Origin of the sequence: uncultured Gimesia sp., from assembly GCF_963976445.1 — a bacterium.
In the GTDB taxonomy this organism is placed as follows: Bacteria; Planctomycetota; Planctomycetia; order Planctomycetales; family Planctomycetaceae; genus Gimesia.
This window is the reverse complement of the sequence record NZ_CAXBKP010000009.1, coordinates 173,014-230,684: the sequence shown is the minus strand read 5'-3', so window position 1 is coordinate 230,684 and position 57,671 is coordinate 173,014. Positions and strand designations below refer to the sequence as shown.

Genomic DNA, 57,671 nt, shown 5'->3' with positions numbered 1-57,671 from the left:
CTGTTGAGAATGTCAAAGGCAAAAACAGCGATGAAAAAATCGGTATCAGTATCGTCGCTCGTGCCCTGGAAGGACCGATTCGCCAAATCGCTGAAAACTGTGGAACTGACGGCGCTGTTGTCGCTGATGAAGTGAAACAACTTTCTGGCTCAAAAGGCTATAATGCCAATAGCGGCGAGTATGTCGACATGTTCAAAGCGGGAATTATTGATCCGGCCAAGGTTGTTAAAAACGCCTTGAAGAACGCTGCGTCTATCGCAGGCTTGATGTTAACCACACAGGTTCTTATCACCAACAGTGATAGTGCCGAAGGTGGAAAACAGGCTGATGTCGAAGGAAGTGTTCGATAAGTTCTGTCATTTACTGAAATCATCTGATTGATTTCAGTAGGGACTTTATGATATCAGACGGGCCGCCGTAAAAATGGTGGCCCGTTTTTTTCAGTTCTAATAGAACTGTGGAAGTCAGAAATCTACCTGAGTGGACATGGTAAATTTCGAAACCTTTAAATAAACAACGAGTAGTGAGTTATGGCATCGAAACGCGATTATTATGAAATCCTCGGTGTATCGCGCGAAGTGACCAGCGTTGAAATCAAAAAAGCGTACAAGAAACTGGCGCTGGCCAATCACCCCGACCGAAATCCAGGGGATGAAGAAGCCGTCAATCGCTTTAAAGAAGCAGCCGAAGCATTCGAAATCCTGAGTAATGAGCAGAAACGTACTCACTACGATCGCTATGGGCATGCCGATCTTGGTGGTGGTGCAGGCGGTAGCCAGTTCCATGACGTCTCTGATATATTTAGTGCGTTCGGCGACCTGTTTGAAGGATTCGGATTCAAGGGCTCATCTCAGCGAGGCGGGAATCGCCCTCGGCAGGGCGAAAGCCTGCGGACCAACATTCAAATCGATCTGTTGGATGCCGCTTCTGGCTGCGATCGAGAAATCAGTATCACTCGTCAGGAAAGCTGCGATACCTGTCATGGCTCTGGTGCAGAACCAGGCACACAACCAGATGAGTGCGATTACTGTGGCGGTGCAGGGCAGGTCGTTCAGTCACAAGGATTTTTCCGTGTTCAGACAACGTGCCCGCGGTGCCGTGGAGCAGGTAGAGTCATTTCTGAAAAATGTTCTGACTGCCGAGGCGAAGGACGAGTTTCCAGTGAAATCACATTGGACATCAAGGTTCCTCCGGGCATCGATAACGGCATGCAGCTCTGCCTCAGAGGCGAAGGCAATCCCGGCTTAAACGGGGGACCACGGGGCGATTTATACGTTGTTGTCGGCGTCGATGAACATCCTTTGTTCCGTCGTCAGGATCAGGAACTGAGTTGCCACGTCCCCATTACATACACACAGGCAGCCCTTGGTGCCAATATTGAAATTCCAACCCTGGAAGGTCGGCACGATCTGAAAATTCCTTCGGGTACCCAACCAGGTGAAGTCTTTCGTCTGAAAGGCCTGGGTATGCCGAACCCCCATGGTGGAGGACGGCGCGGCGACCTGCATCTCGTTGTGCAGATCGATGTGCCGAAGAAAATTTCAGAGCGGGAAGAAGAATTACTGCGGGAACTGGCAGAAATCGAACACACAGAAGTGTCAAAACACCGCAGCCCCAATCGAAATTCGTTTTTTGATAAATTAAAGGAATACTTTACACACTCTGATTAATCATATTCAGAATGTGGCAATCTCCTTTTTGTTTTCTCAATATGAGATCTGTTAAATTTAGCGTTATAGGTCAGAAGCATGGCAGATATGGAACAGCCTGAAGAAATCCAAAATCAGACTGAAGAAAATTCGGTTGAAGAAAGTGAAGCGGCCCAGGAAATGCCTACAATAGAAGAACAATTGCAGACAGCCATTTCTGAGCGTGATGAAAACCAGGATCGTTTTCTGCGATCACAGGCAGAATTGGACAACGCCCGAAAACGGCATCAAAGGGAACTGGCACAAATGCGCCAGTATGCTGCGGTGCCGTTTATACAAGATGTGTTGCCAGCACTAGACAATCTAAAACGAGCCGTTGATGCCGCGGAAAATGCGGATCACGTTGACGAACTCAAACGTGGTGTCGAAATGGTCGCGAAGCAAATTTTAGACGTCTTCTCGAAACACGATGTCAAAGCGATTGAAGCACTAGGACAACCCTTTGATCCAAACTTGCACGAAGCACTACAGCAAATGCCCTCCGATGAGCATCCCCCGATGACCGTCATCCAGGAACTCGAACAGGGCTTTATCTTGAACGACCGGGTAGTTCGCCCCACAAAAGTAATCGTTTCTTCCGGTCCCACTGAAAATTAATTAGTTTCTTATCGCCTTATTTTGTGAGAAGAGATCGATGCCAACTTACGATTATGAATGTTCCCAATGCGATAATAAATGGGAAGAGTTTCAGTCAATCACCTCAAAACCCCTCCGGAAATGTCCTGCCTGTGGCAAGCTCAAAGCAAAGCGCGTCATCGGGGCTGGTGCCGGAATCATCTTTAAAGGATCTGGCTTTTACCAAACTGATTACCGTAGCAACTCTTACAAAAAAGCAGCGGAAGCAGACAGTAAAGCACAATCTTCAAGCTCAGAATCTAAAAGCAGCAAAGATTCGGGCAGTTCAAAAAAGAGCGATTCGTCTGATTCCTGATTACCTTTGATATTTCCGTTGGAAGTATCTATAAGAGAATCAGACTCCGATATTGCTCCTCTTTTCGTCTGAGGCTTCGATGATTCAACCTCAAACATGCCCGATTTGCCGCAAGGTCGTCACGTTCAAAGCCAGTGACGAGAAGTCGCCGTTCCCGTTTTGCAGCAAAAAATGCCGCGACGTCGATTTTTTCCGCTGGTCGGAAGGACGCTATGCGATTGTTGAGGAGCTGGATCCTCGCATCATTGAACTACAGCGTCTGGAGCAAGAGGGTGAAGAAGATTAAAGAACCTTCGCCCCATGCCCCGGCAGCTTCTTTGACTGACAACTCTGATAGCGACAGCAAACACAGTAACGGCCTCTCTCCCGCAGCACGCGGAACTTTGTTTGGCCTGTTATCAGCGCTGGCGTATACCGCTGCGAATATTGCTTTACGCGAAGCAGCCGTTGATAACAACGCCGACTGGGCTATTTGGATATCTGCCTTGAAATCCATTCCGGCAACGATTGTCGGCTGGGTCCTGGTTGCTTACCGCGGCTCTCAAGGTCTGCCCGCACTACCTCCACGACGACTGGTCATTCCGTTAATCCTCACCGGGCTGGTGATGCAATTTGGTGGAAACGTGATGTTTCAATGGTCGCTGAGTTTAGGCGGGCTGGCGTTCACCGTCCCGCTCTGCTTTGCGACATTACTCACCACTGGCGCTTTGCTCGGGCGGATTTTTCTGGATGAACCAATTACGTACCGAATGTTTGTTTCAATGCTCATTCTGACGGCGGCGATTGTGTTACTCAGTCTGGGAGCACACCAGGCTGAAGAATCTGTCTACGAACACATGGAACACCATTCCAGTTCCATGAGTACAGTCGCGCTCACTATATTTGTGGCCTGTTTTGCAGGCTGTGCGTATGGAACTGGCGGGGCAGTGATTCGCGGCTCCGTTCGTGGCGAACTTTCGATTTCAGCCACACTGGTATTAATCAGCACCACCGGCCTGGTTTGTTTAACATCCGTTGCCGTTTATCGTCTCGGTTTTTCGATCTTTTGGGAAACTACGCCTTGGCAGTATCTGGTAATGCTGGTCGGAGGCATCATGAATGCCATCGCTTTCTTTGCCATCGGCGCCTCGATGAAATATCTAACCGTCACCCGCGTCAATTTATTAAACGCTTCTCAAACAGCAATGGCTGCGTTTGCCGGAGTACTTTGTTTTAGCGAACCATTAACAGTCTGGCTTCTCAGTGGAACAGCGCTCACCATTGCTGGTCTGTTTCTGATGGAAAAAAAGCGGCCCACGATTCCCAATAATATCGCAAGCGAAACGTCCCCACCAAATACAGATCAACAGGAGGTCGAATCAAATGGATAATACACCTTCCCCTGAATGGCCCCAAATCGAATCCGAAATTCCTCCTGTCCCGAATTTACCCTATCCAGAAGTGGACTGTGACTGGAATGCCCTGCATTCAATTCCCAGCATTGATCCCACGGCATGGGTCACACCAGATGCGATCATCACCGGTCGCGTCCGCCTGAAAGCACACAGTTCGGTTTGGCACCAATGTGTCTTACGCGGCGATCTGGAATATATCGAAGTGGGAGAAGAAACCAACGTGCAGGACGGATCGATCCTGCATACCGATTACAAACATCCCTGTATACTGGGAAACCGGGTCACACTGGGACACTCTGCCATCGTGCATGGATCGATTGTTGAAGACGATGCCATGATCGCCATCGGTGCCACTGTGCTTAGCCGGTGTGTCATTGGCAAAGGCGCATTGATCGCCGCCGGTGCCCTGGTCCGAGAAGGAATTCACGTTCCTCCAAATACGCTCTGGGCTGGCTGTCCCGCCCGGCAGATTAAAGTACTCACGGATCAACAACAGGAACGTCTCAAGGCGACCTGGCAGCATTATGTCAATCTTGGCACTGCCAGCCTGCAACGCTTTGGACGCCAACATATCGACGCGATCACGCAACGTGGTTAATCTCTCAGAAACATCTGTCTACAGTAATTAATCATGTTTCTGCCCCAAATAGTACGGACAGAGATTCAAACGACTTGCCCTCAAAAGCCGTAGAACGGACTGCCCCCTCAAGATTCGGACAAAAAACCTGTGCGTAGATCCCTTTTTTGCCTCGAAAACAGTCCATTACCTGTGGTATCCTAAGGATTCAATTTTTCAATGAAACTAATTAACTCAGGATCTTCTAATGAATGCCAAGCAACCTGAGCCTTCCGGCTCAACAACGCGTCGTGAGTTTATCAAAACCAGTTCGGCAGCGGTTGCTGCTGCCTCTACCTTATCCAGTGCCGTTTTTGCGGGGACACCTCAGACGGCTGCTCTGCAATCCAGTCTGTTTGCTGGCGGGTCTGATGTCATTCGTGTAGGCCTTGTCGGTTGCGGGGGACGGGGAACGGGAGCCGCCGCACAAGCACTGGCAGCCGACCCGAATGCAAAACTGGTCGCAATGGGTGATACATTCTACGACCATCTTGATTCGAGTTTTAAAAACCTGAAAAAGAATCCTGTGGCAGAACAGGTCCAGGTCGACGCCGATCACAAATTCATTGGATTCGACTCCTATCAGAAGGTCATTGACTGTGTGGATGTGGTTCTGCTAACAACACCTCCTCACTTCCGCCCCATGCAGCTGCGAGCAGCCATCGAAGCGGGCAAACATGTTTTCGCTGAAAAACCGGTCGCCGTTGATGCGCCCGGAGTTCGATCGGTAATGGAAACCTGCAAACTGGCTAAAGATAAAAATCTTTCGATCGTTTCTGGCCTCTGCTGGCGCTACCATCAGGGAATGCGTGAAACATTCAAGCAAATTCACGATGGTGCCGTTGGTGATGTGATGGCCATTCAGTGCAGCTATAACACCCGTGGTTTATGGATGTTTAAACGAGAACCAGAATGGAGTGACATGGAATGGCAGATGAGAAACTGGCTCTACTTCACCTGGCTCTCTGGTGATTTCAACACCGAGCAGCACGTCCACAGTCTGGACAAAATGGCCTGGACGATGAAAGATGCCCCCCCCCTTTCCTGTAGTGGCACCGGTGGTCGCCAAACCCGAACGGGCAAAGAATACGGCCATACTTTTGATCACTTTGCGATTGTTTACGAATATCCCAATGGTGTGAAAGGCTTCAGCCGTTGTCGTCAGCAGGATGGTTGTGCCGTTGATGTTTCGGACCATGTATACGGAACCAAAGGCCGCGTCGATGTCTTCAAGCACCGCATCTTTGATCCGAAAGGGGAAAAGACCTGGCAGTTCCGAGATAAAAGTAAAAACATGTACCAGGTCGAGCATGACGAATTCTTCAATAGCATCCGTTCGGGCAATCCCCTTAACAATGGCGATTACATGACCAGGAGTACCATGCTCGCCATCATGGGACGCATGGCCGCTTACACAGGAAAATCGATCACATGGGACGAAGCCTTAAATTCGAAAGAAGATCTGACTCCCTCCAGCTACGAATGGGGTCCACTACCTGTGCCACCGGTCGCAATGCCTGGCATCACTGCCTTTAAATAATTCCGGATTCGATTGAATCTTGATTAGATGAACCGCTTATCCCCACACGCTTTCAGATTTTTCTGAGAGCGTGTTTTTTTGAATCAGACAAGAAGGTCTTCATCGAAAATATCAGTTCCTGGAAATATTTTGAGAATGGCGAGTTTTCCGAAACATTTTCTCGTCACTCGGGTTTGATTTTTGTAGATTCAATTTAATCAGCTGCGTTAAAGTTCCAGAAGTTACTCCCCCCATCTTATTGGGATCTCGGGAACCTCGCTGAATTGAATACAAAGTCAATGTTGTAAACCCATTGACTTGAGATACTTAACATTTCGAAACCACATTTCCGGAGACCAACAGATGCGTTTCACACGTCTACTTTCCATTGGCACAACTCTGCTTGCAGTCTGTGCAACAACGCTGCTTCCCGCTCAACCTCCTGAAGGCGGCGATCGTCCTGAACGAGGTGATCGGCCCGAAGGGCGTCAACGTGGCCCGCGCGATGGTGGTCCTCGTGACGGTGGTCAGCGCAGAGGCGGCCCCGGAGGACCAGGTGGTCGTCCTAATTTCTTGATGATGCTGCCCATCATCGTGGTTCTTGATGTCAACAAAGATGGCGAAATCTCCAAAGAAGAAATGGATAATGCCACTGCGTCTCTCCAAAAACTGGACAAGGACAAAAATGGCAAGCTAACAGCTGATGAATTACGTCCTGATTTTAGTAGTTTCGGCCGACGCGACGGTGACCGCGATGGTGACCGCCGTGGCCCTGGAGGTCAGGGTGGTCCTGGTAGACGCGATGGAGCAAGCGGCGGTGACTTCGTCGAACGCATGCTGAATAATGATAAAAACAAAGACGGAAAACTGACCAAAGAAGAACTGCCCGAACGGATGCAGCCGATGTTTGATCGGATCGATACCAATAAAGACAAGGAAATCGACAAAGCTGAGTTAACCAAAATGTCAGAACAGTTTAACTCACGGAATCGATCGCGCGGCGGAGATCGTGGTAATCGCGGCGGAGATCGCGGTGGACGTCGTCCCGACAGCGATCGTCCAAAACGTCCTGAATCAGAAGAAAATTAAGACTTACTGTTTTCCATTTGGCTCGTTATCTCATCTTGTTTTAGGGACATTGGTATGCACCTCAAAATTGCAATGTTCGCTTTGTTGATGTTGATTTCCTCAAGCGTTCAGGCAGACTGGATGCGGTTTCGCGGGCCAAATGGCTCAGGAGTTTCTGACGAAAAGCAGGCAACTCCTTCTAAATGGAGTCCTCAGAAAAATCTGAAATGGAAAGTGGCTCTGCCAGGTCACGGTTCATCCAGCCCGATCATTGTCGGTGATAAAGTCTTTATCACCTGCTGGTCGGGCTATGGGATGAACCGGAACGAGCCCGGCGAGCAAAAAGATCTCAAACGGCATCTGGTCTGCCTGGATCGTAAGACCGGCAAGATCCTGTGGGACAAAACCGTCGGACCTGTTCTCCCCGAAGATGTTTACACAGGCATGTTCGCTGAACATGGATATGCATCGCATACTCCCGTCTCAGATGGCAAGCATGTGTATGCGTACTTTGGAAAATCAGGAGCCGTCGCGTTCGACCTGGAAGGCAAGCAACTCTGGCAAACACTCGTCGGCGACGAGCTCGATCCCCGTCGATGGGGATCTTCCTCAAGTCCTATTTTGTATAAAGACCTGCTCATTGTGACGGCGACTGCAGAGAGTGAGGCAATCGTTGCTTTGAATAAAAAAACCGGCAAGGAAGTCTGGCGTCAGGAATCAACGGGCTTCAATTCAACTTGGGGAACTCCCATTTTAGTTACCCATGATGACAAACGAACCGACCTGGTAATCGGTGTGCCTTATGAAATCTGGGGGCTCAATCCAGAAACGGGAAAACTGCGTTGGTATTGTGAAGCCATGCCCACCGAGACCTATTGCTCGAGTGTGATTGCCCATAATGGTGTGGTTTATGGACTAGAAGGGCGGGGCGGCGGATCGATCGCCGTTCGAGCCAATGGTAAAGGGGATGTCACCAAATCGCATGTCCTCTGGTCAGGTCGGGATGCCAACCGCATTGAAACACCGGTGATGTCTCAGGACCGAATCTACTTCTTCTCTCGCGGCATTGTTAACTGTCTCGATGCCAAGACCGGCGAACGCCTCTTTCGTGGACGACTCGAATCTGGCGACGCTGTCGCTTCAGATGACCAAAAACAGGAACAACCGGGAAGTCGTTCTGGCGGACGCCAGGGCAGAGGCGGTGGCGGATTCCGTGGCAGTGACTATTCCTCACCCGTGATCGCGGATGGCAAAGTATATTACACTTCCCGATCTGGTGAGACTTACGTCATTAAGGCCAGCGACAAACTGGAACAAATCTCTGTCAATCGTTTGACCAATGACAATGAAGACTTCAGTGCCTCACCCGCAGTCAGTGATGGTGACCTCTTTATCCGTTCGGACAAGCACTTATATTGCGTCGGTGCAAAAGACAGTTAAGACGGAAGACGCTCAGGGTGATGACTCACCCTGTATCGTTACAACCAGACGACGACTTCCGGCGTGGTTGCGGTGTTCACAGAGATAGATTCCCTGCCACGTCCCCAGACAGAGTCGGCCGCCACTAATCGGAATGGTGAGCGAATTACCAATCATTGACGCTTTGACATGCGCGGGCATGTCATCGGGCCCTTCGCAGGTATGCACATAAGGAAACGATTCGGGAGCGATCTTGTTGAAGGCCATCTCCAGATCTACAGGTACATCCGGGTCGGCGTTTTCATTGATCGACAGAGAAGCCGACGTATGCATAATAAAAACATGCATGATGCCGACATCAATTTGTGACAATTCGGGTACTTCGCTCAAAACTTCACGTGTCACGAGATGAAAACCCCGCCTTAAGGCAGGAAGTCGGATCTGCTTTTGAATCCAGGCCATAGTAGAGTACTCTCTGCTCAATCGTTGTGAGTTCGATCAGGAGCCGCTTCACACTGGGCACGCCAACGCAGCCAATGATCGGCGAGCGTAATCGCAATCATTGCTTCGGCAATCGGAACAAATCGCGGCAACAGACAGGGGTCATGTCGGCCTTTAGTTCTGATGGTTGTTGGCTCCCCCTGTTTTGTGACCGTTGGTTGTTCAATCAACAGGCTGCTGGTTGGTTTGACCGCAGCACGAAATACAAGAGGTTGCCCTGTTGAGATGCCACCCAGACTACCGCCATGCCGATTTGAGTCTGTTGTAATGATCGGAGCGTCTGCTTCAGAGCCAGCGTCTGCGATAAAGTGATCGTTATTCTGACTGCCCCGCATCGTCGCACATCCGAAGCCCGAACCGTATTCCACTCCTAGAACGGCGGGAATGCTAAACAGGCCTTTGGCAATGTCAGCTTTCAATTTATCAAAAACGGGCTCTCCCAAACCGGGGGGCACATTGATGGCCGCAATTTCCGCGACGCCTCCAATGGAATCACCCTCTTTACGCACCTGATTTATGAACTCAATCATCTCACGGGCCCGATCATGATCGGGGCAGCGTACCGGATTCAAACTGCCATCAGAAAATTGTTCTACCTGATCTGCCGTAATTAAAGTGGGATCAGCAATCTCTGCTTTCAAGTGACCAACCTGAGTCACATAACCCACGATCCGTCCGCCAAAAGCATCCGCCAGAATTTTCTTGGCGACGACTCCAGCTGCGACACGGACGTTCGTTTCACGGGCACTGGAACGCCCGCCGCCTCGGTAATCACGGAAGCCATATTTGGCGTCGTAAGTATAGTCGGCATGACCAGGACGGTACTTGTCTTTGATATCGCCGTAATCTTTGCTGCGCTGGTCTTCGTTCCGAATCAGAATGGCGAGAGAGGTGCCTGTGGTGACGCCTTCAAATACTCCCGCGAGAATCTCTGGATGATCGGCTTCTTTCCGCTGGGTTACAATCTTGCTTTGCCCCGGTTTGCGGCGGTTGAGATCTACAAGCAAATCTTCCACGCTGATCGAAATTCCCGGAGGAACGCCATCAATAATCACCACATTACCCGGACCGTGGCTTTCGCCTGCCGTCGTAATCCGAAACACTTGTCCAAAAGAATTTCCTGCCATACTTTGATTGTAGCGGGACTCCGAGGAATGTCATCCTTCCCGAGAGGCTCCCCTTGATGAATTCGTGGAGAAGGTAGGAATTGTTCCGAATATTCCCGCCAAGAACCTGCAGGAATCAGTCGCAACTGACTAAAATGTCCCTGAAAACGGGTCTCCCCCACCATCGCCCTGTTTAAATGTATCGACTCCAGGCAGCGACTATCACGATTCATGGAAAGAAATCAGACAGTGTCCAACCCGCAACCGAACAATCTTCAATCTGCCCAGTTATCGGGCTGCATGATTCTGACCCTGATGATTTTTTTCGGCTGCATGATGCCTTTAATCTTTGTCGATCTGGCTGAAACAGCCTTGAGGAATCTACATCTTAGTCCTCAGGCAGCAGTTCTGGTTCTGATCGGCATGATCTTTGGATCATTGTTTAATTTTCCCATCGCCCGCTTCCCGCTTGATAAGGAAGTAAACGTTCCCATGTTTGAATCGCTGGCCGGGATGCAATTGATGCCAAAAATGAAAAAATTGCGCCAGGAAGCCATCATCGCCGTCAATCTGGGAGGATGTATCATTCCTGTGCTCCTGGCGGTCTGGCTTTCTAAATTCATCATCGCTGGTGGCCCTACATCCATCATCGTTACTCTGACAGGAATCTGTTTTAATACCGTCATCTGCTATCGCATGGCAAGACTGGTACCAGGCATGGGAATCGCGATGCCTGTTTTTATTCCGCCACTCACCGCCGTGGTCGCTACCTGGTTTGGATTTGGAATCGTGGGTCCCATGCTGGGGGATCTAGGAGTCAACTTCCATCCTCTGTATTCTCCGGTTGCTTTTGTAATCGGCATCTCCGGGCCGCTACTGGGTGCAGATCTGCTACACTGGAAAGATTTCAAAAAACTGGAGGCTCCTTCCATCAGCATCGGCGGGGCGGGAACCTGGGACGGAATTGTACTCTCCGGCATGATTGCCTCGCTCCTTGCCTAGTCGGATTTCTGTTTTACTTGAGTTCTTCAACAAATGTCGATTGATACTCGGTTGCGAAAACCTATAAACTCTCTCAATAGGAAATGGAATTCGACTCCTCAGTGCCATTCCGAATCGCAGTGACTGACCGATCAAATTAAAATAGGGCAAATCGATCGAGGGAAATCAAAAACCATGGACTGGTGGCAAAATCTCTTATTGGCGGTCGTAGGCATTTTTGCCGGTATGTTGAATGTACTGGCTGGCGGAGGCTCTTTAATTGTCATGCCGACAATGGTGTTTCTGGGAATCCCCGGCGCAGTGGCGAATGGGACTCTCCGCATTGCGATTTTGGGTCAGAATTTGACCGCAATCGCTGGTTTCCGACACAAAGGGTTTTCCGATTTCCGACTCAGCTTCTCATTAGCCCTCTGCGCCCTTCCGGGTGCGTTTCTGGGAGCCTTTCTGGGATCAAAACTCAATAACGTCTGGTTTAACCGTGTTTTAGCAGTCGTCATGCTCGGTGTATTAGTTTCGATGATTCTTGGGAAGCGCAAGAAGAAACCAAAGCAGACTGTATCAGAAAATACCACCACAGCAGAATCGGAATCGAATTCGGAATCCTCAATCATTCAGAATCCGAATTCCCTGGCCGGCCATCTTTTGATGGTTCTGGCCGGATTTTATGGCGGCTTCATTCAGGCAGGCATTGGTTTTATCCTGATTGGGATTATGAACGGCGTCATGAAAATCGACCTGCTGCGTACGAATATGCATAAAGTTTTCATTGTTGCAATGTACACGTTAGCTGCGATCGGAATCTTTGCCTGGCAGGGAAAAATTGATTGGGTTACAGGCTTCATTCTGATGTTGGGAATGTCTGCCGGCGGTTGGATTGGCTCCAATCTGGCTGTCAAAAAAGGGGAAGGTTTCATTCGCGCCGTGCTTTATACGGCTATAGTTTGTATGTCGATCAAACTATTATTAACTTAAAAACAATCACACTTTGATTCGTTATTGATATAGAATATTCTCTGGTGCAAATGGTTTTCATCAGCAACAGATCGAGAAAGCGATTGAATATGTGGCGACGCTGGCAGAAATTTCGACTTCTGATTCTGATGGTGCTGTTTCCGTTCTGCCTGTTGGTCTGTGCCCCCGCTGCAGAACCAGTCGTCAAACCGGAATTTGATGCCGGCCGCGCGTACGAATATCTCAAATCAATCTGTCGGCTCAAATCACGTATCAGTGGTTCGCCCGGCATGGCGGCACAACAAAAGTTGATCTCGGAGCATTTTAGAAAACTGAAAGCCAAGGTTTACTTTCAGACATTTGACGCCCCGCATCCCTTAAACGGGACTCCCGTGCGGATGAACAACATGATTGTCAGTTGGTATCCCGAAACGAAAAAACGGATCCTGCTGGCCTGTCACTACGATACACGACCTTTTCCCGACCGCGATCGGAGACAACCACAGGGACTCTTCATTGGCGCGAATGATGGTGCCAGTGGAGTGGCATTTCTGATGGAACTGGGAAATGTGATGCACGATTTGAAAATCAGCCATGGCTATGGCGTGGATTTTGTGTTTTTCGATGGCGAAGAACTCGTCTATCGTGAAAATGACCCGTATTTCCTCGGTTCCAAATATTTTGCAAATCAATATAAAACGGAACCACGGGATTATGAATACGTCTATGGCATTCTCTTCGATATGATTGCAGATAAGAATCTGGCGATCTATATGGAAAAAAACAGTCTCAAGTATGCCCCCCGGTTAACGCGCAGTATCTGGGAAGCCGCCCAAAAAGTGGGAGTCAGACAGTTCGTCCCTCAGGCCAAATTTGAAATCCGGGACGACCATTTACCCTTGAATGAAATCGCCCGAATTCCAACCTGTGATATTATCGACTTTGATTACCCCGCATGGCATACCACACGAGATATTCCACGCTACTGTTCCGGAGCCAGTCTGGCGAAAGTCGGAAAAGTGATCACATACTGGTTGCAGAATATACCCTGATTCACACAGCAGACATCAAATTGATTTTATGATTTTCCAGTTAGAACGCAGCACCGGCGAAATGGATTCAAAGGGATGATTGATTCAGTACTACTCCATCGGGTTCAGTTTGCCTTCACCGTTTCGTATCACTATCTGTTTCCCCAATTGACAATGGGCCTGGCTCTGCTGATCTTCATCCTCAAGACGATCGGCTTGAGAGGAAATCCCTGGGCCGATGCAGCGGCTCGGTTCTGGCTCAAAATATTTGGCCTGACATTTCTGATGGGTGTCGTCACAGGCATCCCGCTTGAATTTCAATTTGGAACCAACTGGTCTCAACTCGTGAAAAAGACGGGGTCGATTCTGGGACAAACTCTGGCGATGGAAGGCATCTTCGCGTTTTTTCTGGAATCGACGTTTCTCTACCTCTTGATCTTCGGGGAGAAAAAACTGGGAAGGACCGCCCATTGGATCGTGTCGTTCATGCTTTTAGCGGGAACGTGGCTCAGCGGTTATTTCATCATCTGCACGAACGCCTTCCTGCAGCATCCGGTGGGTTATCGAATCGACGATCAGGGTATTTTTCACCTGACCAGTATCGGGGCGCTGCTCAGTAACCCCTGGGCGATCAAACAATATCTGCATACCATGACCGGCTCTGTCATTACTGGCAGTTTTACGATGGCTGCGATCGGCGCTTATCATTTACTGCGCGGGGAGCATCTCGAAATCACCCGCAGGTATCTGTCCGTGGCAGTCATTGTCGGATTTCTTGCCAGTATCATCGCCGCCGCCCCGACTGGCGACTGGGAAGCAAAACAGGTCCAGCAGCATCAGCCGATCAAATTTTCCGCAATGGAAGGGCACTTTCATACCGAAGATGGAGCTGGTCTGATTCTGATTGGTCAACCCAATCTGGAAGAACTTAAAATTGATAATCCCATCATCATTCCCAAAGCACTTTCCTTCCTGACGCATGACAGCTGGAATGCTGAAGTAAAAGGCCTGACCGAATACGATCGCGCACTCTGGCCCGACAATATCGAATTACTCTATTTTTCCTATCACATTATGGCAGGCCTGGGAACACTCTTCATCGCTTTGATGGGGCTGTGTATGCTGTTACTCTGGAAACGGAAGTTACATACCAGCCGCACCATTCTCTGGCTGCTGATGCTCTCGCTGCCGTTCCCCTTTATTGCGAATACAGCGGGTTGGTTTACCACGGAAATTGGACGTCAACCCTGGTTAATTTATGGTTTGATGAAAACCGCCGATGGGGCCTCTCAAAATATTTCGCAGGGAAATGTCATGTTCACTTTGCTGGGTTTCATGGGACTCTATCTGTTTCTGTCTGTCTTGTACTTCTTCCTTGCAATTCGCATCATCAATCAAGGCCCCGAAACGATCAGTATCAATTCATCAGACTCAGCAGTGGAAGCAGGTACTTAGACTATGGAAACGGTTTGGTATATTCTGCTGGTCTTGATGATTTCCACCTACCTCGTCCTGGATGGGTTCGACCTGGGGATCGGCGTACTGCATCTGTTTCTTGCCAGAAATCGGCCCGAACAGAAACAGATCATACAGACAATTGCCCCGGTCTGGGATGGAAATGAAGTCTGGTTGATTGCAGCCGGCGGAACCATGATGATGGCGTTTCCGGGATTTCTGAGTGCGCTCTTCAGCGGGTTCTATCTCCCTCTGACCATGGTCGTCTGGCTCTTGATTTTTCGGGCCATCAGTATCGAATTGCCGCATTATCTTTCCGATTCCTTGTGGGTCCACTTCTGGAATATCATGCTGTTTGTCTCCAGTGGCTTGCTAATCGTCATCCTCGGCGCTGCCATGGCGAATGTCTTTCGTGGCGTTCCCCTGGATGAATCAGGATCGTTCTTCGAACCGCTCTGGACGAATTTTCGAATCGGTCCGCAACCGGGAATTCTGGATTGGTACACAATCCTAAGCGGCATCACATCCGCAACAATTCTTTTACATCACGGCTCACTCTGGCTCGTCGCGAAAACCGATGAGATCGTTCAGCAACGTTCCAGACAGCTTGCTTCCTGGCTTTGTGGCCTGACCGCGGGGCTGACGGCGCTGACTCTTTTTGCCAGCTATTCGGTTCAGCCTCAAGCCAAAGTAAGTTTCGCATCCCATCCCTGGATCATGGCTCTCCCTGCAACTGCAATCCTGGCTCTGGCTTGCTCGTTCTTATTTCGAATCAAACATCACAACATGGCAGCATTTTTGAGCTCAGCTCTGTTCATGTATCTGGTAATTTTCAGCGGCGCAGCCGCGTTGTACCCCAACATCCTCCCCGGTTTGAATCCGGAGTTCAGTTTAACGATTTATAATTCCTCGCCTCCGGCGGAAGAGCTCAAAACAGCCCTCTACTGGTGGATTCCCGGCATTATGTTAGTCGGCATTTACTTTACGATCATGTTCCGCTCACTCCCCAAAACGATTTCTACAGACGCCTCTGAAGAGCATTAAAGTTTTCACCCGAGACGAGTGCGGCAGCGTTTTCCAGCCCTGAACCGGTACCACAATCAGTTTGCAATAGCGCGAATGACAAATTCCGAGCAAATAAACCGGCACTCATTCCAATACGCGGGATGTTGAAAAAACGCAACAATTCCCTAATTCCCTATTCCAAGAGCAACATTCCGAGGGAAATCAGCGTTCTTCGATACTTCACTATTTCTCCACGTCTGACCAGTCTTCAAAATAAATTTCCTCAGACGCGTTTCATCTCAAACTGATTTTGTTAGACTAAAAACGAGAAGACTGGAAAAGTGATTTGGTAACATTTCAACACCCCAAGGGATTTCTCCCATTACCGATCAAGGATGCAGAAATTGTGACAGATACGATCCCGGGCATAATCGTTGGAACCCTGCTGGTTTTATTTGGTGCGGGACTGATTCAATTGCATCGTACCTCATGGTTCCACCGTCAGCACGATGATGACTTAAGCGATGATGATTTTCGGTTCTTTTCCAAGCAATACCGCCGACGGATGCAAACCTCGAGCCTACTGGTTCTGATTGGTTTTCTGATCATGATCGGCGACGCCCCCTATATGCCCTGGAAATCGTATCCGGGACTTTTTGCTGCCTATTGGGGAGGCATTCTGTTAATCGCCTTCTGGGTGTTCCTGTCAGCGATTGGTGATATGAGCGCTTCACGAGTCAGATCAACAAACCTGATTTCCCGTATTCAAGGGCAACAACGTCTGCTCGAAAAACAACTCTTGGAAATCAGAGAGAAGAAAAAGCAGACAACGGATAAAAATTCCACTTCAGAAAACGAGAAGTGATCCGGTGCATATTACGCGATTCTGAAGTTGGAGCGTTCTTGTCAGGCAATGTGAACAAGCCTAGGAAGCGACGCACTCTTTTTTAATCAGAGCATCTGAAGGTAATCGCTTATAACCAAACATCTCGAATGCTTTTTGCCAGCGCTCGTAGATTTTCTTTTCCTGAGCGGCGTCCATTTCGTATTTGTTTTTCTTGTAGGATTTTTGATCCTTCAAATACGGCTGTATGTTCTTTTCCAAATCATCAAATCCATCGAGATTCAGGTGCTCGTAAACTTTTCGGAGCTCGCTGACGGGATCTGCTTCGAGATCTTCAAAACGAACTTCATGCAGTTGACCTTCCGGCACAGTTTCTCGGTCCCGGCCATAAACCTCTAGATGATTCAGGTAAATATTGGACATGTCCTCTTCTAATTTTTCCATATCGAGAGGAGCAAAACCGTTATCGCCAAACATGGTCCGACGCAGATGCAACGTAGAATTATAAACCTTGTAGGGGTCTCGATTGATATAAACGAAGCGGGCATCAGGAAACATTTTCAGCAAAAATGGAATCCGATACGTATGCGTCGGAGACTTCAGCAATACACGCTTATTTCCCCCCGCCTTGAACGTCAGCTTCTTCATAAAATACAAAAATGTCTTTTTCCAGAGTGACGCTTCTTTCGGTGTCAGTTGATCCAACTCATAGAAGCGCTCATACACTTCCGGTTGATCGCTGAAGCTGATCGCCAGATAAGGGGACATCAAATGCAGCAGCAAAATGGATGTCTCATCTTCCTGAGGCAAATCCCAGGTAACCGGCATATTGTCCATGGGACGCTGCTTTGGCAACAAACGCTGCACCACTTGCTTCAGAACGGGCTCAGTGAGCAGAAAATGAGATGGAAACAGCATGGCGCCCATATTGGGATAGATGAATTGTTTATCCATCGACATCAAATTATGCAGCAAAGTGGTTCCGCTTCGCCAATGACCAATGATGAATACCGGCGGTTCCAGTTTGGTCTTGTTGACCCGCCGACTATAGATCAGATTTTCCATCATACTAAAGAATGAGTTGGAAAGACTAAATAAGCCGGAGGTAAGTAAACGAAACAAGCCGGACCAGCGAATGGTGGGACGCAGTCTCAAAAGTTTGATGAAATTGGTGACTCCAATTCCAGACCAGACACAAAAAGGGCCTTGAGAAGATCCGCTATTATTTTCCTGGCTTTTACTCATCTGCAGAGACGGTCCTACACTTTATCAACACAAGTCATAGCCCAGCTAATCAATATTTTGCCTGCGTGTCAGAAAATAGTGATCGATACCACTCGGCCGAAATGTAAAGAATATACTATAAATTTCTGAGATTGTCTGCGGGTAGGCAAAGTAGATTGGCGGCAATGCTGTTAATTTTTACCACTTGATCCAAAATAGAACGGACTTGGTTCATTGGACCTATCATAAGTTTACTTCGGCATCTCACGAGAAAGACTTCGACGAACTCTCTCCCGTTCAATGGGATTGACCAAATACAGACAACACTACTACGAATAAAGTGCGTGTCCTTACTCCCTCTAAACTAACTGTTTCACCTCAGTTGTACAATTGACACGACCAATAATCGCTTTGAATCGAATGATCCCTTTTCAAGCTTCAGAAGCATCAAAGCACATTATACTTCTATCTGAGCAAACCTGAATAGTGGACACCAGCCTAGTCGACTAAGCTCCTCATCGCTTGAAAATCATCTTTCAGTGAGGAATATAAACTTCGAAATACAGGGTAAGCCTGGTTGTATGTTTTTTTGCTTTTAGGGTTTACGGTCGTACTCTCGACGACGCGAATTGTGGCACCGCACGCCTCTACCACATCCTTATACGCCCCGGTCCCGGCAGCCGCCAGCAACGCAACTCCATATGCAGGACCTTCTTCGGCGTTGATTGTCACGACTTTTTGACCATAAATGTCAGCCTGAATTTGACGCCAGAATTTACTACGTGCTCCACCACCAGAAAGCCGAATTTCCTTCACCGGGATATTCAATTCCTTAATGATTTCCAGCGAATCACGCATCGCATACGTCGCACCCTCAATCACTGCGCGGCTCAAGTGAGCGCGACTGTGCCTCAGGCTCAACCCGATCCAGGCAGCCCGTGCATCGGGATCAGCATGTGGAGTCCGCTCCCCGGTCAGATAAGGCAGAAAATATAAGCCTTCACTCCCTGCAGGCGCCTCGGCTGCCTGTTCGGTAATCAGTTGATACGGGTCCACTTTCTGTCGTTTGGCAAGTGCGACCTGCTGCTCACAGAGCTGATTCCGATACCACTGCAAGCTACCGCCGGCAGAAAGCACCACGCCCATCACGTGCCACTTGTCACGAACCGCGTGACAGAATGTATGAGCCCGGCCTTCGGGATCAATCTGCACTTCATCGCTATGAGCAAATACAACCCCACTCGTGCCCATCGTCGCCGAGATCGCACCTTTTTTCACTATTCCATTGCCCACTGCACCAGCGGCCTGATCACCACCGCCGCCGACAACCGCGACACCTCTGGAAAGGCCCAGCAGCCGGGCCGCACCTTCAGTTAAATGACCACTGACGTCTTCTGATTCATAAACATCGGGTAGCAGCGATTCATCCAGTTCCAGTTTACTCAACAGCGGACGGCTCCATTTTCGCTGTTTGACATTCAGTAATAACGTTCCCGATGCGTCGCTGACTTCAGTCGCAAACTCTCCCGTCAGACGAAAGCGAACATAGTCTTTCGGCAGCAACACCTGAACCGTCTTATCAAAGTGCTTCGGTTCATGATTACGCAGCCAGAGAATCTTAGGCGCCGTAAAACCGGTTAACGCGGGATTCGCCACCATCTTAATCAATTTCTTCCGACCGCCGGCCCGCTCCTCGATCTCTGCACATTCCGCAGCCGTCCGCTGATCATTCCAGAGCAGAGCAGGCCGGATGACTTCGTGTTTCTTATTGAGGAACACACTCCCGTGCATCTGACCACTCAGACCAATCCCTTTCACATCTGCTGGCTTGATTTTACCCGCTTTCAAGACTTTGCGAACACTTTTGATCGTCGCCTGCCACCAGTCTTCCGGATCCTGTTCCGACCAACCAGGATGAGGGCTGTAAAGTGGATACTCTACCATTGCGGAAGACAGGATTGTTCCATCTTCCTGCATCGCCAGCGTTTTCGTGCCACTCGTTCCAATATCCACGCCCAGAAAAACTGCCATGCTGTAGTCCCTCATCCTCAGTTAATAAATCAAACGCTGCCACCAGTATCACAAGTTATCTTGATAGACGATATACAATCACTGGGGACAGACACAACCAGTGGGATGGACTGCGGAAATCTCACGAACCCAGATATTGCGAAACTTCGTATCGTTTTGATGAAACTGCAACTGAATCGGCAGCTTCGCTTCATGAGCCGTATAAAACGGTGGCTGATGATAGAAAGTATCCCCTTGAAGTTCTGTATGATTTTGCACAACCACACCATTCTGAATCACGGTAATATAAGCCGGCTTGACTAGTTGGCCGTATTCATCAAATCGGGGTGCATTGAATATAATATCATAAGTCTGCCATTCTCCCGGTTTGCGACAGACATTAACCATCGGCGGCACTTGTTTGTAAATCGATCCGGCCTGACCGTCAAAGTATGTTTTATTCTGATAGGAATCCAGAATCTGAACCTCATATTTCCCCATCAGAAACACACCACTGTTTCCGCGGCCCTGTCCTTTGCCTTCAATTTTTTCCGGAGTCGCCCATTCAAGATGCAACTGGCAGTCGCCGAAAGATTGCTTGGTGTCGATGCTCTGGTCTGTGGTAATCGCATATCCATCCTTAATTTTCCACTTATCGCCGCCCTTCCATTGATCCAGGTTCTTTCCATCGAACAGCACAATCGCATCGGATGGAGGCTGATGCGGATTGGCGGTCACCACGGTTGGCTCTTTCCAGATCAACCCGTTTTTATATTCATCCACCAGATTTCCATAGGTGTGGTAAGCAGTTCCCAGAAAAATCACAACAATTAGAAAATGAAAACCTTTGCGCAAGCCTGTCATAATCACGTCCTTTTATCTCTATGTTGATTGTGTAAAGAATGAATTCAATAATTCGATATTCTAAAAGTGCTCTGACGGTCTGAGTCTTTAAAAAAGAGTCTACCGAATCAATAGTCGAGGCTGGCGCCCCCTTCGGCTTCAATGGCCTGACCGGTCAAGAAACTCGAATCGTCGGTCGCCAGGAACAGTGCCAAACGCCCCATCTCTTCAATCGTTCCCATGCGTTTGAAAACCTGAAGATCAGAAACGCGTTTCAACGCCGTCTCTGGATCGGGCAGGGACTCCGCCCAGTCTCGCATTAATGGTGTATCAATATTACTGGGCAGAATCGCATTCACCCGCACGCCAGCTTCTCCCAGTTCAATCGCCAACGATTTGGTAAAGCTGACCTGAGCCCCCTTGGTCGAGCAATAACTGGTCGAATGATGCTGTCCCAACACCGCCGTCATCGACGACATATTTATAATCGTTCCTTTGGTTTTACGTAGATGCGGCAGCGCATACTTTGCACCAGCAAACGTGCTGAGAAAGTTCACGCGCATCAACGCTTCCATTTCTTCGATACTTGTTTCTTCCAACGACATTGCCGGCGGATGAACACCGGCATTGTTGATGATGCAATCCAGTCGACCGAACTGTTCCACAACCAGTTCAACCGCAGATAAAATCTGTTCATGCTCGCCGACATCACATTGCACAAAGATCGCTTTGCCGGGCCCTTTTTCGTTCAGTTCGCGGGCTAAATCTTGACCTGCTTTCATGCCTCGTGCCAGGATCGCGACCATGCCGCCTTCTTCGCAAAAAACACGCGAGCAGCCTTCACCAATGCCTTTGCTGCCACCAGTCACAATTACAGCGCGGTCTTTAAATCTCATGCTTCCCTCAAACGATCTATCTCGCAGGATCAAACTCGGAATCAACGGGCGATACTATTTCCGGTTTGTCATTTACGGTAACAATTACCGTAAGGGAATTCCAATCAAAGACCAAATTGAATTCGCAAACACGGATTAATTAAATGAGCTTTATTTTCCCCGTGTTCCATTCAGGCTGATCAGCCCGAGTTTACTGCTCCGAACCGAGGCGTAAGATTTCAGGAAGCTCTGCCAGATTCAAATTGCCGCCACTCAAAATCGCTACGACCGTCTTACCTTGAAATCGCGCTTTATTTTTTAAGACCGCAGCCAGCGTGGCAGCCCCCGCACCTTCTGCCAGATTGTGGGTCTCTTTCAGAATGTGATAGGTGGCAATCCGCATTTCATCTTCGCTGACCAATAGAAAATCATCCACGACCGACTGCATAATTTTCTGAGTCAGCTCAGCCGCCGATCGCGTAGCAACCCCTTCGGACCAGGTATCTGCGGATTCCGTTGTCTGCATTGTCCCTGATTTCCAGGACAACTGATTTGCCGGTGCATTCGCCGCCGCTACACCAATCATTTCCGTAGTTGGGCTCAAGTGCCTGGCGACGATGCCCGTGCCACAAACACCACTCCCCATGCCGACCGGAACGAGAATCACATCAGGTGCCTTCAGCGTTTCAAATATTTCTATCGCCTGTGTTCCCACACCGGCAATTAACTTCGGTTCATTTGCGGAATGAATGTATCGCCGTTTTCCATCGACCAATTCCTGCTCCAGATACTGCTTCGCTTCTTCAAAGTCTGCTCCTGCTTCGATGATTTCCGCTCCCAGTAGTTTGATCGCATGCACTTTATCCGGGTTATTATTTTTTGGAACCACAATCGTACATTTCACGCCAAACTTGCGTGCCGCATACGCGAGCGACTGACCATGATTGCCCGTCGAACAGCCTATGATTCCCGCCGCGCGTTCCTCATCAGAAAGCGTGCTGACCAGATTGATCCCCCCACGCACTTTAAAGGCCCCCACCGGCTGGTGATTCTCATGTTTCAAATAGAAGTTGGTTCCCGTCAACTGGCTCAAACCGGGCCACTCATAAAGGGCCGTCGGAGCCAGAACTTGACGAACGCGGGGAATAGCTTCCTGAACATCCTGAAAGGTAGGAATTTGCATAATAAGGGATACCTGACTCAAGAGATTTCGCAAAGAGAATGAGTTCGTTCGGAATGACACAAAACTCTCGTTGAAGTTCGTTAGAAAATCCATCCTTGTCAAGTTCTGAAACGTTTGTTTTCAAGATCAATCAGGAGATCACATTATTGCATCGGATCTAAACGCCTGTTATCATTATGAAAGGGACTGGCTGTGGTCAACGTATCAAGGGCCAGTCTCAAGAAACACTACCTGCCAGACTTTGGGAGTCTGACTACCGTTAACTCAATTCGTTACGGATCGGTGTCACCAAACCAGTTTGCAACGCGTTTGATGTACCAGGAACTCCGGGTTCTGTTGAAATTTCCCCCGGTACTTCTCTCGCGTCCCCGATTGAGGGCGAACTTCCATGTACCGAATCATGCTAAGACATCTCTGGATCGGACTGATTGTCTGTTTCATATTCCCCATTCAGGCCAGTTTTGCACAGAACAAAGTCAGTTTCAATCGTGACATTCGCCCGATTCTTTCCCGAAACTGCTTTCACTGTCACGGCCCCGATTCCACTCACCGCGAGGCAGATCTGCGCCTGGATATCGAAACCGGGTTGAAATCAACGATGGAAGATTCATCAACCATTCATCCCGGCAAGCCAGATCAAAGTCAGTTATTCGAACGCATCACCAGCACCGACGCCGACTTGGTAATGCCACCCGCTGACTCTGGAAAATCACTGAAGCCCTCTGAAATTCAATTAATCAAACAATGGATCACAGACGGCGCCCCCTGGGCCAAACACTGGGCCTATCAACGACCACAGACAACGCCGATCCCTGAAGTCGAAGATCAAAACTGGCCTGTGAACTGGATTGATCGCTTCATTCTCTCGCGTCTGGAAGAACAGAACCTGCAACCCGCTGAGGAAGCAGATAAAGTCACCTTAATCCGTCGCCTCAGTTTTGATCTGACCGGTCTCCCCCCCACTCCGCAGGAGGTCGATCAGTTTGTTAACGATCAAAGCTCAGACGCGTACGAAAAACTCGTGGACCGCTTATTGGCATCTCCCCATTACGGCGAGCGGATGGCCATTTACTGGCTGGATCTGGTCCGCTTCGCAGATACAGTCGGTTATCACGGCGATCAGGACCATAGCATCTCCCCCTATCGGGACTATGTGATCCGCGCATTTAACGAGAACATTCCCTTCGACCAATTCACTCGCGAACAGTTGGCAGGAGACTTACTCCCCCATCCCACGCTACAGCAGAAAATCGCCACTGGTTATAACCGCGTACTGCAAACTTCTCATGAAGGAGGTGTGCAACCCAAGGAATATCTGGCGATCTATGCAGCTGACCGCATTCGGAATTTTTCCGGCGTCTGGATGGGTGCCACGATGGGCTGCTGCCAGTGCCACGACCATAAGTATGATCCCTATACCATCAAAGACTTTTATTCGCTCGTTTCATTTTTTGCCGACATTGATGAAGCAAAACATTTTACGCGAGGTTCGAACCGCCTCCCCACCATCCGAGAACCAGAAATCTTTATTTATACCGCACAGGAGAAACAACAGATCTCCGAAATCGAAGCAAACATCAAAACGACCCAACTGGCATTAAAAGCAACAAAGCAGAAGCAAGAACAAAAACAACTCGAACAAAAACTGGATCAACTGAAAAAGAACCGAGCCGCCATCGATAAAAGTGCGCGAAAAACCATGATTACAGTCTCCATCAAGCCCCGCGAAATTCGGGTTCTCCCTCGCGGCAACTGGCTTGATGAAACCGGCCCCGTCGTTCAACCCGCTATTCCGAATTTTCTGGGAACATTGAAAACGAGTAACAGCCGCTTGACTCGCCTTGATCTGGCAAACTGGTTATCAGACGAAGATGGATATGGTTTAATGTTAGCGCGCGTGATGGCCAATCGCTTCTGGTATCTTTTCTTCGGCCGCGGAATTGCTCCCGTCTTAGATGATTTTGGAGGGCAGGGGGGACCACCTCACTCTCCCGAACTCCTCGACCAATTGGCACTAAATTTCTACAAAGAGCAATGGGACGTTAAACAGACTGTCAAATTCATGGTCATGAGCCGCGCTTATCGTCAGTCTTCTCTCGAAACGACGGAACAGCGAAAACAGGATCCATTCAATCAGCTCCTGAATCGACAGGCCCGCTTTCGCTTACCGGCCGAAATGATCCGCGATAACGCGCTGGCCGTCAGCGGTTTATTAGTGACCGATATTGGCGGCCCCAGTGTGAAGCCTTATCAGCCAGCCGGTTACTATCGGCACTTGAATTTCCCAACACGGAAATACGTCGCGCATACGGATGAACGACAATGGCGTCGTGGCCTGTATGTGCATTGGCAACGGCAATTTCTCCATCCCATGTTGAAAGCCTTCGACGCTCCCAGCCGTGAAGAATGTACGGCGCAGCGTCCCCGATCCAATACACCGATTGCCGCCATGACTCTACTCAACGATCCGACCTTTGTGGAAGCCTCCCGCAAATTCGCCGAAAACGTTTTGCAGAATGGCGGCGATTCCGATGCAGAAAAAATTCGCTATGCCTTTTCGAAAGCAACCTCGCGGACTCCTGAAAACAGGGAAACCGAAGTGCTGATGAATTTATTAAATACCAATCGCAGTGAATATCGGTCAAAACCTAAAGCCGCCGTTGAACTGACGAAATCCGGATTGGCCAAAACGAACCCGGAACTAAACGCCAGAGAACTTGCGTCCTGGACGGAAATCACACGCGCGTTATTAAATTTGAATGAAGTGGTAACAAGGAACTAAATGCAATGAGAATCGGGGACCACATTCAAAACAGCTTGAACCGTCGCACATTCCTGGCAAATTCCGGCGTTGGACTGGGGGCGGCTGCACTCAGCTCGCTGTTATCCGGTGAAACCACCGCTTCAGCCAAATCACCGTCAAAACAGTCGCTGGTCGGCGGACTCCCGGGCTTACCGCATTTCGCACCAAAAGCAAAGCGGGTGATTTTTCTCTGTATGGCCGGAGGGCCCACACATCTTGAGACATTTGACTATAAACCCAAGCTGGCAGCGATGGATGGAAAACCATTTCCCGTAAGCTACACCAAAGGCCAACCGATTGCCCAGCTGCAAGGAAAAGAACTGAAATGCCAGGGACCGTTAACCAAATTCCGCAAGTACGGTAAGAGCGGGCAGGAGGTCAGCGACTTCTTGCCCTGGACGGCAAAAATTGCAGACGACATCTGCATCATTCGTTCAATGGTCACCGAACAGATCAACCACGATCCCGCGCACACGTTTCTCAACACCGGAACCGCCATCAGCGGACGGCCCTCGATGGGCTCCTGGATCACCTATGGACTGGGAAGCGAAACAGAAGAGCTGCCGGGCTTCGTCGTACTCACCAGTGTCGGAGGGCGGAACCCTCAACCGATTGCTTCGCGTCAATGGGGCACCGGCTTCCTGCCGAGTCGCTATCAGGGAGTCCAATTCAACTCGACCGGTGACCCGGTGAACTATTTAAAAAACCCGGCTGGCGTCAGTGCCCGGCAGCAGAAAGAATTAATCGATACCGTTCAGACACTCGATCGCTTCCGTAATCAGCGTGTGGCGAATCCCGAAATTGAAACCCGCATCGCCGCTTACGAAATGGCATTCAAGATGCAGACCTCTGTCCCGGAACTCATGGACTTGTCCGGCGAATCGAAACAGACATTGGAAATGTATGGCGCTGAACCGGGATCGGGAACTTACGCCACCAATTGCCTGCTGGCCAGACGCCTGGCCGAGCGTGGTTCTCGTTTTATTCATCTTTATCACCGTGGCTGGGATCATCACGGCGATCTGGTTCGCCATATGAAAACCTGTTGTGGCTTAACCGACAAACCAACCTGGGCTCTCATCAATGATCTCAAACAGCGAGGCATGTTAGATGAAACCCTCGTGATTTGGGGAGGGGAATTCGGCAGGACTCCGATGTTCCAGGGTAAAGGGGGCGCGGGCCGCGATCACCACATTAAAGGTTTTTCCCTGTGGATGGCCGGGGGAGGGATAAAAAGTGGAATTACCCATGGTGCAACCGACGAGTTGGGCTATAATTCCGTAGAAGACATCGTAAACGTCCGTGATCTGCATGCAACAATATTACATCTGCTCGGAATCAATCATCAACAATTCAGTGTGGAATTCCAAGGCCTGGACACCAAACTCACAGGGGTCGAAGAAGCACACGTCATAAAAGACATTCTTACGTAGCATGGCACTATAGAGTCCCTGAAAAGCGCCCCGATGGTCTTGATCATCGGGGCGCTTCCTTTTTGGGGAACGTAACAGTCGCCAGATTCAAGCTGCGTTTAAACCTTCAAATCTTCTGCCCCTTGTGCCAGGTCACTCTGATAACGCTGTCTGACGGGATCGATGATCTCCGCGATAAACGCATCGACCTGTTCCGGAGCGCGACCAATATATTTCCGAGCATCCAGAGCGCTGGTTAAATCACAGCCGGCAAAGGCTGGATCTTTCTGCAGACGTTCGATCAAATCGTTTTTCCCGCCACGCACCTTTACTTCTGCACCGGCAGCCTGGCTATGTACGCGAATCTGTTCGTGTAAATCCTGACGATCGCCGCCCGCTTCGACGCCGGCCATCAGAAATTCCTCGGTCGCCATGAAGGGCAGTTCTTCGTTTAGATGTTTCTCAATCACCTTGGGATAAACCACCATGCCATCCACGATATTACGATACAAAATCAAAACGGCATCAATGGCCAGAAATGATTGTGGCAGCGACAGACGCCTGTTGGCACTGTCGTCCAGCGTCCGTTCCATCCATTGCGTCGCCGCGGTATCTTCTGCATTCGCGGTCAAGCTGATCGCAAACCGGGCCAGCGAACACATCCGTTCGGACCGCATGGGATTCCGTTTATAGGCCATTGCCGAGGAACCGATTTGATTTTTCTCAAACGGCTCTTCCAGTTCCTTGCGGCTTTGCAGAATCCGAATATCATTTCCCGCTTTATGAGCCGACTGACCAATGCCACTTAACGCCGATAAAACCTGCGCATCCACCTTGCGCGAATAGGTCTGCCCCGTGACGGCATAACGATCTGTGAAACCCATTTTCTCTGTCACACGTCGGTCCAGCTCATCAACTTTCGCATGATCGCCTTGAAACAGTTGCAGAAAGGTCGCCTGAGTTCCCGTCGTTCCTTTGACACCGCGAAAACGGAGTTTTTCCAGCCGATACTCAATTTCTTCCAGATCCAGAATCAGATCATAGCACCAGAGCGTCGCTCGTTTTCCGACAGTCGTCGGTTGAGCCGGCTGAAGGTGTGTGAATCCCAGACAGGGTAAATCGCGATACTCGTTCGCAAACTTCGCAAGATGATCAATCACAGAAACCAGTCTCGTTCGAACACGTTCCAGACTTTCACGAATCATCACCAGTTCGCTGTTATCGGTGACAAAACAACTGGTGGCTCCCAGGTGAATGATCGCTTTGGCATCAGGACAACGTTCTCCATATGTATGCACGTGTGCCATCACATCATGTCTTAGATCTTTTTCAGCCTTCGCAGCCAAATCAAAATCAATATCATCAACGGCAGCTCTCAGAGACTCCACCTGTGCAGCTGTTACAGGCAGGCCCATCTCATGCTGCGATTCTGCCAGCGCAACCCATAATCGGCGCCAGGTGGAATGTTTTTTCTGAGCCGACCAAATCTGGCTCATCTCTTGTGATGCGTAACGACTAATCAACGGATTTTCATAAGTAAGATGACTCAATTTTTTCTCTTTCTTCAGCACGGCGAACCTTGAAGCTCACCCAGGTTCCATTAGCTTATATTTCACGAAGTTCGGTAGGATGTCAGGTTTCTAGAACGGGACCACTTTTACATTCTCGGCGACATGAATTCCCATCGAGATCACATGTCCGTTCCATTCAGAAACGACGATTCCCGCTTCGACATTTTTTTCTTTGACCGTACCTTCCGAACCGATTTTTAAACCCGACCGGGAAAGAAATCGTAGAAATTCGGTTTCCTGATCGGTCACCTGGACAATTTGAACGTGCGTCTCGGGTTGGCATTCAGCCAATGTCGTCAGGTTTGGATAAGCGCGACGCATCTGCCCATCGACCGAAGGAATCGGATCTCCATGTGGATCGGTCTCCGGAAACCCCAGATACTCATCAATGTGATCGACGAGAAAATCACTTACCGCATGTTCCATATTTTCTGCTTCCGCATGAATCTGATCCCAGGTCAGTTTTAACGTTTGAAACAGAAACAGTTCAATCAACCGGTGTCGTCTCAATACCCGAATCGCAGACTGCTTGCCACTCTCAGTCAGGCAGGCTCCTTCATACGGACGATACTCCACCAGCTTGGATTGCTTCAGGGTTTTAAGCATGCTGGTCACGGTACCCGGCGCCACTTTCATGTATTTGGCGAGTTCGCCGGTACTGATCCATTCCGAATCAGACTGCAGGCTGATTTGTAAGATCGCCTTCAAATAATTCTCGACGGTTAAACTAGTTACGTTCACAAATAAATCCTGTTTCATCAAATGAGAAACTCTTACACAACTTAAGAGATTACATGGATCACGAGAAACGTAACCATCGTCCAGAGACCCCAATCGCAGCTCGCAAGCTCTATTTATCCTAGCAACATCACAAAATAGTTGGAACAAATACCCCACACGAATTTAATCGCATTTTAAGATAGCACACTGTTCCCTCCTCTAGTTGTGAATGACTTCAACTCTCTGACATATAAACACTTACTACTGTTTATCGTAGGCCCGCTGATTCCTGACTTTTCTATGAATTCCACTACTTTGGGTGATGCTGATACTCGGATTGTGCCGATTTTAATGATTGTACGGTTTCCTCTCGATCCTCTCCTTTTACTGTCTTATTGTCATAAGGAAGGCCGGATGTTCTGCTGGCGCTTGGTTTATCTCAGGTTCTTGGTAATGCTCCTTTTGGCAGGATCATTCAATGCTGCCACTGCGCAAACGATCTATCGGGAGATCGGGGCCCCTCAAAACCAGCAACGCCAGACTGCCGTCATCGGACTGCTAGGTGAATTCCACCACTGTGCCACCTATGAAATCTCCAGTCAGAATCTTGATTTGAACAAGGTGATAGCCCAAACAGGGGGCATGACTCCAAATGCGTCAGGAATCATCCGCATCATTCGAGGCGGACGCATCAGCCAGGATCTATTCTATTCTCCCAACACTGATTTCCCTCTGATGCATGGCGACGTGTTGATTGGATTAGAATCGTCGGCGAATGACATTAATGTCTCATCTGAGCAAAACTGGAATGGAAGCCGGGGAACTCAACAACAAAAGTCTCCACAACTGATCCAGATTGCGATCCTCAATTTAGTCGACCGTCCGGTTGTGTTCGGCGTTCCAGCAGAAATTGCCGATCTGGCCGGAATTCTACGCTGCCTGAGACAACCCCTCGAACAGTATCCACAAATTGCACAAGCAATCACAGTCATTCCCCCCAAACGAATTCATAACAACGCGGATTTCAAAACCAGAAAACTGACTTCGAAATTCGCATCAGGAACCGTGCTTGTCCTGGGACCTTCCAGTGGCATTGACCTCACAATGATTCCCCATAACCTGCCGAGCCCACGACGCTTGCAGGCAGCACACTCTCCGTTTCAGGAATCACCAAATGAATTAAGACAACCAGCGTCGGTCTCACTCGAAAAAGCTCCCTTTCGACAAACCAACTCTACCACAGAAGTAGAACCACAAATTCAGCACGGGGTCACACACCCGGAAGACATTCCGCAAACGTTAGAATCGACTCCGCTGAAAACGAAAAAAGGAACACTCCAGCTTAACGGCCCCGTTCTGCAGCAGACAGCCGCCAGCTTAACTCTGGTACCCAAGCCAAATAGTCCCCAGGCTGAAGAAAACGCAGGGAAATCGGTCGATCCAACAGACAAACAACAGAACTCTAATTCTTCAACGGTTCCCGACCTGAACCTGACCGTAGCCCCCGCGCCTCCTGTGGATTCCGTTCAGGTTCTAAGTGATGATGATCTACCCAAATTCGAGGAATTCGAAGAGACGGAAAATTCATCCTGGCCACAATGGGTCACTTATTTACTACTGGCAGTCATTGCTGGCGGGGTCTGGAAATATCTCCAAAGACGCGCAGGCCGGAGTAGTACAACCAGTCACACAAACCCCCACACCGTTTCAACAAATAATTCTGAGACAGAACCGGCAACGATTATTACTAACTGGGATTCCTTACCACCACTGCCGAATAAATCACTTCTGGAACAACTCCTGGAGAATGATATCCCTGTCATCGAAGAGACGCCACAAATTCCGACGCAAACATTTATTTATGGACGTCACCAAACCAGATCTGCGCGGGTCGATCAAAAAGAAACCCTCAAGGGGCCTCACTTTACGAAGCAAATCGATCCTGGGCCGCTGGCTTCTGAAAAGCAGAGAACCACAAATTCAGCCCCAGTGGCTTCAGAGCCACCCCAGACGGAAAAAAAATTGAAAGCACCTGCGTTTCGCTTCGATCGGTCTCATCCGGGAACAACACAACCGGCTGAAGAAAAAATGACTCCCACAAAAACGAAGAACGCCTCCACGTCGAACCAGAAACAGTCGGTCGCGGCGGAAGCAAATCAGAATTCCGGTATCCTGGATCGAGTTCTGCAGGCAATGCAGGGAGTGATGCCAAAATGAGTAGCTCATTATATATTAGCTCAACCTGCCTGAGAGTTTTACAAAACGACTCCAACCACAAGTTAACACGCCGCTCCATTGAGACTGCGTATACAGTACTGGATGATACACACGAGAACCGTCAACTGCTGCAAAAAATCGCGGTCCCGTTTCTCTTCTCCGAGGGAACACTAATCATTCCAGGAGAAAACGCTGGGCAAATTGCCCGCTTTTCACATTCACCACTCTACCCGCTTTTTACTAAAGGGGAACTGGGATTAAATGATCCCGTGCATCGGCAGTTACTTTCAACGCTGATTCAGTCCGTCCTTCCCAAAGCGCGGAGAACAGGCGAATATTGTTCGTTTATCACACCGGGAACGGATCCGGCAGGGCCACTCAGTAAACTCGTCTCACAGTTGATCACCCTGCAAGGCTTCACTCCCTTTGCAACGACCATTACACAGTCTGCCGGATTAGCTGCTCTTCCCGCCAGTTTACACTATTCAGGATATATCGTTTACCTTGGCCATTCGCATTCAGAAATTGGGCTGATTCACCAGTCTCGCGTGGTTGTAAGGCATGCTGCCCCTTATGGTAGTGAATGGCTGGACGAACAACTGGCTTATGCTTTCAAATTCTTTACAACTGATTCAGAAGGGGAAACCGTTCCCGATTCTGCGAAAGCCAGAACCAAACGTCTGAACCCGGAGATCAACCTTAGCCCCTACCTCTCGAATCATTCTCTGCTGACTAACTGGTACGAATCGCTATTCGATAGTCTGTTAGACGAATTCGCTTCCAAAATGGATTCGATGCAGAATTATATCGAAACATTGGAAACACTTCCGGTGGTCTATATGGGCGAACTGTCACACATTGATGGATTCGACGAATTGCTGGCACAGAGTCTCTCCAGCCGAAAGATTCGTTTTGATACCGGTCAGGTCATGCTGAAGGAAGACGAACATTTCACCATCACTCGCGGCGCGCTGGTTATGGCTGCCATGGAAGATGAAACGCTCAGTCGGGCTGCTTAATTCTGCTGAACCAGTTCCTGCGTTAACTGGTTCATGAAGTTCAAATAGTTCACTTCCATCGTCCGAAGATTCGTTTTGAAGGCGGTCCTAAAATCCTGCTCACGGTCACCAGCCGAGTATTCTTTGAGCGGATCGCGCTCTGAAATTTTTTTCAGATAACGGGCATAGCGTGCCGGTTGTGTTTCCACCAGATAAAACGTCAGCGCCCACGCCTCGGCATAAGCGTCTAAGGTTGAAGAATGAAACAGTCGGTCATCTCGAATAAATGATTGCAACGACTCTTTTCCACGACGTTTCTGAGCATAATGAGTAAACCACAAGAGTCGCGTTCGATTAATCCGCGAGGCCGACTTGGAACGTCCCCCTGTATGAGCACGCAATTCATCCGACTCGAATGTCGTCGCCAGACCTTCAACAACCCAGCGAGGATTCTCCCCAACACGCGAATGCAAGCCGGTATTAAAGGCAACCTGGTGGGTCGCTTCATGAATCATTGTATCTCGTAACGCTTCGGTCAAATTTTTGCCCGTGGTTGATAATCGCGAAAATGCGATTTCATTTTCAGCCTGATTCTGATCTAGTTCAACAGAAGAGGTCGCAGTGCGCTGATCGAACAAAGCAGTCCGATTTGTATGTGGGTGATAATATCCAAGCAGGCCATCACTGGCACGCACGCCATCTTTTTTACAGTACGCGAAAAATTGATCACGGTCAGGAAAAATAACCGTGACCATTAGAAATTCAGGAGACTTAACCTGATATCCCCGTAACGAAAAATAATGCGAGAAGGAATCGTACAGATCTTCAAATACGCCCCCATATGCTTTTGCCTTACCGCGCGGCGCACATATCAGATAGTGCCTGGTCGCGATCACTTCAAAAACCGGGCCGAACTCTTCCTGTAACTGTTTCTTCATTTTGCTGAGTGGCAGACGCTGAAATTCCGATGCCACCCGGCGGTAGGCTGTGACTTTTTTCAGAGGCACCTCTGACAGTCTGCCGGTCTGATCGATCATCCAGCTGATATCATCGTTATGCGCGATTGACTTGCCGACAAAAACCTCATTTTTGGTTTTCATCTCAATCAGAGAAGGAGGCTTCGCGGAGGCCGGCGTCTCCATTATCAAACAGAGACCGACCAATAGAACGCCAGTCAGAATAGTACGAAAACGGGATAACATCACATGAGTTTCTAATCAGGTTGCAGGTTCTGTTTCAATCATTTTTCTCTATATTAAGTGTAATCCCCAATCTGGGATCCGGCTCCAGAAAACAAAGTCTGTGGCAAATCAGTGATTTAAGACGGATGAATCAAAGGGGACGTAGCGGTTATAATCATCACAACAATTGTATTCTCAAATTCTCCCGGTGATTCCCATACTCTAACTGGTTACAATTGTATTGTGGTGGAATCTCGACGAGAAACGGCTATCGTAGCTTTAGAATAGGATTGGAAAGAATCACTGTGTCACGTGTCTGGTTTCAGCTAGTAATTGTTGCACTCGGTCTATTTTGTGCTTTCACAACAGTCAGCGCGAATACCGTTCTGCTCGAACAAAAAGTAACTGAGCAGGAGCAAATCAAACAGCAGATTTCAAAGCTCATCCAAAAACTCGATTCAAACCAGCGGCTCGTTCGCCAACAAGCTGAACTCCAGTTAGCCGCATTGGGAAAACCGGTTTTATCGTTACTCCCCCCTCCCGAACTCGTTTCCAGCAATTCCGCCCGCGAAGCCCTCAAACGTGTGCGAGTGAAAATTGAGCAACAGGCCGCCAGCGACTCGCTCAAAGCATCTCGCATCACGCTGACAGGCAAACATTCACTCGAACAAATTCTCAACGCCATTTCAAAACAGACCGGAAATCAACTCGATTCCAGTAAACTACCGGAAAAGATTTTAAACAACGAAATTCAGATCGATTTTGTAAAGACTACCTTCTGGCCAGCCATCGACGACTTAACCCATAAACTGCCACTGGCATATCAGATTAATGGGAGCAACGGCTACTTACAGCTTCAACCTGCAACAGAGACACCACCGCTCCAGTCAAAACAGGAAAGACAGATCTACTATGACGGGCCATTTCGAATTGAGGTTGCAGGCATTGAAAGACGCGCACTCATCGGAAACGCAGGGCGTGAATTACTGCGGGCCACGTTTCAAATTCAGGCTGAGCCGAGGTTAAGACCGCTTTTCCTGAGTTATTTTGCCAGTGAAATTCGGGCAAAATCGGATCGAAGCCTGACTCTGCCTCCGTTCAATCCAGATGCGAAATACGAACTCCCATTGGGTGAAGGAGGCAAGGATTTAAAATTCACCATGCAATGGATGATGGACAACAGGCAACCCCTCGAATCAATTCAGATTCAGGGAGATCTGAAAATGGAATTAGCCGCCGAAACACTCCCCATTACCTTTGATCAATTATCGAATTCTCAAGGAGCTGTTCGAAGACGCGGCAATGTATCCGTCGAATTACTGGAAGCAGAGACAATCAAGCTTGCATCCACACAGAACCTGAATGTACGCATTGCTCTGAGCTATGACTACGGCGGCCCCGCATTCGAATCCCACCGCACCTGGATCTATCACAACCGGGCCTATCTGCAGAGCCCGCAAGGCAAGAAATATTGGTTGAACGGCTCATCGCAAACAACGCTGGAAAGCGCTGGAAAAATCGGTGTGCTCTACCGGTTCACCGACCTGCCTCAAAAGCAGACTGACTACCAATTTACCTACCTGGCTCCCACACTGATTACGTCTGCCCCCATTCAGTTTCAGTTTCAAAATCTGAAAGTGCCCGCCGAAGTCAACACGTCGAATTAACCCGACTAGTTCACCTACGACTTCTCTCATAGTGCAACAAAGCCGCCGATTATTGTTGCTCAGCTAATAATTTTGCTTCCTGCTGAACGCGCTCGACCATTCCAAACAATCCATTTTTTCTCTGCGAGCTAAGATACTTATCGAGCTGCAATTGAGAAAAATGTTGTTTGACATCAATCGCCAGGACTTCTTCCGGAGTTTGATTATTATAAATGGCAAGCAACACCGCGATTAAGCCCTTCACGATTAAGGCATCGCTGTCCGCATGGATCTCAAGTACTCTCTGATCTTCGACCTGCTTTAATTCCGTTGTGAGCCAGACCATGCTCTGACAACCATGCACGCGATTCGCTTCCGTCTTGTCAGCCTCAGGCATAGGCGGTAATTCGAATCCTAGATCGATCAGAAAGTCACAGCGTTCTTCCCAATCTTCTAGAAACTCAAATTCCTCTATCAGCTCTTCAATGCTTATCATTTTCTCAGTCGTATTATCTGTTATTGAATTCTGGTTCAATTCCATTAGAGAATTTCCAAGGGTGGTCTGGTCGGATTTTCCAGCAGAGTACGGGCAATTTCAATCGCCGTGTTCTCTGCCACCTTCAGCAGATGTGTCTGCGATTCGCAATCCTCTGTCACTAACTGAGAGATTTTTCCCTCATCGGATTTTTCCCGAATTTCCGCGTTCATCGGAATTTCACCAAGAAACGGGATCTGCATTTCTTTGCCCTTCGCCTGCGCGCCACCGCGGCCGAAGATCTCACCAGACATATTTTCCACAATTCCCAGAACGGGAATTTTTACCTGGCGAAACATCTGCACCGCTTTGACAGCATCTAGTAACGCCACCTGTTGAGGAGAACAGACCACGACAGCACCGGCCAGATCAAGCATTTGCGATAAGGTTAACGAAACATCGCCTGTTCCCGGGGGCATATCAATCACCAGATAATCGAGCTCTCCCCATTCGGTATCTTGGAGAAACTGAGAGATTGCTTTATGTAGCATCGGCCCACGCCAGATGACGGCTTGCTCAGGCTCGACAAAAAACGCCATCGACATCACTTTTAATCCATCCGCATCCACCGGCACGATACGTGTGAGAGTCTGGCCATCCTTCCCCTGAAACTCCTGGGCTACCGGTTTTTCACTGGTTCCCACCAGATGCGGGATGCTTGGCCCGTAGACGTCTGCGTCGACCAATCCGACGCGTGCACCAAATTCTTTAAGGGCATATGCCAGACTTGCGGCGACCGTACTTTTGCCAACGCCCCCTTTTCCAGCACCCACGGCGATTACGTTTTTTACATTCAATCCCAGCCGACCACCTGAGTTCTTTCCCTTGATTTTGGTCGAATATTCAATCTGCAGATCTTCACAATCGGAAAACTGAGATCGGATAGCATTCTCTATCAACTCTGATAATTCGGACTGCAGAGGATACGAGGGAACGGGTAATTCGATTTGAACGGAAACCGCTCCCGTCTCTCCAACCGTCGCCGCCTTTAATAAGCCCGATGAAGACAACGGCTTTTTAAAGACAGGATCGATGAGCTCTTTAAGACAGCCCTTTAAGTTTGTTTCATTGATTTCAGAATTTGCCATCAGCCTTTAATGCTTTCCAATAACTACAAAATTGATTCGTGTCTCAGCAGATTTCTTAACGTTGTCTCGGATTGGGTCGGAAAAAAAACTCCCACTTAGATAGTATCAATCAGCTATTTTTGCTTGCCTGTAATTGAAGCAACCGTCTGCATGCGGTTGAGCCAAATGCCAGCGGCAGATCCTCGCGATCCGCTCTGGCTCGAAACAGCCTATCTGTAGATGAAACACACCAAGCTCTCTTAAGGCCCACTCCAGATTGAATAAGGGTTCTTCCGAGAAAACCATTACGGAAAAAGAAACGTTTGCGCCCAGGCACCTTTGTAAAAACTGCAAACTGACAGGCTTACCGATTCCCAGATCAATGATCACGATCAGTTCTTCTGCAGTTTCTCGAAGAGCATGCTGAAATAGAATGCTCTCAGTAGAAAAACTGCGAATCTGCCAATCCGCTTCCCCTTCAAACTGCCATTGAAGCTCAGATACGATGTGTGTCCGCTCTTCCAGAACAAACACCTTTCTCATAAAAGCCCAATCCCATTAAACATACGACCACACCACAAGGCCTGAGACGACATTGATTTGTCTTAACCTATCTCAATCGTATACATGCCCGGCTTGAATACAACTCATACAAGGGCCCTGAAATCACTCCTCAGAGTTTTTTTTCGATTCCCAGCTTCGAAAGAGAAAACCGAATTCTCAACAATACGAAATATACATAAAAGCACCAATATCTCTGCTTATCAATAATCTGAGGATTAAGACTTGCCACCAAAGCAAAACTGAGGACGTCATAATCGATACAAGTGACGTTTCAGGACCCACTTTGCGACAAGCAGCAACAATTTCACGTTTATTCGAGGACTTTCTGGCCAATCTGGTCGAAAAAAATAGTCAGGTTTACCTTTTTTAATTACGTGAGGATTTGGACTCACAGGTTGATCAGAAAACCTCATCTGATTTTAACCCTGACTGAGTACCTCACGACCGTCCACGAAGCGAATCCTTGGAGATTGCCCAAATGAAATTGTTAAGTTACGTTGCCGCTTTAGCGGTTGTTTGTTGTGCTGGTGCCTCTGTTGAAGCTGCAAGCTTCCTCGGTAAAGGATGTTGTGCTCCTAAAGCAACATGCTGTGCCCCAGCTCCTAAAACTTGCTGTGCACCTGCTCCTAAGTGCTGTGCTCCTGCACCAAAGGCTTGCTGTGCTCCTGCACCCAAGACTTGCTGTGCACCAGCTCCTAAGACTTGCTGTGCTCCTGCTCCTAAGACCTGCTGCAACAATTCTTGCAACACCTGTGACTCAGGTTGCGGTCACCGCAAACTGTTCAAAGGTTCCTTCATGAGAGGTTGCAAAGACCGTTGTGGTAAGATGTTCAATCGTTGCAAAGACCGTTGCTGCAAAGTAAAGGTTCGTTGCTGCAAAGTTAAGAAGTCTCGCTGCTGTGCTCCAGCACCACGAAGTTGCTGTGCACCAGCTCCTAAGACTTGCTGTGCACCATCACCTAAGTCTTGCTGCAACTAATCAGATTTGAGGAATTCTGCAGTCCCGGCACTATGGGATTGGCCTATCAGGTCCGAAGGGCAGCTTCAATTAGCGTGAACGTCAAGTCCGAGGGAACTGTTCCCTCGGACAGACTTCACAAAACAAATTGAGCTTCTAGAACTCCTTCAAATTTGAGAAATTGAACTAAGCAGGTATTAAGATTAAAAATGATGTCTCTCTTTCAGGGAAACATCATTTTTTTATGCGCACACAGTTTACTCACTCTCCTCCAAATCAGATGCTTTCATTTTCACTGAAAAACTTATAGACTCAAGGCAGACAAAAAAACATTACTTTGATTACTTCTGATTCAGCTCAGCTGCCAAGTACGGTTCCATGAAAATTGAAGACTTGCTCAAACGATTCAAATGGGAACAAATTCCCAATACCAAAGGGCGATTTACGCTTAGCCCCTCTGAAAAATCATTGTCAGTCGAAGCGCTGATTGATTCAGAGGAGGTCCAAATTAAACAATATCCATCGGCACATCCAGACGAGTTGATACACGTCGTGGAACTCGAAGATGGAGGTCTGATCTCCTACCAGCGAAAAGATGCAACCTGCATTCATACTTTGAACTCAAAAAACATGTTCAAAAGAAAACAGTGGGAACTCGGGATTATTTCTTACAGTCCCCGACAAATGCCTGAAGAGCACCATCAGACACCATAAACAGTCCCCTCGTCCAGCCAATGATTTCAAATCATCTGCATGATTCAAACCGAAAAAATCTTTTTCAAAATAGCTACCTTATTTTTTGAATATTTTCATGGTTTTCGATCCAAACTTGGCTAGTATGTCTGTGGGCAACCTCGATAAATATCCATTCTCATTTCATTTATAAGTTCTATTAATACAACTTAGCGATGAGGAGTGCGGTGTGCCCAAAGCAATTTGGAACGAGGCGATACTGGTTAATTCAGATGAGACCGTCACGGTCGATGGAGACGTTTATTTCCCGATGGAGTCGGTTAATCATCTCTTTCTGAAAAAAAGCTCATCGACTTCGATCTGCCCCCGCAAGGGAAAAGCACTTTTCTTCGATGTCGTCGTTGAAGAAAAAGTGAACCGCGATGCCGCCTGGTATTACCCCGAGCCTGAACGAGAATACCAGCAACTGACGAATCGCATTGCGTTCTGGAAAGGCGTTCAAATCTGCCAATAATCTTGAAGCCGGTCACCTCTCACTGCCGCTATTGACCATACCAGCTGATGAGCTTTTTGATATCTTGTGAACGAGACAAATTCCTCACGCGGCTGCGAAAATGAGGCAATCCAAATACAGGCGAATATCCGTGATGATGATCGGCAATACTCATCGCCTCATTCACATCCTCTGGTAATAGCGTCGAACGCCCCTCACCCGCGGCAATCCAGCGCGCGATCCACATGATTGCCGGGAACATCAGAGCCAGATGATAAAAACCTTCGACAAAAGGAATCTCATAATAAGCGGCTCCGAAAAAATGCAGTCCCTGAATTTTTACCCGATAATACCGTGCAAACAGCTTTTCACACTCCGGCGGGAGTTCACCAAATGATTCTTCCAATACCGAAAATGAGACCGATTTAAATCGGTCCTGCAATCGAGGAATTTCACCTTGAGTAAACGTAAATTTTAGAGCTGACATCAGCAGCGAAAAACGTCTGGTCAAACCGCGGGAAGAGGCAGCAAAGGTATCTTTCCTCGCATACTGTGCCGCCAGTAAACGAAACTGAATCCCCCCCAGACGACTGGGAGCGGTACGGCTCAATTCCAGATCGCCGGGAATTTCCTGTTCTGTCGCCTGACTGATCAACTCCAGAAATTCATCCAGACGTTGTCCACGAATCGTTTCAAAGCGGGATTGCTCAACTAATTCCACCCAGGCAATCGATCGCAATAGTTTGACCAGAAACCGGGTATCCTTCGCTTCAAAAAACTGATCCAGAGCCCCGACAACTTTCAACGTATCAGGCCAACCCAGTGTTTCTTTCGATGTTAGCCCAGGAGCAGGCGGCGCCTTATAGCGTTTGGGGAGTACCTGATCGACAATTTTCCGGATCTCACCAGCTTGCTGATCAACCCGCTTTCCCAGATTGGAAACCACCGACGGACAGCTGAACCGTAAGCTCACCGCAATCTCATTACCCGCCGGATGAAAGGCATAAGGATAGACCTGGCAAGCCAGTGGTTTCGCTGGTTCACCAAACTTGGCATGGATCCGGCAGAGTCCCTGTTCATTCAGAAAGATACAGGAACCGTCCGACTGGTGCGCTAACCGATATCGCTTGCTGGTCGGCGACAGCCCCATCTTCACAAGCACAGGCTGCCCCGCAGGAATCGATTCGTCCTCCTCCCAACGCTGTTTCTCGATTCGCTCCTTTTCTTCCACCGTGATTTCAATCTCATGCTGTTTACAACAACCGGCACAGTTATGACAGTTCCAGTTTTGGATTGTAGGCAGAATCAATGGGGGCGAAGACATGAGAGTTCTTTGATGGAAACACTTTTATACGAGAAAACACGGCCATTTATTGTAAAGATTACAAAAACGAAACGCAAAGTATCTGCACTTCCAAAATTTCTTGCCAAGTTTTTCTGCCGAGCAGACAGAATCCCCGATTCGGTATAGACACATATTCAAGATTCTCTAAAATCCCGCTCGCTTACTGGATACAAGTTTGTTTTTGTACTCGTCTCCCCGCAGAGACCATTCACATCAATCCCCGCTGTATGTGATGCAAAAACGCCCGAATTCTTCGTTCCAGCAGGCACACCCGTCCATAGATTTTTCCCTCTTTGTAGATCACCAGTCTCTTTTGGGAAATCACTTGGAACATTAAGGACCCAATCATGTCGATGCGATTTCTATTTAATATTTGCTGGTGCGCTCTGCTGAGCTGCGCTGTGTCTGGATGCTATTCCCACCATCAGTATCCCTATGGAGGAACGTATCCCAGCCCGTACGGAGCACCCAACGGTCCTTACGAAATGGCACCTGGTAGCATTCCACCTGGAAGTTATCCAGTCCAACCCAATCTGGGACAGCCCGTACCGCCGCCTCAGGGATCACTCCCTCCAACAGGCTCTCAGGCTTATAGCGATCAGTTTCCTAACAATACAACAAATAATACCAACTACGATGGCGTCGATTCCCAATGGCAACAACCCCTCAATAGCTCCCCCGGTCCGAGTAACGCGCCCTTTGATTCCAATCCGACTGCGTCAGGCAGGAATGCAACACCCGGCAGTGGTCTAAATCAGAACCCCACAGGCAGCCAGGCCGTTCCCAGCTACCAGGACCCGAACAAGATCAATCCCAATTCGAATTCATTCGGGAATGAGTTTGAGCAAAACACCACGCCCCCCCCGTCCAATAACACCAGTAATTCCTTCCCTGGAAATGCGAATGATCAGTTCAATAGCAATCAATCACCGCAGCCTCTCGGCGGCAACGCGTCACCAATGAACGACCAGTTTGGCCCTGGCAGCGACGACCAGTTCCAAAGTAACCAGCCCAACCAGCTCCAGCAGCCAAAAGATGAATTCCAGCAAAATGACAACGAAGGCTTCAGCGTGCCTCAAGTTGAACAGCAAAGCTTTGAAAGTGGCGGCAATAAGTTTGACCCCAATAACAGTAAAATGTCAGCTCCCTCTGACGATGATGTATTTGGTGCTAACCCGAATAAATTCGAAGCCAATCCAATGCCTCAAGACACCTTTGACGCCAACCCCAATGACCAATTTAACTCCAACCCCAACGACAGTAGCCAGGAGTTCCAGCCTCCGACCAACGGTTCCCCAGGAGACAATGACACCTTCCGTCCAAACAGCAGTTCGCAGATGAACTCCGCACCAGGCAAAGTCAGCCACGCCAATCATCAATCTCGTGCCTCTGGACCGCAACTCGTCAAATCAGATCCGTTCATGACACCTGCAAAATTTCAATCAGCTTCGTTTGAATTTCCCGCTGATTCCAATCAGCAGACGTCTGCTGGTAAATCGCCTTCTCCTTTCAATTATGACAAACAAAACTACCGCTGGCTGAGAGGCATTGTTGAATTCGACGAGCAGGAAAAACGATGGAATATTACCTACAACGCCACGCCCAATAAATCAGACAGATTCGGTGGCAACATCGTGCTCATCGAGCAGGGAGAATTAAACCGTTTCCGAAACGGAGATGTCGTCCTGATCGACGGTCACATTGATGGTTCACAACAGGACAAAATGGGTAAACCCTGCTACCGTATTTCTAAAGCACAAAAACTGACCCCCAAAAAATAGCGCCGTCGCTTCACTACCGGATGTCGTAAATATTCGAATTTCTGAAGAGTCTTGATTTTTTCAATACTTTTCAACAAGATATTTCAGCCCTGATTTTAGGGCTTTTTTTACGCCTTGACTCCCCGCTCCCCTTTTCTACCATGTGTTAAGTGCGTCGCACGCGCGAGACAAATCCTCTCTTCACCTGCTCCCTTCCGCACCTGTCGATATTTTTCCTGCGAAAACCAAGCGACTTTTGCAGTTTTACACGCATCTGGAAGCTCCTGACCTCAAAAACCGTTCCTGTTCGTGGGCTTTCGAATGACGTTCGTAGAACATCAAAGTAAGTTCGTAGGACTTCACAAGCACTTCCTGAACACTTCATGTCGCAATCTTTGCGGCTCCACTTGCCCCCGTCACGCACTTCCGCATGATCGCATGTTGACAGAAAACTCCCGCGAACCAATGCTAAGGAACGAACACGCATGGCAACACCAGACACTCCCAAAAGAAAGACCAGCAGTGAAGCCGCCAAACAGAAACTGCTGGATTGGATAAACCAAATTATAGGCATGGGAAGTTTCTCCTCTGAACTCAAAGCGTATGTCGCATAAAAAAGACAATCTCTCACAAAGTTCGGTGAGTCGCGATCACAAACGAGTCTATCTGATAGAACCCAGGCCCCATAGCTGAAGACCCATCAGTGCCACGCATTGACCAGGGAATGAACATGCAGCCTCCCAGCGGTGTCTTGTAAAGAAACACACCATACGCGCAGACAAAGACCTGCAGATACAAGCCAAAAAGCGGCTTTTTCACGAAACCCTTTTCATGAGCCGGTTTCGTGCTAGAATCCCTTATGAATCACAATTTTATTATAAAAACACATTCCATGATTTCAGTAGGCCCCGTCTTTTAAATAGATTCGGTCCCCAGGGATCTGGTAACGCAACAGAAACCCCGAACGCGGGCTCTAATCTGAAACAGACAAATATGACCGCCAATATCACATCAATTCGAAAAGATTTTCCCATCCTGAATTCGAAGCTTCCCAACGGGCAGCCCCTCGTTTATCTGGACAGCGGTGCTTCCGCGCAGCATCCCAAATCGGTCATCAATAAAATTTCGGAGATTTACGAGCACTATTACTCCAACGTGCATCGCGGCGTTCATCAACTGGGAGACCGCGTGACTTCGGAAATGGAAGCGTCTCGAGCGCGCATCCAATCCTTCATCGGCGCCAGTGCACCGGAAGAAATCATTTTCACATCCGGCACCACCATGTCCATCAATCTGATTGCCCAGACCTGGGGCCGCCACTTCCTTAAAGGGGGCGACGAAATCATTCTGAATGAAATGGAACATCATGCCAACTTCGTTCCCTGGCAGGCCATCGCCAAAGAACGCGGCGCAGTTCTCAAATTCATTCAACTGACACCCGACGGACGCCTCGATCAGGAACACTATCAATGCCTGCTCTCTCCCAAAACAAAACTCGTCGCCGTCACCGGCATGTCGAATGTGCTGGGCACAGTGAATCCGATCAAAGAAATGGCACACCGCGCGCATGAAGTCGGCGCCCTGATTTTTGTGGATGGCGCGCAAAGTGTACCGCACATGCCGGTCAATGTCGTCGAAAGTGAAATCGACTTCCTCGCTTTTTCCGGACACAAACTATTCGGCCCGTCCGGCATTGGCGTCTTATACGGCCGCAAAGCACTCCTCGAAAATATTCCCCCCTTTCTGTTTGGCGGGAATATGATTTCCGAAGTGCATCGCGAAGAATCACACTGGGCCAAACTTCCGGCGCGATTTGAAGCCGGCACACCTGCCATTACCGAGGCCATCGCTCTGGGCACCGCGATCGACTATGTCACCGAGCTCGGCTTCGATGCAATTCAGCAACAGGAATACATCCTTAGTCAACATGCACTGCAGAGACTGCAGGAAGTTCCCGGCTTACAGATTTATGGCCCACAGGATCTTGAACACCGGGGCGCGATTTTCAGTTTTAACATCGACGGCGCACACCCCGAAGATTTAGCCACACTGCTCGATCGAAAAGGCATCGCCGTCAGGCACGGCCATCATTGCACCATGCCTTTGCACCAGCATTTAAACATCGCCGCGAGTGTCCGCGCCAGCCTCGCTTTCTACAACACCACCGATGAAATCGATGCACTCATCGACGCCATCGAGTTTGCCAGAAAACGACTCCGCCTCGCATAAGCTGAAGAACAGGCAATCGATCCACTCAAATTATCCCCACTGGCATACGCTCCCGTGAACTACCGCTCGGCTTATCCGACGGTGCTAGTCCGATAACAGAGAAACCGTCCCTACCCGTGTTGTCGTAGGGTGCGGACCCGTGTGTCCGCCCGCAGAGTTCAGGTGGAATGCATGGCTGACGTGCGCAGGTTCGATCTGGACCCATTTGCAGAACAATACAGAGTTGCGTTTCGCAAGGCGGGCAGACACACAGGTACTGCCCCTACATTTAAATAATTAGGCAACCCCGAATTATATCCAAACCCACCTCCGGTTTCGTGTGTTTCGTGGTAGAAAATCAACCTGTCAAAGATATCATTCTAGATCCGCAAATCGAACACTGGATAAGCCCCCCGTGTGCCACCGCTCGGCTTGTCCGACGGTGCTCGTTCGAAAACAGAGAAACCGTTCCTACCCCTATCGATCCAGAGACCGGACAAAGATGTTTGCGTCTTACAATCCACACTTTAGCCGATAAAAGTTGATCTGGAAATTTCACTCAGCGCATAAAAACAGCCGACGTTTTTGCGTCGGCTATTTTTGTGTTTCAAGTTTGCACGTGAAACTTCAGACCAGTTTCACATTTTCTGCTCGTGGTCCCTTTTCCCCGCGTCCTTCTGTGAAGGTAACGCGTTGTCCTTCATAGAGCTCTTCAAATGACACGCCTTCCAGGTTTGACGAGTGGAAGAACAAGTCTTTGCCACTTTCAGTGTCGATGAACCCAAATCCCTTTTGTGTCACTTTCTTGATTGTACCTTCAGCCATCTTCTGTTCCGATTCCTAAAAAATAAAAAATGCAACGTCTCCCGAAACAACTAGTTCAGGCCGCTCAGCTGCAAGAGTTAATTTTAGCGTGACGAAATAATAAAACAAGCAGAGTGAACAAGAATCGCCTGTTTTTAAACGAATTCTTACTCGATTATCGGCAGAATTTGCCTGTTTTCCAGAGTCAACACCACTTTTGAAAAATTTTCACAATCTCCTCTATTTCTGACTTTAACAGCATCCTTTCCGGTTTACCCAGAGAGAAATTCCACACATAGGCATCACGTGTTGAAATATATGTGTCAAACCGAACACAATTCGGGCCGCGAATAGCCAGCAGGAGGTGACAAAAGGGTCGAATAAGTAACTAAACTCCACCCAACTTGCCTGCTCGAAGAGTCCCCATTGACCCAACCCTCTTAGAAACCACTGAAACACCACCTAAAGACCGACAACATCACAATAAACTACTTGACAATTGTACCCAAGCACCGCACTATAAAGAGAGTGATGCCTTTTCTCTTGCTCCAATCCAGAAAGCGAGTACTCATGCTGGTTCCTCGCCCTGTTTCTATTTTTCATCTGACAACCACGCTCTTTGTCCTCCTGCTGCTACTGGCATGGCATGCCCCGGCTGTAGAAGCACAAAAACGCTCGGCCCGACTCAATGCCAAACCCGCAACGACGGTCGAAGCAGCCGCCATGGAATTTGCCCTTTCAGCCGATGAAATCGACCAGCTCATTGGGAAAAAAGCAGACGTCCTCACCACCAATGGCAAACAGGAACAGAATGTCGAAATCACGCGTTTCTTAACAGGCCGCGATAAGAGCCAGATCAAATCAATGGAAATCAAAGCCGAGAATGCCCGCCGCGGCAAACGGCTGTTCGCCACCCGACTCGTAGAGATGACGGTTGACGACAAGACCTATTTTTTCAAGTATCTCCCCTCTCTCAAAGCAGCCACCATTGAAGACCAGACAAAAAAGAACGCCGCGATCAAGGACAAACTTCGATCGTCCAACGAACAGTTCTGGGAAGAAATCGACGAAGAAGAGCAGTCAAAGCACGTCGATGAATACAAAACATTTCTGACTAAAGTCGGAGAACACTTCAGCACGCTCAACATGAAGTTTTATGAAACAAAATATTTCCTGTTTTACACCGACATGCCCGCCAAACAGGTCGCCCCCTATCTCATTCAACTCGACAAGATGAATGAACTACTCGGCCAGTCGTTCGGCTTCAAGCCCGGCCACAACATCTGGCGCGGCAAAGCCGTCATCGTGGCCTTTATGGGAAAACCTGCGTTTCTGGAATTCGAACAGCAGTTTTATAACCGTACCGAAACGGGCAACGCGATCGGCCTCTGTCATTCGCACGGCAACGGCAAGGTGATTGTCTCCTGCTACCGCGGCAACGATCCGAACTTCTTCGGTGCCGTCCTGGTCCACGAAACCGCCCACGGCTACATTCACCGTTATAAGAGCACGGTCTCTATTCCAACCTGGATCAACGAAGGCATCGCCGACTGGATCGCGATGCTCATTGTCCCTTCTTCCAAAGAAGTCCGCTTCCGGCAAATCGAAGCCGCCGCCCGCTTGAGGCAGATGCAGACCTTCGGCGGTCAGTTCTTCAATTCCGACCGACTCGAAGGCTGGCAATACGGCTCCGCCAGCGCCATTATTCAACTCATGCTCAAAGCCAACCCGGAACAATTCAAACTCTTCTTCAACGGCATCAAAGAAGGCCTCACCTGGCAAGACAGCCTGCAACGCGCTTATGGTTTAAATATCGAACAACTCAGCCAGGCCTACGGCCAATCCATCGGCATCCCCCTGCTGACACCCTGAGAAATGTGCGTGTGAAAGATAGAATTAATCTCCAAAGAGAATGGCGGACGTGTGCCAAGGTCAGCAAATTACTGTTCAATAAATGAACAACAAACGATCTAATATAGAGGCAGCGTGTGCCACTGTCGGCTGGCCCGACAGTGGCGGTATAAATGTTCCAACAGGTTAAAAAACATGCCGCCACACAGAAAACAGATCAAACATTACCATGAACCCGGGGACTGCCATGAGCTGACGTTTTCTTGTTTTGATAGAAGGCCATTACTAACAAACCCGGCTTGGAAAAACATGTTGTGTCAGTCGATTGACCGGGCATTGGTCCGTTATGAGTTCCATCTGATAGCCTTCGTGATCATGCCAGAACATTTACATTTACTCGTCTATCCAACAACACACGAATGTAAAATCGATCGGTTACTAGCTGCCATCAAACGTCCGTTTTCCTATCGGATAAAAGAACTACTGAAAGAGCAACAGAACCCGTTATTGAAAGATCTGACAATCCGATCCCGACCGGGAAAAACGGCCTTTCGGTTCTGGTTAGAAGGCCCGGGGTTCGATCGTAACTTCTTTTCAAAGAAGGCCGTTGAAGCAGCAGTCAATTATCTCCACTTCAATCCGGTGAATCGAAATCTGGTTACAGAATGCCGAGAGTGGAAATGGTCAAGTGCCCGTTGGTATGAAAGTAACGGCGAAATAATCGACTCCGACCTGCCAACGATTCATGGTCTTCCCTGGGAATTCTTTGATCAAACGAAACAGTGATGTTAGAGTATCGGAAGCCTGTAACAAACACTGTCGGACCAGCCGACAGTGGCACACAGTGAGGTTAAAAAACAAATGCAGGCAAACCCCAATTGACAGCACAGCTAATAACCGAGTTCACACTTTTAGCTTGTCCGTACGGCTTATCTATCTTCTGGTTAGCATTGTTTTGGGGATTGACTGAATTCCTGTGATACCTTCATGCTATCGTTTCCGTTCGATGAATTTGTATCTGACACTTTACCTTTGCTTCACCTACTGCCTGATAATAATCGAAACAGACAAGAAATAAAAACACAAAGTTGAATCACAAAACGATCTATCTATGTAAGAAACCAACAAACATAACAGCTCCCGTGTACCACTTGTCGGCTTGTCCGACAGTGCTGAGCTATGAGATCACAAAGTCAATACAGGACCATTAGGCAATGACCAAACCCGATCAAACATCAAGGTCCTGGTTTAGCTTACGACGTTTCTGTATTTTCATACTTTTGGTCGCTTCTTTTTGTACTGCTCCACTAGTAATCCAACGTTTTCAGTCCCTGAGATTAACAAGAACCATTGGGAACCAAGGGGGCGAAGTCTCTTTTCGCGTCAGTCCATTGACTGGGCCTGATTTTTACATTTCACCAAATCTGGAACCTCTTATTCGCCCCATTCGGCATATTTCGACTACAAGTTCTGATGTCTTAAAGGTCAACGATCAATTCATCGACTCTCTGGGAAACCAAACCAAGCTCGCTTCTCTTTACCTGGGAACAGAGAAGCACCCAACGAAAATGTCTGATCATAGTCTGATTACATTAACTCAGTATCCACTAAGCACAATCATCATCACAGGCGGAAATTTCACTGACAAAGGCGTGAATGAAATCGTAAACATTTCGACCTTGGAATATCTCGGATTACATCACTTAAAAATCACCGGAGCGCAATTTCACACTGCATCCCATTTAAAAAAACTACAATTCCTGGATCTCTCCCATACTAAAATCACGAACCGGGGTCTAGAAAAACTATCCGCCATTCCCAATCTGATCTATCTCAATCTAAGTCACACCTGTGTGAACAGTGCCGGTCTGCCACATATTCTGAATTTTCAAAAGCTGCGTCGACTGAACATCAACAACTTGCCCCTCAGTCCTGAATCAATATCCTGTCTGGCAAAAATGAAGAAACTGTATGCTCTCAGTCTGCAGGGAGCGTCAATCACTGATGCATTGATCGAACAGTTATCACAGGCAAAACAGATCACACACCTGACATTGATCGATACGAGGTTGACAGATCGGGGACTAATCTCTCTGGGAAACATGACGAACCTGGAACATTTACAGATCAAGAATTCAGCCATTACTGATGCCGGCTTAGAGTATCTTAAAACTCTGAAGAAATTAGAGTACCTTGACCTCTCAGAAAACCAACTGACACATGTGGGCCTGAAATACCTGTCGACTTTGGAAAACCTGGAAATTCTCTATATGGCAGATACCGAATTAACAGATTCCGCAAAAGATAGCCCCTTACAAATTCCCCAGCTCAAAGATATCTGGGTCTATGGCACAAAAATGTCAGCAGCAGGCATTAAATCTCTGCGGAATGCGGGCATCGAAGTCTATACAGATCAGCCCAAATACAGTTCGCACTGAAATGAGAATGCCCAGTATTCCTAATCTCACCTCAGAATTTTACATTCTCAATAGCGTTCTATTTCCCAATTTTCTAAACTAACCACACGAAAAACTCATCGTACCATCAAGGAAGATCGTATCCATGTCTGTAGAGGCAGAAGAAGTAGAGAACACAGCACCCGGCAACAAAAATATTCGGGTTCTGGCGGCAGGCTTCATTGGTAATATTCTCGAATGGTACGACTTCGCTGTTTACGGTTTCTTTGCCCCGACGCTGGGTAAACTTTTTTTCCCTTCTGATAACCCCACCACGTCTTTAATCGCCGCCTTCGGTGCCTTTGCCGCGGGCTTTTTGATGCGGCCCGTGGGCGCCGTATTGTTCGGACATATCGGCGATCGACTCGGACGGAAAAAAGCACTCACGCTCTCAGTGATGATGATGGCCGTCCCCACGCTGCTGGTCGGCGTGTTACCCACGCATGCACAAATTGGTGTCTCTGCTGCGGTTCTGATGGTCATCCTGCGTATGATTCAGGGAGTTTCCGTAGGTGGGGAATATACCAGTTCGTTCGTGTTTCTCGTCGAACATGCACCACCACACCGCCGCGCCTTTTTTGGATCGTGGAGTATGATCGGTGCCACCTGCGGTATTCTGCTGGGATCGGCCGTGGGTGCTTTAATCAATACGTTCACAACCAACGAACAACTACTGGAATGGGGTTGGCGCATCCCCTTTCTGTCCGGAGTTCTGGTCGCCTTCGTGGGTTACTTCATCCGGCACGGCATCCCCGAACAACCTCTCTCCAAAGAACTGGTAGAGCAGGAAGCGTATTCGCCGCTCAAAGAGGCGTTTGCCAGTCATAAAAAAGAATTGTTGCAATCAGCCGGTCTGAATATGATGAATGCCGTCACGTTTTACACGGTCTTCATTTATCTCTCAACCTGGCTCGTCGAAGAAGTCGGCGAGGACCGCGCCGAAGCACTCGACATCAACACCATCAGCATGGCGGCGTTAACGCTGTTTGTTCCCCTGGTTGCGATTCTAGCCGATAAATTTGGTCGCAAACCATTCCTGCTGATCGGGTCCGCCGGTGTCGCTCTGCTATCGCCAACGCTGCTCGGTTTAATGCACCATCACAATTTCGCTCTGATTCTCACCGGGCAAATTGGCTTTGCTTTGCTCATCGCCTGCTTTGCCGGTGCCATACCGGCTACGATTACCGAACTCTTCAAACGTGGCGTCCGTGTGAGTGCCGCCAGTGTCAGTTATAATCTGCCATTCGCCCTCTTCGGAGGCACCGCACCAATGGTCGCTGCCTGGCTGGTAAAAGCCACGGGCAACCCGCTCGCAATCGCCTGGTACCTCTCCGCCATCGCTGCCATCACATTTTTCATCGCACTCACCGTCAAAGAAACCAACGGGAACTCGTTGGATGAGTGAGTTACCAGGTTCATGCTTGAGCGAGTAGAAAATGAGCCGGTGAAAGCGCCGTTACAGGTCCCGGATCAACGGTTTTGACCGGATCGATTGCATTGAGAGTTGCGGCTTAAAATTGCCCTCTCAAGCCACGCAAGTTGAAGAAACGACGAGAGTGTACAAGCCACTTCTTTTCTTTTTACGCCCTCAGGCGGTCTCCATCGGCATATAATTGAATGCCAGGGACAACTTTACAGTTATATTTTGTCGTTGACTGGTAACAGTGATATTGCGCGCGATCTGCTGCAAGAAACGAATAAAACCATCCTGGAGAAGGTCGCGGATTACACTCCGGGGAGTTCTTTTTCTGCCTGGGCCTCCAAAATCGCTTTTTTCAAAGTCCTGTCTTTCCGCCGAGACAGCCAGCGAGAATCGACACTGTTCAGCGTCGAGAAACTCCGTGAGATCTCAGAAAAAACATTATCAAAAAATCATGACTACGATCGACGCCTGGATTCCCTGTTTCACTGTCTTGAACAGTTGCCCGACGACAAACAAAAACTGTTGAAGCAGCGATAGGAAGAAGAACTGACACTGGAAGAACTGGCCAGCTTCTGGGGACGGACTTACAACGCCACGGCAGCGTTATTGTATCGGGTGCGATTAACCCTAATGGATTATGTGAATAAATCCCTTAGGCTGGAGCGGCAGACATGAACGACTCTCAGCCAGACAAGAACCATCTGCAAGGGGATGAGTTGGGGAAGATGATTTCTCTCCATCTGGATAGTCGCATTACAGATGAACAATTTGCCCAATTACAATACACGCTCGAAGTGGATGAATCTGCCAGAGACTTTTACATCGCGTTCATTTCAACACATGCACGACTTGAGCAAAGCCTTAAGAATACCTTCTCGATTAAAAACCAGGCTCATCTTTCAGATAAAGATCTGCTGAATGAACTTTCTATAGCGACTCCGCGCCCCTCAAGACGGATCTACTTCACACTTCTGGGAGTTCCTCTCGTCACCTTACTTATCATTTGCGTCTTGATCATCACGCGCGTTCCTCCAAGTTATGCGACGGTTTCCGATGCGCATCAGGCCAAAATCAGTCAAAAGCAACAGCTTAGCATTGGGAACAGACTGGAAACTCAAGCGTCCTACACGCTGGAACGTGGTCATCTCGAACTCCTGTTTAATCAGAATACCATGGGCGCCAAGCTGGGACCGCATCAGGTGTTTATCACGACGTACCGGGAATTTGATCACCAGTCGGACCCCAATCAAAAAGCGTCCCCGGAACTATCGCCCGCAAAATATCATTCCAAAAGTGAATTAACGACAACGGTAAAAGCGGGAGACAATCAGATCCCATTCGATCTCGAATCGAAATAACCAAAGTGTCAGCGACGGTGTGGTATTGACGGCCAGTCGACAGTACCACACGGCCGCAAGGAGAGTGAGCCTCTCATCGTTGGCACAAAGCCAGCACACAGCCGGTTCACAGCACCGGCTCGCCAGTCTCGGCGGCGAATTTCATTTTCTCGCCTTTATTGAGCAGCACATTGCCGCCTAGCTTTTCCTGCAGTACGAATTTGCTCAACTGCCCGTCGAAGTAATCTTTGCCTGCTTGCACATTCGCATAATGTGTGGCAACTGTCGATGGGGCCAGTGCATAATCGTAAAAGGCAACTTCATCAATGATGCCGGTGAAGGGTTCTCGTCCCACAAAGGTATCGAAGCGTTCTGAAATCAAATTTCCAATCACCGCCGGTTTGGAACCGCCACTGATGATCATCGTCCCCACTGGAAAACGATGAGTCATTCGCAGCTTTCCATCAACGTAAATCGCCTTCACTCCGGTCCAGCCGTTATACGTCGCGACGATGTGATGCGGTTTGCCATCTCGCAGTTCTTCTATTGTCGGGCGGCCCTCTTTGCCATCTAAAGGCATATCCAGTTCGCTGTAGCCCATGCCTGACAAAAACAATCCAAACGACAGACAGGGGCCAGGTTCAACCGTGGGAATTTGCGTGATGCCGGCTTTATCATCATCCTGAAAGCTGAGCAGAATCCGATAGCTACCATCTTCCTTCCGAAAGATTTCATCATAGTCAAACGGACGTTTTTTTTGAGTCACATCAGGAGCTTGCCACTCCGAAACAACCAGGGCTTCGACGGTGATGCCGGTCGAGACCGAATAAGCGCCGGTACCCACTTCTTTACCGCCCCCGTTTCCCAGCAGTATGCTCGCATCGGGCCGGTTATTAAATCGTACGGCTCCCTTGCCGACTAAACCCCGAACTCGCTTCGCATTCTTCCCGGCACGTATCGAACGATTTCCAATCGTGTCCGTTAACGGCTCCGCTTCAGGTTGATCGAAAGTCCAGAAAAAACGGGGCAGGCGGCCGCGCGGCTTCACTTCTACCTGACCATCCAGCACATGCACGTACGTCTCAGCCGCCTCATTCACACTGACTTCGTATTCTGTCCCCCGGTCAACAACTTCAACACTAGGCGTCTCTAATGTGAAAGCACCCGTTCCGTTTGTTCGCCGCGCCGACAACGTGCCGGAAAAGAGCGTTCCCTGGTCCTTACGTTCCATTCCAAACAGAGCAGGGCTCTCAACAGAAATATCAGCCCCCCCCGAAAAAGCGAACTCTACATTTCCCGATGTCACCTTTACCGTCCCTGGCTGAAAATGATGCGTCAACGCGGGAGATTTACCGAGCAGTTCCCATGTCGCCATCGCCACTTCAGAAAGTATCGCTACTTCATCCGGAGGAGCCGTGTTGTCATCGAAATAATATTGCGACGGCTCCTCGGCAACCTGGCGCGGTGCATCCTCTTGCTCAGGTGTTTTAAACAACAGAAACAGACCAATCGACAGCAAACAAACCACCAGACAGAGTGTCTGTGTGATCGGCGGTCGTAGCGATCTTTGCGCTGTCACGCGCGCGGCATGCTGTTGATTCACCGATTTCTCAATCGCCGCCGAAGAGAGCAGTTCACCCGAAGTCACTGCACTGGCTAAACCGATATGCAGAAAGACATAATCCAGATAATCCTGACGATATTCGGGATGGTCCAGCAGCAGACGTTCCAGCGTCTCCATCTCGGATTCCGTAATGATTCCCGAACACTGCGCGTCGGCCAGTTCCCATATTTGCTCTGGAATAGAGTGCTCTGGTTCGGTCATGAAGACACCTCACTGGAAAGACGACGGTTCACACAATCAATTAATGCTTTCCTGATTTTTTTGATCGTTTTATAAATCGCATGCGAGGAACATTTCCAGCGGTCTGCCACGGTGGCCGCCGTTTCCTGTTCCCCGTAATAGGCATCAATCAGTTCTCGCTCACGGCTGCTTAATTTCTGCAGACACTGCGTCAGCGCCAACTGCCGCTGGCTCTGTTCTTCGATCATACTCGAAACATCTTTCGCTAGCTCGGTCACCAGACTGTCGCTGAAGATCAAACGCTTGTTCTGGTACTTCCGGCGATATTTTCGCACCTGATTAAAGGCAATGCCATATGCCCAGTTTAAAAAACTGCGATCCTGATCATATTCAGGGAATTCCTTCCATAGGATTACGCATGTTTCTTGAAAGATGTCTTCCGCAGCAGCCACATCCAGCACCAGCGCCAGGATATAACCATAAATTTTGCGGTCATCCCGGGAGAACAGCCGGAAAAATTCTTCGCTCATGACCGGATTATTTAGATGCTCACTCATGTCGAAGTTAAGTCTATCAATACCAGGACGTTGGAGGGAATCATATCGGGGAAGAAATCAGCGCAGCAGAGGACACAGTACGTCTCCTCTATAGTATGTGGCGCGAATCACTCCAGATTGGTACCCAAAAATGTGCGATTTGCAAAAAAAACAACGAAAACTCAAAACGGATGGTACTAATTCAAAAATCAGCGCGCCATATACTTAATGAGGGCGCGCTTTGGTTCACCCCTGATCCCGCTCCTCACGATAGAACACTGTTGATGTACGCTTAAAAACAACCGAGGAGTCTTTTTCTAAATATTAATTACTTACTTTTTATTTCAGGTTCAGACCAGGGAGAACGAATGTTAGTCGCTCACAAACAAGACCGTCACCCACGTTCCGCGTTTACATTAATCGAACTACTGGTGGTGATTGCCATCATCGCCATTTTAATTGCACTGTTACTCCCGGCAGTGCAACAGGCACGCGAAGCGGCCCGCCGCAGCACCTGCAAAAACAATCTGAAACAACTGGGGCTGGCTCTGCATAACTATCACGAAACACACCGCCTGTTTCCTCCTGGCATGATTTATCGCGTTGTCACTCCTTCCTCTCCTTCCGGAAAACGCACTCCGTTTTGCCTGCATTTGCTGCCGTACATCGATCAGGCCAATATCTACAATCTGTACGATCACGATCAAAACTGGCACGCCACCGTGCATGATCCCCAACCCGCAGGTAACGGCGTGCGACTGGTTCCGATTCCCGTATGGCAATGCCCCACCGACCGTGAAGCGATCTGGAGTTCGAATCCCGATGGCAGTATTCGTGGTAACTATGCGGTCAACTGGGGGCGGGGAACCTTCGGCAATCAAATCGAACCCTCTCCCTTTAGAAATACCTTCGGAGCCAAAATGCGGGACATTACCGATGGCTCAAGTAATACACTGGCAATGATGGAAATGCTCAAACCTGAGACCGGCGCTGATGACTATCGCGCCTGGATCTGGAATGATGAACCGGAATCGGTTGTGATGACACGCGTCGGCCCAAACAGTTCTGCCCCCGATCTGGTAACACATTGTGTTTCCGAAGCCGGTCGCCTGCCTTGCACTGGCGGGATTTCGGGAGGTAACCGAAGTAACGCATCTCGCAGTCTGCACGTTGGCGGCGTACACGCGCTGTTGTGCGATGGTGCCGTACGATTTATTTCAGAAAACATCGACCTTGGCACCTGGCAGAGTCTAAGCAGCATGAGTGGCGGCGAAGTGATCGGTGAGTTTTAAACTGCGACATTGTTACATCTCCAACACAACCAGATATGTTGTGCACAGTAGCTTGATAAAAAAGGTGATTTCAGTGCGTATTACGAATTCGATCCGATTAACTTTCTGTACTATTCTGTTTTGCCTGACTGGGCTGCTTTGCCTGACTGGTTGTGGGAAGAGCGATGCCTTCGAGAGAACTCAAGTCGAAGGCATGGTAACCCTCAACGGAGAACCAGTAAATCAGGGAGTCATCACCTTCATCCCTGAAGGGAAAGGCGCCGCTGCAGGAACAAATATCGAATCAGGAAAATTTGTCATTCCCAAAGAAACAGGCCCCAGCCCCGGAGAGTATCGAGTCGAAATCGATTCGAGTGTTCCCACGGGCAAACAGATTCTGGAAACCGATGGCGAAACCATGGTGGACGAATTTGAAAATGGCATCCCGCCCCGTTTCAACCGTCAGACTGAACTGAAAGTCACTCTAAAAACAGGCAATAATCAACAGTTATTTGATCTGGAAACAGAGTAGACACTTTTTTTCAAACAGATAAACCAGAAACTGACTTATCGGTTATAATCGGTTACACAAAAACAAGAGGCATTCCGACTCACGTTCTGCCTATTAATTCTCCCACTCAGAGAGAAAAAGAAAAGCGAATATGTTTTTTTTCACCAAACGGATTTTCATACCCATGCCACTGTTTTTAGTGATGTTCTGTGTGCACTCCGTGACAACGGCGTCCACAGCAGATTTTCCATTTGAAAAACAGGTGGCACCGATTCTGCAAAAACACTGCATTGAATGCCATAACGACAGCACCCGAGACGGCGGCCTTTCACTGGAGAGTCAGAGCAGTACCCTCAAAGGGGGCGAAAGTGGAAACGTGCTGGTAGCAGGTAAGCCGGACGAAAGTTCGCTGCTGGATTATGTCATCGGCCCCGAACCGGAAATGCCCAAAAAAGGAAAGCCATTATCCAAAGCAGAAATTGAAACACTTAAACAGTGGATCAAAGCGGGCGCCCCTTGGCCAGAGGGCACGCGAATTCGCGAAGCCCAGCTTTCGCAAACCGACTGGTGGTCGTTCCAGCCATTACAACAGCCGGCTGTCCCCTCACTCTCAGCAGAAAATCAAAAACTGGTCCACACTCCCGTCGACGCCTTTCTACTCGCCAAGCTACAAGAGAAGAAGCTCTCCTTCTCCCCGGTTGTCGACCGCCGCACATTGATCCGTCGCCTCTATTTCGATCTGATCGGACTCCCCCCGTCACCCGCGGAAATCTCAATATTCGTTAACGATCCAAATCCACGTGCCTATGAAAGGCTCGTCG

At 48.8% G+C, this 57,671-nt stretch carries 54 protein-coding genes (2 of these 54 only partly in view); 35 read left to right on the top strand and 19 right to left on the bottom strand.

Annotation, left to right across the window (positions count from 1 at the left end; translation table 11 throughout):
• From groL to AAC022_RS12665, 10 genes are all read left to right on the top strand, one after another.
• Window positions 1-350: the 3' portion of a chaperonin GroEL gene (gene groL, locus AAC022_RS12710; protein WP_339731435.1), read on the top strand. The gene continues 1,270 nt to the left of window position 1, outside the view; 350 of the gene's 1,620 nt are visible here — the last part of the coding sequence; the start codon falls outside the window, past its left edge; it ends in the stop codon at window positions 348-350.
• A 180-nt stretch (window positions 351-530) separates the two neighbouring features.
• Complete coding sequence (gene dnaJ / locus AAC022_RS12705) at window positions 531-1,670, top strand: molecular chaperone DnaJ (RefSeq protein ID WP_339731433.1); 1,140 nt, start codon at window positions 531-533, stop codon at window positions 1,668-1,670.
• A gap of 78 nt (window positions 1,671-1,748) precedes the next feature.
• On the top strand, window positions 1,749-2,306 hold the full coding sequence (grpE, locus tag AAC022_RS12700; protein ID WP_339731431.1) for a nucleotide exchange factor GrpE: 558 nt from the start codon (window positions 1,749-1,751) through the stop codon (window positions 2,304-2,306).
• A gap of 37 nt (window positions 2,307-2,343) precedes the next feature.
• Window positions 2,344-2,640 (top strand): FmdB family zinc ribbon protein, encoded by a 297-nt coding sequence (locus AAC022_RS12695; protein WP_339731429.1) that lies wholly within the window; start codon window positions 2,344-2,346, stop codon window positions 2,638-2,640.
• 79 nt (window positions 2,641-2,719) lie between these two features.
• Window positions 2,720-2,926: a DNA gyrase inhibitor YacG gene (gene yacG / locus AAC022_RS12690; RefSeq protein ID WP_339731427.1), complete on the top strand. Its 207-nt coding sequence runs from the start codon at window positions 2,720-2,722 to the stop codon at window positions 2,924-2,926.
• On the top strand, window positions 2,913-4,010 hold the full coding sequence (locus AAC022_RS12685) for a DMT family transporter (RefSeq protein ID WP_339731425.1): 1,098 nt from the start codon (window positions 2,913-2,915) through the stop codon (window positions 4,008-4,010). The genes yacG and AAC022_RS12685 overlap by 14 nt, the downstream gene beginning before the upstream one ends.
• A complete protein-coding gene (locus AAC022_RS12680; RefSeq protein WP_339731423.1) occupies window positions 4,003-4,632 on the top strand; it encodes a gamma carbonic anhydrase family protein in 630 nt (209 codons plus the stop codon). Before AAC022_RS12685 ends, AAC022_RS12680 begins: the two co-directional genes overlap by 8 nt.
• A 226-nt stretch (window positions 4,633-4,858) precedes the next feature.
• Window positions 4,859-6,190, top strand: coding sequence for a Gfo/Idh/MocA family oxidoreductase (locus AAC022_RS12675; RefSeq protein ID WP_339731421.1), 1,332 nt, complete (start codon window positions 4,859-4,861; stop codon window positions 6,188-6,190).
• 342 nt (window positions 6,191-6,532) lie between these two features.
• Window positions 6,533-7,258 (top strand): hypothetical protein, encoded by a 726-nt coding sequence (locus AAC022_RS12670; protein ID WP_339731419.1) that lies wholly within the window; start codon window positions 6,533-6,535, stop codon window positions 7,256-7,258.
• A gap of 54 nt (window positions 7,259-7,312) precedes the next feature.
• Window positions 7,313-8,677 carry a PQQ-binding-like beta-propeller repeat protein gene (locus AAC022_RS12665; protein WP_339731417.1) on the top strand — a complete coding sequence of 455 codons (1,365 nt, stop codon included), beginning with the start codon at window positions 7,313-7,315 and terminating at the stop codon, window positions 8,675-8,677.
• A gap of 12 nt (window positions 8,678-8,689) precedes the next feature.
• Here the strand turns inward: AAC022_RS12665 and AAC022_RS12660 are convergent, their stop codons facing one another.
• Both AAC022_RS12660 and aroC read right to left on the bottom strand, forming a co-directional pair.
• Window positions 8,690-9,118, bottom strand: coding sequence for a secondary thiamine-phosphate synthase enzyme YjbQ (locus AAC022_RS12660; RefSeq protein WP_339731415.1), 429 nt, complete (start codon window positions 9,116-9,118; stop codon window positions 8,690-8,692).
• Window positions 9,119-9,135: 17 nt separating this feature from the next.
• Window positions 9,136-10,284, bottom strand: a complete 1,149-nt coding sequence (gene aroC / locus AAC022_RS12655; protein WP_339731413.1) for a chorismate synthase — start codon at window positions 10,282-10,284, stop codon at window positions 9,136-9,138.
• Between the two features lie 228 nt (window positions 10,285-10,512).
• On the opposite strand from aroC, the gene AAC022_RS12650 reads away from it, so the two are divergent.
• The 6 genes from AAC022_RS12650 to AAC022_RS12625 all read left to right on the top strand — a co-directional run bounded on the left by AAC022_RS12650 (window position 10,513) and on the right by AAC022_RS12625 (window position 16,572).
• Complete coding sequence (locus tag AAC022_RS12650; protein WP_339731411.1) at window positions 10,513-11,265, top strand: DUF1614 domain-containing protein; 753 nt, start codon at window positions 10,513-10,515, stop codon at window positions 11,263-11,265.
• Between the two features lie 174 nt (window positions 11,266-11,439).
• Window positions 11,440-12,237, top strand: coding sequence for a sulfite exporter TauE/SafE family protein (locus tag AAC022_RS12645; RefSeq protein WP_339731409.1), 798 nt, complete (start codon window positions 11,440-11,442; stop codon window positions 12,235-12,237).
• An 89-nt stretch (window positions 12,238-12,326) separates the two neighbouring features.
• Window positions 12,327-13,268: a M28 family peptidase gene (locus AAC022_RS12640; protein ID WP_339731407.1), complete on the top strand. Its 942-nt coding sequence runs from the start codon at window positions 12,327-12,329 to the stop codon at window positions 13,266-13,268.
• A gap of 75 nt (window positions 13,269-13,343) precedes the next feature.
• Entirely contained in the window at window positions 13,344-14,702 is a 1,359-nt protein-coding gene (locus AAC022_RS12635; RefSeq protein WP_339731405.1) for a cytochrome ubiquinol oxidase subunit I, read from the top strand.
• 3 nt (window positions 14,703-14,705) lie between these two features.
• Entirely contained in the window at window positions 14,706-15,746 is a 1,041-nt protein-coding gene (cydB, locus tag AAC022_RS12630; protein ID WP_339731403.1) for a cytochrome d ubiquinol oxidase subunit II, read from the top strand.
• A 307-nt stretch (window positions 15,747-16,053) separates the two neighbouring features.
• Entirely contained in the window at window positions 16,054-16,572 is a 519-nt protein-coding gene (locus AAC022_RS12625) for a hypothetical protein (RefSeq protein ID WP_339731401.1), read from the top strand.
• A 60-nt stretch (window positions 16,573-16,632) separates the two neighbouring features.
• On the opposite strand, the gene AAC022_RS12620 is transcribed toward AAC022_RS12625, so the two are convergent.
• The 5 genes from AAC022_RS12620 to AAC022_RS12600 all read right to left on the bottom strand — a co-directional run bounded on the left by AAC022_RS12620 (window position 16,633) and on the right by AAC022_RS12600 (window position 22,686).
• Complete coding sequence (locus AAC022_RS12620; RefSeq protein ID WP_339731399.1) at window positions 16,633-17,796, bottom strand: sulfotransferase; 1,164 nt, start codon at window positions 17,794-17,796, stop codon at window positions 16,633-16,635.
• Window positions 17,797-18,273: 477 nt separating this feature from the next.
• Entirely contained in the window at window positions 18,274-19,806 is a 1,533-nt protein-coding gene (gene xylB / locus AAC022_RS12615) for a xylulokinase (RefSeq protein ID WP_339731397.1), read from the bottom strand.
• Between the two features lie 78 nt (window positions 19,807-19,884).
• Window positions 19,885-20,649, bottom strand: a complete 765-nt coding sequence (locus tag AAC022_RS12610) for a DUF1080 domain-containing protein (protein WP_339731395.1) — start codon at window positions 20,647-20,649, stop codon at window positions 19,885-19,887.
• Between the two features lie 107 nt (window positions 20,650-20,756).
• A complete protein-coding gene (locus AAC022_RS12605; RefSeq protein ID WP_339731393.1) occupies window positions 20,757-21,524 on the bottom strand; it encodes an SDR family oxidoreductase in 768 nt (255 codons plus the stop codon).
• A 190-nt stretch (window positions 21,525-21,714) separates the two neighbouring features.
• Window positions 21,715-22,686, bottom strand: coding sequence for a threonine/serine dehydratase (locus AAC022_RS12600; RefSeq protein WP_339731391.1), 972 nt, complete (start codon window positions 22,684-22,686; stop codon window positions 21,715-21,717).
• A 388-nt stretch (window positions 22,687-23,074) separates the two neighbouring features.
• Here AAC022_RS12600 and AAC022_RS12595 point away from each other — a divergent pair, with 388 nt between their 5' ends.
• Entirely contained in the window at window positions 23,075-25,468 is a 2,394-nt protein-coding gene (locus AAC022_RS12595; protein ID WP_339731389.1) for a PSD1 and planctomycete cytochrome C domain-containing protein, read from the top strand.
• 5 nt (window positions 25,469-25,473) lie between these two features.
• Entirely contained in the window at window positions 25,474-26,922 is a 1,449-nt protein-coding gene (locus AAC022_RS12590; protein WP_339731387.1) for a DUF1501 domain-containing protein, read from the top strand.
• A 98-nt stretch (window positions 26,923-27,020) separates the two neighbouring features.
• On the opposite strand, the gene purB is transcribed toward AAC022_RS12590, so the two are convergent.
• The gene (gene purB, locus AAC022_RS12585; RefSeq protein WP_339731385.1) at window positions 27,021-28,451 is read right to left on the bottom strand and encodes an adenylosuccinate lyase; all 1,431 of its coding nucleotides are present in this window, start codon (window positions 28,449-28,451) and stop codon (window positions 27,021-27,023) included.
• Window positions 28,452-28,541: 90 nt separating this feature from the next.
• Window positions 28,542-29,213: a metal-dependent transcriptional regulator gene (locus AAC022_RS12580; RefSeq protein WP_339731383.1), complete on the bottom strand. Its 672-nt coding sequence runs from the start codon at window positions 29,211-29,213 to the stop codon at window positions 28,542-28,544.
• A 432-nt stretch (window positions 29,214-29,645) separates the two neighbouring features.
• Between AAC022_RS12580 and AAC022_RS12575 the strand changes: the two genes are divergently transcribed.
• Both AAC022_RS12575 and AAC022_RS12570 read left to right on the top strand, forming a co-directional pair.
• Window positions 29,646-31,409, top strand: a complete 1,764-nt coding sequence (locus AAC022_RS12575; protein WP_339731381.1) for a hypothetical protein — start codon at window positions 29,646-29,648, stop codon at window positions 31,407-31,409.
• Window positions 31,406-32,428, top strand: coding sequence for a hypothetical protein (locus AAC022_RS12570; protein ID WP_339731379.1), 1,023 nt, complete (start codon window positions 31,406-31,408; stop codon window positions 32,426-32,428). Before AAC022_RS12575 ends, AAC022_RS12570 begins: the two co-directional genes overlap by 4 nt.
• Here AAC022_RS12570 and AAC022_RS12565 read toward each other — a convergent pair.
• Window positions 32,425-33,609, bottom strand: a complete 1,185-nt coding sequence (locus tag AAC022_RS12565) for a DUF1570 domain-containing protein (protein WP_339731377.1) — start codon at window positions 33,607-33,609, stop codon at window positions 32,425-32,427. The genes AAC022_RS12570 and AAC022_RS12565 overlap by 4 nt on opposite strands.
• Window positions 33,610-33,893: 284 nt before the next feature.
• Here AAC022_RS12565 and AAC022_RS12560 point away from each other — a divergent pair, with 284 nt between their 5' ends.
• Window positions 33,894-35,255, top strand: coding sequence for a hypothetical protein (locus AAC022_RS12560; RefSeq protein ID WP_339731375.1), 1,362 nt, complete (start codon window positions 33,894-33,896; stop codon window positions 35,253-35,255).
• A 49-nt stretch (window positions 35,256-35,304) separates the two neighbouring features.
• On the opposite strand, the gene AAC022_RS12555 is transcribed toward AAC022_RS12560, so the two are convergent.
• The 4 genes from AAC022_RS12555 to AAC022_RS12540 all read right to left on the bottom strand — a co-directional run bounded on the left by AAC022_RS12555 (window position 35,305) and on the right by AAC022_RS12540 (window position 38,150).
• Window positions 35,305-35,730, bottom strand: coding sequence for a SufE family protein (locus AAC022_RS12555; RefSeq protein WP_339731373.1), 426 nt, complete (start codon window positions 35,728-35,730; stop codon window positions 35,305-35,307).
• Between the two features lie 44 nt (window positions 35,731-35,774).
• Window positions 35,775-36,857: an Mrp/NBP35 family ATP-binding protein gene (locus tag AAC022_RS12550; protein ID WP_339731371.1), complete on the bottom strand. Its 1,083-nt coding sequence runs from the start codon at window positions 36,855-36,857 to the stop codon at window positions 35,775-35,777.
• A gap of 105 nt (window positions 36,858-36,962) precedes the next feature.
• Window positions 36,963-37,379: a hypothetical protein gene (locus AAC022_RS12545; protein WP_339731369.1), complete on the bottom strand. Its 417-nt coding sequence runs from the start codon at window positions 37,377-37,379 to the stop codon at window positions 36,963-36,965.
• Between the two features lie 513 nt (window positions 37,380-37,892).
• Window positions 37,893-38,150 carry a hypothetical protein gene (locus AAC022_RS12540; protein ID WP_339731367.1) on the bottom strand — a complete coding sequence of 86 codons (258 nt, stop codon included), beginning with the start codon at window positions 38,148-38,150 and terminating at the stop codon, window positions 37,893-37,895.
• Window positions 38,151-38,736: 586 nt separating this feature from the next.
• Between AAC022_RS12540 and AAC022_RS12535 the strand changes: the two genes are divergently transcribed.
• Entirely contained in the window at window positions 38,737-39,072 is a 336-nt protein-coding gene (locus AAC022_RS12535; protein WP_339731365.1) for a hypothetical protein, read from the top strand.
• 208 nt (window positions 39,073-39,280) lie between these two features.
• A complete protein-coding gene (locus AAC022_RS12530; RefSeq protein WP_339731363.1) occupies window positions 39,281-39,565 on the top strand; it encodes a DUF427 domain-containing protein in 285 nt (94 codons plus the stop codon).
• 28 nt (window positions 39,566-39,593) lie between these two features.
• Here the strand turns inward: AAC022_RS12530 and AAC022_RS12525 are convergent, their stop codons facing one another.
• Complete coding sequence (locus AAC022_RS12525; RefSeq protein WP_339731361.1) at window positions 39,594-40,868, bottom strand: YkgJ family cysteine cluster protein; 1,275 nt, start codon at window positions 40,866-40,868, stop codon at window positions 39,594-39,596.
• A 368-nt stretch (window positions 40,869-41,236) separates the two neighbouring features.
• On the opposite strand from AAC022_RS12525, the gene AAC022_RS12520 reads away from it, so the two are divergent.
• Both AAC022_RS12520 and AAC022_RS12515 read left to right on the top strand, forming a co-directional pair.
• Entirely contained in the window at window positions 41,237-42,670 is a 1,434-nt protein-coding gene (locus tag AAC022_RS12520) for a hypothetical protein (protein WP_339731359.1), read from the top strand.
• Window positions 42,671-43,134: 464 nt separating this feature from the next.
• Entirely contained in the window at window positions 43,135-43,263 is a 129-nt protein-coding gene (locus AAC022_RS12515) for a hypothetical protein (RefSeq protein WP_339731357.1), read from the top strand.
• Between the two features lie 13 nt (window positions 43,264-43,276).
• Here AAC022_RS12515 and AAC022_RS12510 read toward each other — a convergent pair whose 3' ends face one another.
• Complete coding sequence (locus AAC022_RS12510; RefSeq protein WP_339731355.1) at window positions 43,277-43,468, bottom strand: hypothetical protein; 192 nt, start codon at window positions 43,466-43,468, stop codon at window positions 43,277-43,279.
• Between the two features lie 174 nt (window positions 43,469-43,642).
• On the opposite strand from AAC022_RS12510, the gene AAC022_RS12505 reads away from it, so the two are divergent.
• Window positions 43,643-44,878: a cysteine desulfurase gene (locus tag AAC022_RS12505; protein ID WP_339731353.1), complete on the top strand. Its 1,236-nt coding sequence runs from the start codon at window positions 43,643-43,645 to the stop codon at window positions 44,876-44,878.
• 606 nt (window positions 44,879-45,484) lie between these two features.
• On the opposite strand, the gene AAC022_RS12500 is transcribed toward AAC022_RS12505, so the two are convergent.
• Window positions 45,485-45,682, bottom strand: coding sequence for a cold shock domain-containing protein (locus tag AAC022_RS12500; protein WP_339731352.1), 198 nt, complete (start codon window positions 45,680-45,682; stop codon window positions 45,485-45,487).
• A gap of 549 nt (window positions 45,683-46,231) precedes the next feature.
• On the opposite strand from AAC022_RS12500, the gene AAC022_RS12495 reads away from it, so the two are divergent.
• The 6 genes from AAC022_RS12495 to AAC022_RS12470 all read left to right on the top strand — a co-directional run bounded on the left by AAC022_RS12495 (window position 46,232) and on the right by AAC022_RS12470 (window position 52,749).
• The gene (locus AAC022_RS12495) at window positions 46,232-47,533 is read left to right on the top strand and encodes a hypothetical protein (protein ID WP_339731351.1); all 1,302 of its coding nucleotides are present in this window, start codon (window positions 46,232-46,234) and stop codon (window positions 47,531-47,533) included.
• 174 nt (window positions 47,534-47,707) lie between these two features.
• A complete protein-coding gene (locus tag AAC022_RS12490; RefSeq protein WP_339731349.1) occupies window positions 47,708-48,298 on the top strand; it encodes a transposase in 591 nt (196 codons plus the stop codon).
• A 782-nt stretch (window positions 48,299-49,080) separates the two neighbouring features.
• Window positions 49,081-49,950 (top strand): hypothetical protein, encoded by an 870-nt coding sequence (locus AAC022_RS12485; RefSeq protein ID WP_339731347.1) that lies wholly within the window; start codon window positions 49,081-49,083, stop codon window positions 49,948-49,950.
• A gap of 124 nt (window positions 49,951-50,074) precedes the next feature.
• Window positions 50,075-51,373, top strand: coding sequence for an MFS transporter (locus tag AAC022_RS12480; RefSeq protein ID WP_339731346.1), 1,299 nt, complete (start codon window positions 50,075-50,077; stop codon window positions 51,371-51,373).
• 204 nt (window positions 51,374-51,577) lie between these two features.
• On the top strand, window positions 51,578-51,928 hold the full coding sequence (locus tag AAC022_RS12475) for a sigma-70 family RNA polymerase sigma factor (protein WP_339731475.1): 351 nt from the start codon (window positions 51,578-51,580) through the stop codon (window positions 51,926-51,928).
• Window positions 51,929-52,062: 134 nt separating this feature from the next.
• Window positions 52,063-52,749: a hypothetical protein gene (locus AAC022_RS12470; protein ID WP_339731344.1), complete on the top strand. Its 687-nt coding sequence runs from the start codon at window positions 52,063-52,065 to the stop codon at window positions 52,747-52,749.
• Between the two features lie 106 nt (window positions 52,750-52,855).
• Here the strand turns inward: AAC022_RS12470 and AAC022_RS12465 are convergent, their stop codons facing one another.
• Window positions 52,856-54,553: a LamG-like jellyroll fold domain-containing protein gene (locus AAC022_RS12465; protein WP_339731343.1), complete on the bottom strand. Its 1,698-nt coding sequence runs from the start codon at window positions 54,551-54,553 to the stop codon at window positions 52,856-52,858.
• Entirely contained in the window at window positions 54,550-55,089 is a 540-nt protein-coding gene (locus tag AAC022_RS12460) for a sigma-70 family RNA polymerase sigma factor (RefSeq protein WP_339731342.1), read from the bottom strand. Before AAC022_RS12460 ends, AAC022_RS12465 begins: the two co-directional genes overlap by 4 nt.
• A gap of 347 nt (window positions 55,090-55,436) precedes the next feature.
• Between AAC022_RS12460 and AAC022_RS12455 the strand changes: the two genes are divergently transcribed.
• The 3 genes from AAC022_RS12455 to AAC022_RS12445 all read left to right on the top strand — a co-directional run.
• Window positions 55,437-56,360 (top strand): DUF1559 domain-containing protein, encoded by a 924-nt coding sequence (locus AAC022_RS12455; protein ID WP_339731341.1) that lies wholly within the window; start codon window positions 55,437-55,439, stop codon window positions 56,358-56,360.
• Window positions 56,361-56,433: 73 nt separating this feature from the next.
• A complete protein-coding gene (locus tag AAC022_RS12450; RefSeq protein WP_339731339.1) occupies window positions 56,434-56,871 on the top strand; it encodes a hypothetical protein in 438 nt (145 codons plus the stop codon).
• Window positions 56,872-57,034: 163 nt separating this feature from the next.
• Window positions 57,035-57,671, top strand: the 5' portion of a protein-coding gene (locus AAC022_RS12445) for a PSD1 and planctomycete cytochrome C domain-containing protein (protein WP_339731338.1). Its footprint extends 2,324 nt past the window's final position; only the first 637 of its 2,961 coding nucleotides appear in the window; the start codon lies at window positions 57,035-57,037; its stop codon lies off the right edge, out of view.

Excerpts from the sequence above, each read along its gene's own strand:
- AAC022_RS12480 (WP_339731346.1), top strand. The coding sequence starts at position 50,075 with ATGTCTGTAGAGGCAGAAGAAGTAGAGAACACAGCACCCGGCAACAAA.
- AAC022_RS12660 (WP_339731415.1), bottom strand. The coding sequence starts at position 9,118 with ATGGCCTGGATTCAAAAGCAGATCCGACTTCCTGCCTTAAGGCGGGGT.
- AAC022_RS12695 (WP_339731429.1), top strand. The coding sequence starts at position 2,344 with ATGCCAACTTACGATTATGAATGTTCCCAATGCGATAATAAATGGGAA.
- AAC022_RS12610 (WP_339731395.1), bottom strand. The coding sequence starts at position 20,649 with ATGACAGGCTTGCGCAAAGGTTTTCATTTTCTAATTGTTGTGATTTTT.
- AAC022_RS12460 (WP_339731342.1), bottom strand. The coding sequence starts at position 55,089 with ATGAGTGAGCATCTAAATAATCCGGTCATGAGCGAAGAATTTTTCCGG.
- AAC022_RS12505 (WP_339731353.1), top strand. The coding sequence starts at position 43,643 with ATGACCGCCAATATCACATCAATTCGAAAAGATTTTCCCATCCTGAAT.
- AAC022_RS12680 (WP_339731423.1), top strand. The coding sequence starts at position 4,003 with ATGGATAATACACCTTCCCCTGAATGGCCCCAAATCGAATCCGAAATT.
- AAC022_RS12645 (WP_339731409.1), top strand. The coding sequence starts at position 11,440 with ATGGACTGGTGGCAAAATCTCTTATTGGCGGTCGTAGGCATTTTTGCC.
- AAC022_RS12485 (WP_339731347.1), top strand. The coding sequence starts at position 49,081 with ATGTCTGATCATAGTCTGATTACATTAACTCAGTATCCACTAAGCACA.
- AAC022_RS12490 (WP_339731349.1), top strand. The coding sequence starts at position 47,708 with ATGCCGCCACACAGAAAACAGATCAAACATTACCATGAACCCGGGGAC.
- AAC022_RS12620 (WP_339731399.1), bottom strand. The coding sequence starts at position 17,796 with ATGAGTAAAAGCCAGGAAAATAATAGCGGATCTTCTCAAGGCCCTTTT.
- AAC022_RS12500 (WP_339731352.1), bottom strand. The coding sequence starts at position 45,682 with ATGGCTGAAGGTACAATCAAGAAAGTGACACAAAAGGGATTTGGGTTC.
- AAC022_RS12590 (WP_339731387.1), top strand. The coding sequence starts at position 25,474 with ATGAGAATCGGGGACCACATTCAAAACAGCTTGAACCGTCGCACATTC.
- AAC022_RS12605 (WP_339731393.1), bottom strand. The coding sequence starts at position 21,524 with ATGAGATTTAAAGACCGCGCTGTAATTGTGACTGGTGGCAGCAAAGGC.
- yacG (WP_339731427.1), top strand. The coding sequence starts at position 2,720 with ATGATTCAACCTCAAACATGCCCGATTTGCCGCAAGGTCGTCACGTTC.
- AAC022_RS12635 (WP_339731405.1), top strand. The coding sequence starts at position 13,344 with ATGATTGATTCAGTACTACTCCATCGGGTTCAGTTTGCCTTCACCGTT.
- AAC022_RS12465 (WP_339731343.1), bottom strand. The coding sequence starts at position 54,553 with ATGACCGAACCAGAGCACTCTATTCCAGAGCAAATATGGGAACTGGCC.
- AAC022_RS12550 (WP_339731371.1), bottom strand. The coding sequence starts at position 36,857 with ATGGCAAATTCTGAAATCAATGAAACAAACTTAAAGGGCTGTCTTAAA.
- AAC022_RS12495 (WP_339731351.1), top strand. The coding sequence starts at position 46,232 with ATGCTGGTTCCTCGCCCTGTTTCTATTTTTCATCTGACAACCACGCTC.
- AAC022_RS12570 (WP_339731379.1), top strand. The coding sequence starts at position 31,406 with ATGAGTAGCTCATTATATATTAGCTCAACCTGCCTGAGAGTTTTACAA.
- AAC022_RS12515 (WP_339731357.1), top strand. The coding sequence starts at position 43,135 with ATGGCAACACCAGACACTCCCAAAAGAAAGACCAGCAGTGAAGCCGCC.
- grpE (WP_339731431.1), top strand. The coding sequence starts at position 1,749 with ATGGCAGATATGGAACAGCCTGAAGAAATCCAAAATCAGACTGAAGAA.
- AAC022_RS12535 (WP_339731365.1), top strand. The coding sequence starts at position 38,737 with ATGAAAATTGAAGACTTGCTCAAACGATTCAAATGGGAACAAATTCCC.
- AAC022_RS12520 (WP_339731359.1), top strand. The coding sequence starts at position 41,237 with ATGTCGATGCGATTTCTATTTAATATTTGCTGGTGCGCTCTGCTGAGC.
- dnaJ (WP_339731433.1), top strand. The coding sequence starts at position 531 with ATGGCATCGAAACGCGATTATTATGAAATCCTCGGTGTATCGCGCGAA.
- AAC022_RS12675 (WP_339731421.1), top strand. The coding sequence starts at position 4,859 with ATGAATGCCAAGCAACCTGAGCCTTCCGGCTCAACAACGCGTCGTGAG.
- AAC022_RS12665 (WP_339731417.1), top strand. The coding sequence starts at position 7,313 with ATGCACCTCAAAATTGCAATGTTCGCTTTGTTGATGTTGATTTCCTCA.
- AAC022_RS12575 (WP_339731381.1), top strand. The coding sequence starts at position 29,646 with ATGCTCCTTTTGGCAGGATCATTCAATGCTGCCACTGCGCAAACGATC.
- aroC (WP_339731413.1), bottom strand. The coding sequence starts at position 10,284 with ATGGCAGGAAATTCTTTTGGACAAGTGTTTCGGATTACGACGGCAGGC.
- AAC022_RS12545 (WP_339731369.1), bottom strand. The coding sequence starts at position 37,379 with ATGAGAAAGGTGTTTGTTCTGGAAGAGCGGACACACATCGTATCTGAG.
- AAC022_RS12525 (WP_339731361.1), bottom strand. The coding sequence starts at position 40,868 with ATGTCTTCGCCCCCATTGATTCTGCCTACAATCCAAAACTGGAACTGT.
- AAC022_RS12595 (WP_339731389.1), top strand. The coding sequence starts at position 23,075 with ATGTACCGAATCATGCTAAGACATCTCTGGATCGGACTGATTGTCTGT.
- cydB (WP_339731403.1), top strand. The coding sequence starts at position 14,706 with ATGGAAACGGTTTGGTATATTCTGCTGGTCTTGATGATTTCCACCTAC.
- AAC022_RS12600 (WP_339731391.1), bottom strand. The coding sequence starts at position 22,686 with ATGCAAATTCCTACCTTTCAGGATGTTCAGGAAGCTATTCCCCGCGTT.
- AAC022_RS12670 (WP_339731419.1), top strand. The coding sequence starts at position 6,533 with ATGCGTTTCACACGTCTACTTTCCATTGGCACAACTCTGCTTGCAGTC.
- AAC022_RS12565 (WP_339731377.1), bottom strand. The coding sequence starts at position 33,609 with ATGTTATCCCGTTTTCGTACTATTCTGACTGGCGTTCTATTGGTCGGT.
- AAC022_RS12555 (WP_339731373.1), bottom strand. The coding sequence starts at position 35,730 with ATGATAAGCATTGAAGAGCTGATAGAGGAATTTGAGTTTCTAGAAGAT.
- xylB (WP_339731397.1), bottom strand. The coding sequence starts at position 19,806 with ATGGCAGTTTTTCTGGGCGTGGATATTGGAACGAGTGGCACGAAAACG.
- AAC022_RS12640 (WP_339731407.1), top strand. The coding sequence starts at position 12,327 with ATGTGGCGACGCTGGCAGAAATTTCGACTTCTGATTCTGATGGTGCTG.
- AAC022_RS12455 (WP_339731341.1), top strand. The coding sequence starts at position 55,437 with ATGTTAGTCGCTCACAAACAAGACCGTCACCCACGTTCCGCGTTTACA.
- AAC022_RS12470 (WP_339731344.1), top strand. The coding sequence starts at position 52,063 with ATGAACGACTCTCAGCCAGACAAGAACCATCTGCAAGGGGATGAGTTG.